The sequence below is a fragment of the Kitasatospora sp. NPDC001159 genome (genome assembly GCF_053598235.1).
The window spans coordinates 1-56,959 of sequence record NZ_JBSFJV010000009.1 but is presented as its reverse complement, the minus strand read 5'-3'; the positions used below and the strand labels follow the sequence as shown (position 1 = coordinate 56,959).

Below are 56,959 nucleotides of genomic sequence, written 5' to 3'. Positions count from 1 at the left end.
CAGCCTGGAGGACGGCTCGATCGACGTCCTGGTCGCCTCCTACCCCTTCGACGGCATGACCCTCGGCCCGGTCCTGCTCACCGAGCGGCGCGCCCTGGCGGTCCCGGTCGGGCACCCGCTGGCCGCCGAGGCCTCGGTGTCGCTCGAAGTGCTCGCGGACCACCCGGTGGTGCAGTACCCGGCCGTGACCTCGATCGGGTTCAAGCGCGACCGGACCCCTGACCGCACCCCGTCCGGCCGTCCTGTCCCCGCGGGCCCGTCCGGCGGGACCTTCTCCGAGATGCTCAGCCTGGTCGCCATGGGCCGGGGCGTCCTCCCGGTCGGCGAGCACTGCCGCCAGTACTACCCGCGTCCCGACCTCGCCTACGTCCCGATCCACGACGCCCCGCCGATCGAACGCGGTCCGGTCTGGCGGCCGGGCAACACCACCGCGCGCGTCCGCGAGTTCGTCCGGGCCGCGGCCGAGGTGGCTGCGCCGGAGGCTCCGTACGCGCTCCGGCTCCCGACTGACTTCTGAGCGCGGCTCGACCGTCATTGCGCCAGGGGTGGGAGGGGTACGGGAAGATCGTGGCGTCGGTGGTGGTTGGTCGGGTCGGTTTGTGGAGCACACGGACGGACGGGGGCGACGATGTCGCAGCGGATCACGGCGGTCGCGCGGCTGCGGGCCAGGACGGGGCGCGAGGCGGAGATGCGGGAGCAGGCACGGTCGATGGTGGCGCCGAGCCTGGCGGAGCCCGGCTGCCTGTCGTACCGGAACTACGTGGACCCGGACGATCCGCGTGCCTGGGTGGTCGTGGAGGAGTGGGAGTCGCGGGAGGCCTTCGAGGCGCACCTGGCCAGCCCGCACCTGGCGCGCTCGCTGGAGCGCACGGCCGAGCTGCTGGACGGCCCGCCGGAGCTGCGGGTGCTGACGGACGCCGGGGGCGAGTAGTGCCCCGGTACGAGGTTCCATCCGGCTCCCCGGTGTGACGATCGGACGGGCGGCACGGCTGTTGGACGGTCGGGCGGCACGGCTGTTGGACGGTCGGGCGGCACGGTTGTTGGCCGGTGCGGGCGCTGGCGGTGCGGGCCGCGTAGTGCGGTTCGGGCGGGCTCAGCCCACGTCGTCCGGCCCGGTGAAGTCGGGCGAGGTGTAACCGGGCCCGGTGAAGTCGGGCGGGGTGAAGGCGGCGGGCCGGGGGGTGCGGCCCTCGGGGTCGGTGGGGCCGTCCGGTCCGGGGCTGGTGAAGGCGGGCGCGGTGTAGCCGGGGCTGGTGAAGTCGGGGCTGCTGAAGCCGGGCTCGGGGCGGCCGGGGACGGCGGGCAGGTGGGTGTGGAGGTAGGGCAGCAGCCCGTGCTCGCGCAGGGCGGTGCGCCATTCGATGCGGGCGGCGGCGAGTTCGGCGGCCAGCTCCCGGTCGGTGCCGGGCGGGACGGCGGCGGCGCCGTCGCGTACGGCGGTGAGGAGCAGCCCGATGATGCCGACGGCCATCGCGGCGACCCCGGCGGCGAGTGCCACCCAACCGGCGGTGACCAGGGAGCGGGCGAGGGTGAGCCCGGAGTCGGCGGCGCGCAGCAGGTAGCCGATCAGCAGCAGGGCCAGCGCGGCGGTCCAGGCGAGGATCGGGGTGAGCACGGTGAGGACGGGGAACAGCCCGGCGCCGCCGTTGGCGGAGCGCAGTTGGCTGAGCAGGCCGGGGGCGTAGGGCTCGGTGCCGGGCGGCGGCGGGGGCGTGCTGCGCAGGCTCTCGCGCAGTGCGGTGTAGTGGGCGTACTCGATGGCGGCCGCGGCGTTGATGCCGTCGGCGTCGCGCAGCGCGCGGACGCGCAGCTGGACGGCGGTGAGCGCGCCGGGCGCGCGCAGGGCGGTGAGGACGGTGCGGTCGCGCAGGGCTTCGCCGAGGAGGCGCTCGTACTCCGGGCGGTCCTCGGCGAGCAGCGGCGGGGGGTTGGACATGGGGACCCCGTTCATGCGGACCCCGATCGGCATCGAGGAAGGACGCGCATCGAGGACGCGGGGACCCTCAGGATGCCGAAACGGGCGCGGAGGCTGGCCGCCGGACGGGCGGCCGGGTGTGGTGTGCCTCATGGTAGGGGCGGGTGCGGCCGTGCTGACAGTCGGTTTCCGGAATTTCGCGCCCCGGGCAGCGCGCGTTCGGCGGCCCGGGCGCCGGGAACAACTGTGCGACGTTAAAGATTGGTTGACGGACAGTCGGATGGTCAGATCGGCAGCCGGGCGACCAGCAGCCGCCCTTCCATGGTGACCCCGCCGTCCATCGCCACCGCCAGGTCGTCCGCGTACACGTACGGCCCGGGGATGTGCGGCGGCTGCCCGTCGTCGGCGTGCACCGCGCCGGTGAGGTACGGGATCGGGCTGTGCCCGTGCACGATCCGGGTGCCGCCGTAGGTGTCGAGCAGCTCGTGGACGGCCATCGGCCCGGCGTTGCCGCGGAAGGCGAAGCGCTTGGTGAAGCGGCGGAAGCAGTCCCACCACTCGTCCACGCCGCCGTCGGCGAGCAGGCTGTGCACCGCGTCGTTGACGTCGGGGATGGACTCGCCGTACTCCAGGTAGGCGGTGGTGTCGGAGTGCAGCAGCAGGTGCCCGTCCTCCAGCGCGATGGCGGGCAGCCGGGAGAGCCAGCTGATGTGGTGCGCCTCCAGCCGGTCCAGGTCGGTCTGCTGGCCGCCGTTGAGCCGCCATGCGGCGAGGAAGGAGGCGGTGCCCGCGGTGGACTGGACGGGCTCGTCGCCGTACTTGGCGGCGCCGAGGAAGAGCAGTTCGTGATTGCCCATCAGGGCGCGGCAGTAGCCGCCGGCCGCGGCGGCCTCGGCGGCGAGCTGCATGACCAGGTCGATGACGCCGATGCCGTCCGGGCCGCGGTCGGTGAAGTCGCCGAGGAACCAGATCCGGGCCCGGCCGGCCGACCAGTGGCCGTCGGCGTCGATCAGGCCCTGGTTGCGCAGCTCGGCGCGCAGTTCCTCCAGGTAGCCGTGCACGTCGCCGACGACGTAGACCGGGCCCGGCGGCTCGTCGGGGCCGGGGGCCGGGTACGGGTAGGTCGGTGCGGAGGGGTCGGGCAGCGGCGGGCCGAGTTCGATGGTCGGCGGGTCGTCGCGGCCGGGGAGCTGGAGGGCGGGGGAGGGCTGGTCGGGGAGGGTGGGCTCGTAGCCGGCGCGGTCGTCGTAGCCGCCCTGCGCCTCGTAGCCGCCCTGCTCCTCGTAGGCGTCGGCGCCGTCGTACCCGCTCTGTCCCTGGTGCGGGAACACCGGGGCTTGGTCCGTGCTGAGCCCCTGGGCGTGCACGGTGTGGCCGTGTCCCTGGCCGTCCGCCCAGTGCTGCTCCAGGTATCGCGCGCCGCCGTATCCGCTGTAGGTCTCCGCGTCGTACGGCGTGCCCTGGTAGCCCGCGGCGGGCTCCGGTTCGTAGTAGGTGCCGTACGGCAGCACATCGAGGTCCGGCTGATGGCGGGGGCCTGAGTGGGGGTGCTCAGGTCCGGGGAAGCGGTCCTCGGGTGTCATTCGCCCATCATAGGAAGACCACTCTCCCGCCGTCGTCACCTGGTGGGTATCCAATCCTCCGGAGCGTCAGCCGGGCGGTCCCGCAGGGTCCGTTTTGTCCCGGCTCGGTATGGTCTCGTCAGCGCCTCGACAGGGTGTCGGCCCGGTTCGAGCAAGGTCTGGACCTTCGCTCGGGGCGGGGGCTAGACCTCGCCCGGGGGTCGGGGCGGGCTGACGGTGGTGCGCGGACTCCGCCGCTGGGAGGAGGCGCGGACGATCAGCTCGGTGGGCATCAGGGTGCCCGGTGGCGGGCCGGTCCCGGCGGTGCGGAAGCGCGGTGGGAAGAGCCGGGCGATGTCCACGCCCGTCCCGGAGTCGACGCCCTCGATGGCGTCGATGAGCAGGTTGACCACGGTGGTGCCGATCTTGCGCGGCTTGAGCGAGAGTGTCGTGATCGGCGGTTCGGTGGCCGCGTAGACGTCGCTCTCGCTGCAGCAGACCAGCAGCAGGTCGTCCGGCACCCGAAGGCCGTAACGACGGGCGGCGGCGAGCAGGTCGGTGCCGTTGGGGTCGAACAGTCCGTAGACGGCGTCCGGCCGGTCCGGGCGGGCGAGCAGCCGGTCGGCGGCGACCGCGCCGGCCGCCGGGTCGTGCGCCGGGTAGGCCTCGTACACCGGCTCCTGGCCCACCTTGGCGCACCAGCCGAGGTAGGCCTCGGTGGAGAGCCGGGTGTACGTGTCGGTGCTGGTGCCGGTGAGCAGGCCGATCCGGCGGGCGCCGGCCTCGGAGAGGTGGTCCAGGATGCCGAGCACGGCGGCCTCGTGGTCGTTGTCGACCCAGGCGGTGACCGGGCAGTTGCCGGGCTTGCCGTCGCTGACCACCGGGACGCCGGACCGGTACAACTCGCTGACCAGCGGGTCCTGGTCGGGCGGGTCGATCACCACGGTGCCGTCCAGGGCGATGTTGCCCCAGACGTCGTGCCGGGAGGAGGCGGGCAGCACCACCAGCGCGTAGCCGCGGCCCAGGGCGGCGCTGGTGGCGGCCCGGGCCATCTCGGCGAAGTACGCGAACTCGGTGAAGGTGAAGGGCTCTTCGCCGTAGGTCGTGACGGTCAGCCCGATCAGGCCGGACCGTCCGGTGCGCAGGGTGCGGGCGGCAGCCGAGGGGCGGTAGCCGAGGCGCTCGGCGACCTCGCGCACCCGGCTGCGGGTCTCGTCGGGCAGGCGGCCCTTTCCGTTCAGCGCGTCGGAGACGGTGGTGATCGACACTCCGGCGGCTGCTGCCACATCCCGGATGCCGGCCCGCTCCAGACGCCGTGAGGTGGTGGGACGCCGACCGCTCTGGTTGGCTGCTGCTGTCATGGCGGACCGATCGTATGGCTCCTGACAAGGGTCTGTGACCGGCGCATCGGGAGCCTTTGGAGATACGTTTCTCCGCGAGTGAGCCCGGGTGCGCCCCTTCGATACCCGCCCGAAACCAGCCGTCTTACCTCTGACATGTGCCATGGGAACCGGGCAGAATGGCTGATCTGCGCCTGTAACCCGTCCGAGCATGTCACTCCTACGGGTGAGGGCCGATCGGTATCGTGCAAGGCACCCGACCGGGGTGGTCCGGGCGCGTTCCGAGTTCCCGGGGTACGGCGGTGATCCCGACCGTGGCACGGCGGGCGGACCGGAGAGATACGAAGGAGTACGACCGTGAGCAGTGGTACGTCAGCGCAGGGCCCGCGCCTGCGGCCGACCCTGGACGGCATCCCCACCTACAAGCCCGGCAAGCCGGCCGGCGCCGACGCCTACAAGCTGTCCTCGAACGAGAACCCCAACAGCCCGCTGCCGGGTGTGCTGGAGGCGGCCGTCGCGGCGGCAGGCTCGTTCAACCGCTACCCCGACATGGGTGTCAGCGAGCTCACCGCGGAGCTGGCCGCGCGCTTCGGCGTCCCGGCCGAGCACATCGCCACCGGCACCGGCTCGGTCGGCGTCGCCCAGTCGCTGATCCTGGCCACGGCCGGCCCGGGCGACGAGGTGATCTTCGCCTGGCGCTCCTTCGAGGCCTACCCGATCATCACCCAGGTCGCCGGTGCCACGCCCGTCCCGGTGCCGCTCACCGCGGGCGGCGACCACGACCTGGACGCGATGCTGGCCGCGATCACGCCGAACACCCGGCTGATCTTCGTCTGCAACCCCAACAACCCCACCGGCAACGTGATCCACCGCGCTGAGCTGGAGCGCTTCATCGACGCCGTGCCGAGCGACGTCCTGGTGGTCGTCGACGAGGCGTACATCGAGTTCATCCGCGACCCCGAGGTGCCCAACGGCATCGACCTCTACCGCGACCGCCCGAACGTCTGCGTGCTGCGCACCTTCTCCAAGGCGTACGGCCTGGCGGGCCTGCGGGTCGGCTTCGCGATCGCGCACGAGCCGGTGGCGAACGCGCTGCGCAAGACCGCGGTGCCGTTCGGCGTCAGCCAGCTCGCCCAGGACGCCGCCGTCGCCTCGCTGCGCTCGGAGCAGGCGCTGCTGGAGCGGGTGGAGGCGCTGGTCGAGGAGCGCAACCGGGTGGTGGCCGGGCTGCGCGCCCAGGGCTGGGAGATCCCGGACTCGCAGGCCAACTTCGTCTGGCTCTGGCTCGGCGAGCGCTCGGCGGACTTCGCCGCGGCCTGCGCCGAGGCCGGCGTGATCGTCCGGCCGTTCCCGGAGGGCGTGCGGGTGTCGATCGGGGAGGCCGAGGGCAACTCGATCTTCCTGTCGGTGGCGGAGGCCTTCCGCAAGGAGATCAACGGCTGACGTCCTCCGGTCCTCCGGTTCTCCGGTTCGCAGGGGCGCACTCCACGGGGGTGCGCCCCTGCGGCGTTCTGTCCCGTCTTCGTGCAGGTCCGGCATCAGAAGATCATCAAAGGGTTTCCAGCCGTGTTCCGGTCGCTAGTCTGTCCGACCGTCAGCAGGCAGTCGTTCGGCTGCCCTTACACGGGGGAACCACCTTGAACTCTCGCACCATCCTCCTGGCCGTCGCGGCCGCCGCCGTCGCACTCACCCTGTCCGCCTGCGGTCCGGAGAACGACCCGTCGCCCGCGCCGACCGCGACTGCTCCCGCGCCCACCGCGACCACGACCGCGGCGGTGCCCACCGGCAAGCCGACCGGCGGCACGGCCACCGGTACCGCGAAGCCGAGCGGGGCCGCCGCCGGACCGAACCAGGCCGGGCCGGACTGCAAGCCGGGCGAGATGAAGCCGATCCCGGCCGGACACAAGGTCATCGTCGTGTCCAAGCCCACCACGGAGACCATGGTCGTGGCCAAGGACGGTGAGTACGCCTGCACCATGCCCGACCAGGGCTGGTGGCCGAAGGGCGAGGACAAGACCTACAGCTTTGCCGCCGGGGCCAAGGCGACTCTGGTCACGGTCATGAACGGGCCGAAGGCGATCTCACTGGCGCAGCTGGCCGACCACACCAACCACTGCGTGAACAAGACCAATGACCCGACGTCGCCCTGCGACACGGGGACCACGTACGACATCACGATGGACGCCGCGGGCAAGATCGCCACGATCACCGAGATCACCGGAAACTGACCGTTCTTCCCGCGCCACCCGGGCGCGTCTGACCGGGCGGGCCTCGTCACCGTCGGACCGACGGCGCACGGAGCAGGAAGTCGTACCGCCGACGTCCTGCTCCGTCGGCGTTTCCGGGGCTCGTCGTGCCGACGGAACGGTACGGGCGCTCCCGCTCCCGGATGGCTGGGGATCGCTGGGAGGGTGCTGGGAGTTCGGCCAACGGCTGGCCACGCCCGGGCCAAGGTGCCCGTGCGGGATGGGTGATATGTCTGTAATGCCCGGATCCGGCCGGTCAGTCTTCTCCCAGCCCGTGCCCAGGGCTCCGCAAGAGCGCCCGGCGAAGCTGTCCGGCATGAAGGTGCTCCCACGGCGGCGAGGCGCCGTCCTCGTCAACTCCGCGCTCGGCGTGGCCCTGCTGGGCGGTGCCGCCCTGGTTTACGCGACGGTCAACGGCAGCGGCGGTACGGCTGCGGCCAAGCCCGCGGCCCGTACCGCGACCGTCGGCAAGGGGACGGTTCTGGCCACGGTGTCCGGAACCGGCACCCTGGTCTCGCCGACCGACGCGGCACAGGACTTCACCACCGGCGGGCGGCTCACGGCCGTCAAGGTCGCGGTGGGGGATGCCGTCAAGAAGGGGCAGGTGCTGGCGACCGTCGACACCACGGCGGCCCAGCAGCAGGTGGACGCCGCCCAGGCGGCCCTCACCACGGCCAACGCCAACCTCACCAAGGCGCAGGCCGGGGTCACCACGACGACCACCGAGCCGCTGCCCCAGTCCTCCGCCCCCTCGCCCGCACCCTCGGGTGCGGGTGCGGGTGCGGGTGCGGGTGCGGGCGCGGGCGGTGGCGGCGGTCGCGGGGCGGGCGGGAGCAGTGTGCCCGCCCCGCAGACCACCACCATCACCACCACCAAGGTCGACGACGCGGCCGTCGCCCAGGCCCAGCAGCAGGTCGCCACCGCGCAGACCAACCTCACCAACGCCCAGGCGGCGCTGGCCGGCACCACCCTGACCGCGACGATGAACGGGACGGTCGCCTCGATCTCGGCGAAGGTCGGCGACACCGTCGGGGCGGCCGCCTCCGGGTCCTCGTCCACTGCGTCCAAGTCGACCGGCACGAGCGCGGGTTCCGGCTCCCCCAGCGGCTTCATCGTGCTGACCAACCCGACCGGGATGCAGGTCACCGCCAACTTCTCCGAGCTGGACTCGCTCAAGCTGAAGAAGGGCGAGGCGGCCTCCGTCACCCTGAACGCGCAGTCCGACACCAAGCTCAACGCGACCGTCCTGTCGGTCAGTTCGCTGCCGTCGAGCAGCGGAAGCGGTGCGGCGGGTTCGTCCGCCGTCCAGTACGCGGCCACGCTGCAGCTCAGCGGCGACACCAGCACCCTGCGCACCGGCCTCAGCGCGACCGTCCAGGTGATCACCGGCGAGGCGGACAACGCGCTCTCGCTGCCCACCTCCGCCCTGTCGGGCACCGGATCCTCGCGGACCGCGACCGCGGTGCACGAGGACGGCAGCACCGAGCGGGTCACCGTCGGCGTCGGCGTCGAGGGCGACAGCACCGTGCAGGTCGTCTCCGGCCTGAAGGAGGGCGACAAGGTCGAACTCCCCACCACCAGCGGCAGCAACGGCTTCCCGAACGGGTCCTTCCCGGGCCTCGGCGGCGGGGGCCAGGGCGGTCGGGGCGGCAACGGCGGTGCCGTCGGAATCCCGGGCGGTGGTGGCGCCGGCGGTGGTGGCGGCGGCCGGGGCGGTAAGGGCTGAGCATGCGTCACGTCATCGACAAGCGCGTCCCCGCGCATCCCGTACCGGTGATCCGGATCAGCCGGCTCACCAAGTCGTACGGGCACGGCGACGCCACCGTGCACGCCCTGCGAGGCCCGGACGACCCGGCGACCGGCGGCCCGATGGGCGTCAGCCTGGACATCGAGCAGGGCGACTACGTCGCGGTGATGGGCAGTTCGGGCTCCGGCAAGTCCACCCTGATGAACATCCTCGGCTGCCTGGACGTCCCGACCGCCGGCCGCTACCTGCTGGACGGCATCGACGTCGGCCATCTGGACGAGCAGCAGCTCTCGCTGGTCCGCAACCGCAAGATCGGCTTCGTCTTCCAGTCCTTCAACCTCGTCCCCCGCACCACCGCCCTCGCCCAGGTCGAGCTGCCGCTCGCCTACGCGGGCGTGCGTGCCGCCGAGCGTCGGCGCCGGGCGATGGCCGCGCTGTCCCTGGTCGGGCTGGGCGAGCGCGCCGGGCACAAGCCCAACCAGCTCTCCGGCGGCCAGCAGCAGCGCGTCGCGGTGGCGCGCGCCCTCGTCACGGCCCCCGCGCTGCTGCTCGCCGACGAGCCCACCGGCAACCTGGACAGCCGCTCTACGGAGGAGGTGCTGGCCCTGATCGACGGGCTCAACGCCACCGGCCGTACGGTCGTGCTGATCACCCACGAGGACGAGGTCGCCCAGCACGCCAAGCGGGTGCTGCGGCTGGTCGACGGGCAGATCGTGAGCGACGTCCGGCAGGCGCCCGCAGGCGGGCCGCCACCCTTCCTGCACCAGATGGGAGTGCCGGCGTGATCCTCTGGCAGACGCTCCGCTTCGCGGTCGGCGGCCTGGCCGCCAACAAGGTGCGCTCGGCGCTCACCATGCTGGGGGTGCTGATCGGTGTCGCCTCGGTGATCCTGCTGCTGGCGGTCGGCAACGGCTCGTCCCAGGCGGTGAAGGACTCGATCACCTCGCTCGGGACCAACTCGCTGACGGTCAGCGCGGGTTCGGCGGCTGGTGGCTCGCGGGCCACGTCCTCGGTGAAGAAGCTGACGGTCGCCGACGCCAAGGCGCTGGCGAGCGACGGCGACTCCTCGGCGATCAAGTCCGTCGCACCGGTGGTCACGACGAGCGGGACGGCGCTGTACGGGAACATCTCGTACAGCCCCGGGTCGATCGTCGGCACGTACCCGGCGTACTTCGAGACCTCCAACCAGAAGGTCGCGCGGGGTGAGTACTTCACCGATGACGACGTTCTGGGGTCGCGCAAGGTCGCGGTGCTCGGGGCCACGACGGCCAAGCAGCTGTTCGACACCGAGGACCCGGTCGGGAAGAAGATCGTCCTGGGTGGCACGCCGTTCACCGTGGTGGGCGTGCTCCAGGCCAAGGGCGGCAGCGGCTTCACCGACCCCGATGACGTGGTGATCGCGCCGCTGCCGACGGTGCAGAACGCGTTCACGGGCTTCGGGCCGGTCAACCAGATCCTGGTGCAGGCCTCGTCGGCCGACACGACGACGGCGGCGCAGTCGGAGATCACCCGGGTGCTGCTCGGGACGCACGCGATCACCGATCCGACGAAGGCCGACTTCCGGATCACCAACCAGGCGTCGTTGCTCACCGCGCGGGAGAGCACGACGAAGACCTTTACCGTGCTGCTGGGTGCGGTGGCGGCGATCTCGCTGCTGGTCGGCGGGATCGGGATCACCAACATCATGCTGGTGACGGTGACGGAAAGGACCCGGGAGATCGGCATCCGGAAGGCTCTCGGGGCGCCGCGCGCGGTCATCCTGGGGCAGTTCCTGACCGAGTCGACGCTGCTGTCGGTGATCGGCGCGGGGTTGGGCGTGGCGGCGGGGATCGCCGGCTCGCACTTCAGCATCGTCGGCATCAAGCCGGTGGTGATCCCCGAGTCGGTGCTCGGCGCGTTCGGCATCGCCGTCGCCATCGGGCTGTTCTTCGGCAGCTACCCCGCCAACCGGGCCGCCTCGTTGCGGCCGATCGACGCCCTTCGGCACGAGTAGGAGCACTCTTCGATGAATCACGACGATCAGGTTGCGCTCCTTGCCACTCCGCCGGATGCGCGGGACGTCAGTGGTGAGCTGGCCGCTCCGCCGCGTCGGAAGCTGCCTTGGCTGAGCTTGGTGCTGGCGGGCGGTGTGATCGCCACGGGTGCGTTTGCCGGTGGGGTCTGGTACCAGCAGGGGCAGGCACCGAGCGGGAAGTCCTCCTCTCCTCGGGCTGCGGCTGCGGGTGCCCCTGCGGCGGGCGGCTACGGCGGGCAGGGCTCTGGGCGCCGAGGTGGCCAGGGTCAGGGTCAGGGCGGGCAGGGGCAGGGCGGACAGCCCGGCTTCGCGCGTGGCACGGTCAAGGCAGTGGACGGTTCGACCGTCTACCTGACCGACGCCAACGGCAACACCATCAAGGTCACGACTGCCGACACCACCAAGGTCCAGCTCAACAAGGATGGCAAGGTCGCCGACCTCCAGCCCGGCCAGAGCGTGACCGTCGTCGGCACGCCCGACTCCAGCGGCGGCTACAACGCCAGCCAGCTCGTCGAAGGCGGCGCTGCCGGCGGGTTCGGCGGTGGCGGCGGTGGCTTCGGAGGGGGGAACCGGAACCCGTCCGGCGGCTAACCCGGCGCCGACGGACGCCCGCGAGGCCCTCGCCCTGTTTGGGACGAGGGCCTCCGCGTGTTCAGCTGCGCTCGTCGCTGTCGTTCGGGCGCGGCATCTTCAGGGCCGCGATCACACCGAGGCGATCGTTGGGGCCGGTGTCACGCCCTACACAGCGTTCATCCATGAAGCCGCACTCCGCATGCAGTTCAGCGGGTGTATCTGACTGAGCACGAGCACGTCGGGCGGCTGGGACGTCTGAATCGTTCCGGCGGCCGTTTCCCTGGGGTGGGTCTGGCCCCACCCCAGGTGTGGGGCCAGACCGGTGTCGGCCCGATCGCCTGCTCCGTAACGTCGTTACCACCACGACACGGAGGACAGATCCATGGCGATGACCGCGACAGCGACCCTCGGCAACTCCCGTACCCAGAACGCCTTCACCATGGCGAAGAAGTGCATCACGCTCTTCGGTGCGGTCGGCGTCATCACCCTCGCGACCGTCGCCGTGATGGCCTCACTCGGCCACGAGACGACGCCGTTCATGTGGATCCGCGGCGTCATCTTCCCCGCCCTCGCCCCGGTGCTCCTGCGCGTGACCGCCCGCGCCGAGAACGGCTCCGCCAAGGCCTTCGACCGCATCCGGACCGTCGCCACCGTGATGCCCCTCGCCGTCATCGGCGTCGACCTGATCCCCGGCATCTGCCCGGCCTGGTACGCCGTCCTCCAGGCCCTCTCCGCCCTCGCCCTGATCCCCGTCGCGATCCTCACCCGCACCGCCGCCCTCACCGCCAACTTCCCCAAGACGAAGTGAGCAGAGGAAATCGGTCCACCCGACTTCTCACGCGGTCCCCGCTACGGCCCCTCGCGCTCACCCGCGCGAGGGGCCGCACCCTTGATCCCGGTGGCGAAGGCCGACGTGATCGCCTCGTGCGTAGGCGTTCCGCGGCCCTGGACAGGATCGTTCAGGAGGACTGGTCGGCAATTCACTACTGGGCGTCGCTGAACGACGCGTGCCGCTACCAGCCACGGGGCCCGAACACGGAGGCGGAAACCCAGGACTTCGTGGAGCGCGCGGTCAGAGCCTGGTCGGCCACGCCACCGCGCAGGCTCGCCTACGTCGCCCGCCTCGGACCGGACGCCGTCGGCATGGGCGAACTGCACGTCCGCAATGAGCGCCGGCGCCCCGCACACCCAGTTGCTCAGCGACGGCCGGCGGGACTCCCTGATCTTCAGCATCCTTGAGGACGAATGGCGCCAGGCCGCCCATAACACCCAGCGCCGAGCTTCCCGAGCGAACAACAACCGCTGACGCCCATCCCGGCGAATCGTTCCGGCGGCGCCGGGCTCCTCAGGTGCTGTCGGTTCATTCGGGCCCTGACCACTTCGCCCCGCCGAGCCTGTGCTCGGCGGGGCGAAGTGCTGCGGAGCGCGGCGGAGTGGTTGACGTTGCATTGCCGAAAACGGGGCAGGAACTCCCGTAGAACGGAAATCTGGCCTCATAACCGGCAGGACGGGTGCGGTCGTCGGCCGGGCGGGGAGGGCGGGGGCGTTCCACCGGTCCTGGGGCGAGCCGGGCGTTCCGGTGGAGCGGGTGGGCGGCGGGCCGCCGGAGCTTGGGCCGGGCTGCCCGGGTGCATGCAACATTTTGCCCCGCTCACGGCGTCTAAGTGATGTCAGGGCCACGGGAGGGGAGAGGCGCGCACGCGAGGTGGGCCGAATTCGGTTCATCCTGCCGGATTCCACCGTATTTATTCAGTTCGCATGCGACTTGATGTGTCGGGGCGATTCCGATGCCTGTTGCACAGCCGTGACAGTTGCGCGCGAAAAACCATTCGACCGAGGAGGTTCAAGGGTTAGCATTCCGGAATGGAATCGAATCTCCCTCCGATACGGAATTCGTCCGATGATGCGGATCTCCGCCCGTCCCGCAACGGGCCGCTTCGGCTGGCCCGCTTCGGAGCGACCTTCCTGGGTGTGAGTGTCGTGTCCGGTGTGCTGCTGGCAGGCCTCGCCCTGCCCGTCGCCGGTGGCATCGGGTTGACCGCCAAGAGCGCGGCGGAGGGCTTCGAGGACATCCCCGACGATTTCAAGACCCCGCCGCTCACCCAGGCGACCCAGATCTTCGACGCCAAGGGCGGCCTGATCGCCAAGGTCTACGAGCGCGACCGCACCGTCCTCACCGCCGATCAGATGTCGCCGTTCATGCGGCAGGCCCAGGTCGACATCGAGGACGCCCGCTTCTACGAGCACGGCGCCGTCGACCTCAAGGGCGTCCTGCGCGCGCTCAGCAAGAACGCGGAGAGCGGCACCGCCTCCCAGGGCGCCTCCACGCTGACCCAGCAGTACGTGAAGAACGTCAACGTGGAGAAGGCCGGCGACGACAAGGACGCCGTGCAGGAGGCCCAGCGCAAGACCCTGGGCCGCAAGATCCAGGAGCTCAAGGTCGCGATCAAGCTGGACGAGGAGCTGTCGAAGGATCAGATCCTCACCAACTACCTCAACATCACCTTCTACGGGAACGGCGCCTACGGGGTCGAGGCCGCGTCCCAGCGCTACTTCAGCAAGAGCAACAAGGGCCTGACCATCGCCGAGGCCGCCACCCTCGCCGGGCTGGTGCAGAACCCCTCCCAGTACGACCCGAAGCTGCACCCGCAGGCCGCGCAGAAGCGCCGGGACACCGTCATCGACAAGATGGTGGAGAACAAGCACATCACCGCGGACCAGGCCAAGGAGGCGAAGGCCGCCCCGCTCGGCCTGAAGTACAAGGACCCGCAGAACGGCTGCATCACCGCCAAGGCCGGCATGGGCTTCTTCTGCGACTACGTCCGCCATGTGGTCAAGCAGGACCCGGCCTTCGGCAAGTCAGCCGAGGAGCGCAAGAAGCTCTGGGACACCGGCGGCCTGAACGTCTACACCACCCTGGACCCGGACAAGCAGGCCGCCGCCCAGAACGCGGTGAGCACCAACGTGCGGGTCACCGACACCGTCTCCGCCGCCGCCACCATGGTGGAGCCCGGCACCGGCAAGATCCTCGCCATGGCCCAGACCCGCCCCTACGGTCTGGTGACGGAGAAGAACCAGACCGTCGTCAACCTGAACGTCGACTTGGCGATGGGCGGCGGCAACGGCTTCCAGCCCGGCTCCACCTTCAAGCCGATCGTCGCGGCCGCGGCACTGGAGGCGGGCCTGTCGCCGACCCAGGAGTACAAGTCCCCGAACAAGCTCGAGTACCCGACGATGAAGACCTGCGAGGGGACCTGGAAGAACGAGGCCCGGCCCAAGACGGTGGTGCCCAACGAGTCCCCCGACGAGAAGGGCCCCTACCAGCTCAAGGAGGCCATGGCCCGCTCGGTCAACACCTACTTCGTGCAGATGGAGCAGGAGATCGGCCTCTGCGCGGTCAAGCAGATGGCCAACAAGCTCGGCATCACCACCAAGGCCAGCGGCAAGCCCCTGGAGGAGGTCCCCGCGATGGCCCTGGGCGTCGAGGAGATGAGCCCGCTGACCATGGCCAACGTCTACGCGACCTTCGCCGCCGAAGGCACGCACTGCGCCACGATCGCCATCAACAAGATCACCACCGTGGACGGCAAGGACGTCCCCGTCCCGGCCGGCCACTGCGAGAAGGTGTTCTCCGAGGAAACGGCCCGAGCGCTGAACACCGTCCTGAACGGCGTGACCGAGAACAGGGGCACCGGCGCGGCGCTCCACCTGGAGGACGACCGGCAGATCGCCGGCAAGACCGGCACCTCGGACCACAAGAAGGCCGCCTGGTTCAACGGCTACACCCCGCAGCTCGCCACCGCCGTCTGGCTCGGCGGCCCCGCCGGCGGCGTCGAGATGCGCGACATCACGATCAACGGGCATCACCACGACGAGGTGTTCGGCGCCGACGGCCCCGGACCGATCTGGCGGGAAGCCATGAACCAGGCCCTGCGCGGTACGCCCGAGGAGTCCCTGCCGATGGCCGACATCCCCGACCCGGTGTCCAAGCCCGACCCGAGCAGCACCGGGACCAGCACGGGCACGCAGACCGCCACCCCGTCCGGCCAGCAGCACTGACCGCCCCCTTCCCCGAGCAGCGACCCCAGGAGCAACCGACTTCCTGTGCAGCTCCCGCTGCGGCCCCTTGCTCCTCGCAAGGGGCCGCCGGTAGATACAGGCGGGTCGCCGACTCCTCTGTAGACGGGCCGTTCGATGGCTCGCACGACCCGCCGCGTCCGCTCGATGTCGAGGCGGTCTTTCCCGAGGTGGTTGCCTTCCGCAAGGCAGCGGTTCGGCTGCACCCGCGTCTCGGTGATCCGAGCGCTCACGACGGTTCCTGATGCAGCGGACCCTCGGGTGACCTCAGGCGGTCAGCCTGCGCCCAGGGTGATGGCCTGCACCGGGCAGGCCAGCGCCGCTTCCCGGACCAGCGGGTCGTCCGCCTGGACCGCACCGCCCGGGAGCAGTTCCACGACGCCCTCGTCGTCCTGGGTGAACACCTCGGGTGCATGGCGGGTGCACATGGCCGCGCCGACGCACCTGTCGGTGTCGATCCCGATATCCACGGCGCCTCCTACCAGGCGACCGGCAGCGTGGACATGCTGCCCTGCAGCACGTACGGGAGGTTGGCCCGCACCTGGTCGGCGGGTACGGCGAGCCGCAGGGTCGGGACGCGGCGGAGCAGGACGGTCAGCGCCGTCTCGATGACCGCCCGGGCCAGGTTCTGGCCGACGCACTGGTGGATGCCGTACCCGAAGGCGACGTGACGGCCGGCCTTGCGGTCGATGTCCAGGGCATCGGGCTGCTGCCAGGTGTCGAGGTCCCGGTTCATCAGCATCAGCGAGACGAGGATCCCGTCGCCGTCCCTGATGGTGTGCCCGGCGATCTCGATGTCCGCGGTGGCGACGCGGGGCAGTACGTCCGCGACGGTGGTGAGCCGGGTCAGCTCGTCGACCGCTTCCGCCATCAACTCAGGCTCGGAACGCAGCCGTTGGAGCTGTTCCGGGTGTTCGAGCAGCGCGAGGGTCGAGGCGGCGATGGTGCTGGAGGTGGTGTCGTCGCCACCGGTCAGGAGGATCGCGCAGAGTGCCACCAGCTGGTCGCGGTCCATCCCGCCCTCGTCCGGCTGTGCCGCCAGGAGGTCGTCGATCAGCCCGGTACCGGGCTCCTGCTCCTTGCGCGCGATGAGCCCGCGCAGGCGGTCGAGGATCTCGCCGAAGGTCCGCTCGGCCTCCCCGGGGGCCTCCCCGCCGGTGGGGGCGAGGACTCGCCGGGTGCGCTCCGCGATGTAGCGGCCGTCGTCCTCGGGGACGCCCAGCAGGGCGAAGTTCGCCGCGCAGGCCAGCGGCAGCGAGTACGCCGAGACCAGGTCGGCCCGGTCGCCCCCGGCGAGCATCGCGTCGACCAGCTGCTGGGCGATCTCCTCGATGCGCGGGCGCAGCGCGGCGATCCGCCGGATGCCGAACGCGGGGATCACCATCCGCCGCTGGTGGGCGTGTTCGGGGTCGTCGACGCCGCTGAGCGGGGGCGAGAACCCGGCGTCCGCCTGCTCGGCGAGCTGCGGGGCCAGAGCGGGGAAGGACGGGTGCCGGACGCTGACGGAGATCCGGGGGTCGAGCAGCAGGGCGCGGCCCTCCTCGCTCCCCGAGACCAGCCAGACCTCCCGGCCGTCGTACAGCGTCACCCGCGACAACGGACCGTCCGCGCGCAGCTGTTCGTAGCCGTCGGGCATCCGGAAGGGGCAGGTGCGCGCCATCGGATAGGCGGGGGCCTCGGTCGAGCGGCTGCCGGTAGCTGTCACGATCATCAATCATGCCAGATGCCCCGTCCGTGGATGACGACGCCGAGTGACCTCAAGTGCCGTGTTAATCAATATGTTTGATGTTTCATCAGTCAATTGGCCTCCCGTGCTGGGGTACCTCCGAACGGCCGATCTGCGCCCGTCCGTTCTCCCCTGGCCGGGGAGCGGAACGTGTCGACCGGACGATCCGCGCGGCATCGCCGACCGGCCAAGGTGACACATCGACACCCGCGCCCGCGGCGACATCCGCGTCACCGAAGCCGTCCGCGGCACCCTCACCCTGCGCACCGAGGCCGGCCACATCACCGTCGCCGCCACCACCTCCGCCACCCGCCATCGCCGACGCCATCCGCGACCTGGCCGTCACCCATGGCCGGCAGGCCGTGTGAGGTCGCCCGCCCGGTCGGCCCGTACGCCGGGTCAGTCCCCCGTCGAACCCTGCCGCCGCGTCCGTGGCTCACACCGCGGCGGTCAGCAGCTTCCGGACGTGTTCCACCGCCGCCGCCACCGGGACGGACCGGGTCTCGCCGGTGGCCCGGGTGGTGACCTCGACCGTCCCGTCGGCGAGGCCGCGGGCGCCGACCGTGATCCGGTAGGGGATGCCGATCAGCTCGACGTCGCGGAACTTCACGCCGGGCCGCTCGTCGCGGTCGTCCAACAGCACGTCGACCCGCTCGCCGCGCAGTTCCCGGTACAGGGCCTCCGCGGTCTCCGTCACCTGCTCGTCACTGCCGCCGAGGACCACGACCGCCACTTCGAAGGGGGCCACGGCGACGGGCCAGACGATGCCCTTGTCGTCGTGGTGGGTCTCCACGATCGAGGCCAACGCGCGTTCCACGCCGATCCCGTAGCTGCCCATGATCGGGACGACGCGCCCGCCGTCCGGGCCCAGCACGGAGACGCCGAGGGTCTCGGTGTACTTGTGGCCGAGCTTGAAGATGTGGCCCACCTCGATGGTGACCACCACCTCCAGCGGCGTACCGCACCGGGGGCAGGGCTCGGCCGCGGTCACCTCCCGCAGGTCCGCCCAGTGCTGCACGGCGATGTCCCGCTCGACCGACACCCCGCGCAGGTGGACGCCGTCCGTGTTGGCGCCGGTGGTCATGGCGGTACGGCCGCGCAGGGCCTCGTCCGCGAGGACGGGCAGCCCGGCGAGGCCGACGGCGCCCAGACTGCCGGGGGAGGCTCCGAGCGCCGCCTGGATCTCCTCGGCGGTCGCGGGACGCACCGTCGTGGCGGCGAGGGTGTCGATGAGCTTCTGCTCCACCAGGTTGTGGTCGCCGCGGACCAGGACGAGCGTCAGCCGGCCGTCGACCACGTACACCAGGGTCTTGATCTGCCGCTCCGCCGAGACGCCATGACGGCAGGTCAGTTCGTCGATCGTCCGCGCATCGGGGGTGTCGAACCGCTCGGGCGCGTCCGGTCCCGGGCCGTCCACGACGGCGGGCAGGGCGGACGTCGCCTTCTCGGTGTTCGCCGCGTAGTCACAGCCGGGGCAGCGGACCACCAGGTCCTCGCCCGCCTCCGAGGGGCTCATGAACTCCACCGATGCGCTGCCGCCCATGCTGCCGCTGGACGCCTGGACGGCGATCGCGGGCAGTCCGAGGCGGGCGAAGATCCGCTCGTAGGCGGCCCGGTGCAGGTCGAAGGAGCGGTCCAGGCCGGCGGGCTCCACGTCGAAGCTGTACGAGTCCTTCATCGTGAACTCGCGCACCCGCAACAGCCCGCTCTTCGGGCGGGCCTCGTCACGGAACTTGGTCTGGAACTGGTACCAGAGCTGCGGCAGGTCCCGGTACGAACGCAGCTCCTGCGACAGCACGGTGAAGATCTCCTCGTGCGTCATGCCGAGCGCCAGGTCCGCGCCCTTGCGGTCCTTGAGCCGGAACATCTCCTCGCCCATCACGTCCCAGCGGCCGCTGCGCTGCCAGATCTCCGCCGGGTGCATCGCAGGGAGGACGAACTCCTGGGCGCCGATCGCGGCCATCTCCTCGCGGACGATGTCCATGATCTTGGCGCGCACCCGGACCGCCAGCGGCAGCAGGGAGTAGTGACCGGCCATCAGCTGCCGGACGAACCCTCCCCGCACCAGCAGGCGGTGACTCACCGCATCCGCGTCCGCCGGGTCCTCCCGGAGGGTGGGCGCGTACAGCTGGGACCAACGCATGGGCCGGACACCGTCCTCTCGGCAAGGCTGCGGAATGCCGCGGCAGTCTAGTGGCGGAGCCACGACCGAATCACTCCGTTTCGACCGGTGCGGTCCCCGCTCAAACCCGAGCTCAGAGGCTGCGGGCGGTGATGTCGCCGTGGTTGGTGGTGGCGTGGATGTCGAGTTCGGCGGTGCCGGTGTTGCGCAGGGTGTTGGTGATGCGTCCGTGGGAGGTGGCGGCGTCGAGGGTGGCGCAGGTGGTGGCGGCGACGGTGATGTGGCCGGCCTCGGTGCGCAGGGTGAGGGTGCCGCGGACGGCTTCGGTGACGCGGATGTCGCCGCGGGCGGTGGTGATGCGGCCGGGTCCGGTGAGGCGGCCGATCTCGATGTCGCCGTCGACGGCGGTCAGGCGCAGGGCGGCGGCTTCATCGATCTTGATCTGGCGGTAGGCGCCCTCGAAGTCGACGTCGCCCAGGCGTCCGACGGCGCGCAGTTCGCAGCTGGCGGTGCGGGCCTCGACGCGGGAGCCGGCGGGCAGTTGGACGGTGACCTCGATCGCGCCGGGGCCGAGCAGCTTGCCGCCGACCTCGCCGGTGTGGATCCGCAGCACGCCGTCGGTGCAGCTGACGGAGGTCTGCTCGGCGGTCTGGACGTCGCGGTTCTTGCCGGGGTTGGCGGGGCGGATGTCGACGGTGGTGTCGGCGCGGTCGGCGGCGATGACCTGGATGCGGCCGGCGGGGACGTCCAGGACGGCGGCGATCGGGGCGGCGGTGGCGAACCTGTGCATCGTTGCTTCTCCTAACCAGCGGCGGGCCCCTTCGGCCCGTCGTTTCTGATAGTGGAAAAGCTACGTTGCGTTCAGACATGTGGCAACAGAGTCGTTGCGTCAAAGTGCCATCACTGCAGTTCAATGCAGGGAAATCGTTGCAGTGGGCGTAATTCGAATGCAACGGCGCGCATTGGGTTCGTTGCAATGACTGAAGAATGAACGCTATGCTGAGGCCATCCACCGTTGCCACAGAGGAGGCCGCGATGCCGGGAGGCAGACTCACCCAGCAGGAACGCCAGCAGATCGCGCTGGGACTGGCCGACGGCCTCGCCTACGCGGAGATCGCCCGACGCCTGGAGCGTCCGACCTCGACCGTCACGCGCGAGGTGATGCGCAACGGCGGTCCCACCGCCTACCGCGCCGAACTCGCCCACCGCGCCACCGAACACCGGGCCCAGCGCCGTCGGCAGCCCGCGGTCCGGGGGGTGGGCGCGGCCCCGTCGGCCGACGGGCGCGACGTCGAGGCCGTGCGCGAGTACGAGGAGATGTTCGCCTCCGTCTTCATCCAAACGGGCCTGCCCAGGATGACGGCCCGGGTGCTGGCCTGCTTCTTCACGACCGACGAGGCCAGCCTCACCGCGTCCGAGCTCGTCCAGCGCCTCCAGATCAGTCCGGCGTCCGTCTCCAAGGCGATCGCGTTCCTGGAGACCCAGAGCCTGGTCCGCCGGGAGCGCGACGAGCGCCGCCGCGAGCGCTACGTCGTCGACGACGACGTCTGGTACCAGTCGATGATGGCCACCGCCCGCGCCAACGCCCGCTTCGTCCAGATCGCCCGACAGGGCGCCGGTGTCCTCGGCCCCGGCACCCCGGCCGGCGCCCGCCTGGAGAACGTCGCCCGTTTCATGGACTTCGTCTCCGAGAGCATCGCCCGGGCCGCCGAGCAGGCCCGTGAAATCCTCCACACGAAGCCCGAACCCGCTTCCGACGGCACCGGGGGCGGCACCGACTGAGCCACCGTCGCAAGGCCGCGAGCGCGGAACTCCCCGTGCCGACCGCACCCGTGAAGCGCGGCCTCAGAACCCGAAGGCCTCAGAACCCGACGGCCTCGCGGAGCAGCAGGACGGTGCCCGGGGTGGACCGGGCCGGCGCGTTGAGCACCAGCAGCTGGTTGACGGCGCTGGGCCGTCCGTAAGCGGCCCGGGCGCGGGCGTCCTCCAGCGGCAGGGCGTGCTCCTGGACGCGGCGCAGGGCGGTGGGCAGGTCGGGGACCACCTTCTGTGCGCCGACCACCCAGATCGCCCGCCCGGCGCCGCCGACGCCCCCGGGCAGTTGGCTGCCGGTGCCCGAGGCGAGGACCAGGGAGCCGGTCTCGGTGGCGGCCGCGACACTGCCCACGATGACGTCGGGGGTGGCGACCAGGCGCCGGAGGTCGTCGGCCTCGGTGGCCCGGTCCATGCTCAGCGCCCGGGTCTTGACGGACAGGTAGCGGCCGCCGGTGTTGATGTCCTCGTCGAGGCCGGACAGCCGGAGGGTCTCGCTGGCTGCGGTGAACACGCTCGCGCTCTCCGGGATCAGCTCGTGGACCCGGTTCCGAGCGGCGGCGGCGTCGTCGAGGATCTCGACGGTGAAGCCGTGCTCCGCCAGCGCGGCGGCCGCGCGCTCCAGCCGGTCCGCGGGCGCCGGGTCGGTGAACGGCGGACGCGCCTGCGCGGCCCGCGGCGCCGAGCCGGTCAGTGGGGTGGTGTCCAGGTACCGGATCTCGTAGACCCGCTCGGCGAACCGCCAGCCCTCCGCCGTACGCCGGTAACGGTCATGGTAGATCGCGTAGTTGAACCCCTGGAAGTCGTTCTTCAGGCGGACGATCTCGTGCATGTACGCGCGGCCGGTCGCGGTGTCGCCGTCGATCTCGATGGCGCCCGGGTGGGTGGTCTGCACGAAGAAGTCCCACTGCTCCTGGAGCTTCTCGCCGCCGACCCGGATCTGCTCGATGCCGGTGAACTCGACGGGGACGTCGGGCATCCGCAGCACGCCGTCCGGCGTGAACAGCTGCGAGAGACGGGCGCGGTCGCGCATCATCACTGCATCGGTGAAATCGGCCTGCAGCGCCTGGATCTCGGCGCGGTCGGCGATCGCTTGGAAGTCGTTCATCAGGTTCCTCCGTTCGGTCCTGCCCGGTACGACAAGACGGCCCGCCGGAATGTGAGGTGGGCGGCCGGACGTCACATTCCGGTGCGCTGTCCGGTCGGATGGAGGAGTGGACGGACAGCAGCGGGAGGCGGGGAATGGACCAGGAGCTGGACGTGATCATGAGTGAGCGGCGCCAACTGATCAATCTGGCCTACCGGTTGCTCGGTTCGCTCGCCGACGCCGAGGACGTGGTGCAGGAGACCTATGCCCGCTGGTACGCGATGACCCCGGAGCGGCGGGACGCCGTCGCCTCCCCCGGCGGCTGGCTGACCACGGTCGCCAGCCGGATCTGCCTCAACCTGCTCGGCTCCGCCCGCGCCCGGCGTGAGCGCTACGTGGGCGAGTGGATCCCCGAGCCGGTGCCCGAGCGCAGGGAGTGGACCGACGGGGCCACGGCGGACCCGGCGGACCGGATCACCCTCGACGAGTCGGTCAACATGGCCTTCCTCGTCGTCCTGGAAGCCATGACACCGGCCGAGCGGGTCGCGTTCATCCTGCACGACGTCTTCCAGTACCCGTTCGCCGAAGTGGCCGCGATCGTCGGCCGTTCGGCGGCGGCCTGCCGCCAGCTGGCCTCCTCCGCCCGCCGCCGGATCCGCGCGGCGCAGGTGCCGGCCGCCCCGACGAGCACCCAGGCCGGCATCGTCCGGGACTTCAAGCGGGCCTGGGAGGCCAAGGACCTCAAGTCCATGATGGACCTCCTCGACCCGGACGCCACCGTGATCTCCGACGGCGGCGGGCTGGTCATCGCCATGCTGCGGCCGCTCTCGGGCAGCGAGCGGATCGCCCCCTTCCTCGACGCCATCCGGTCCGTGCCCGGCAGGACGCTGGTGGAGTGCACCGTCAACGGGCAGCCCGGCCTGGTCGCCCAGCAGGACGGCGTCACCGACACCGTGTTCGCGTTCCGGATCGCCGACGGCCGGATCACCCACATCTGGGCGGTGCGCAACCCGGAGAAGCTCCGCCCCTGGGCGGAGTGACGCAGAACACGTCCAGGGCTGTCACAAGCCGCCCGGTTGCCGTGTCGTAAGGGAAGCAACGGAAACCGCGAGACCGAGGGAGCACACCATGGAAGCCCGCCTGAACCCCTTCACCAGCCCGGTCATGGGCAAGGTCTTCAAGCACCTCATCGCGGCCAACCAGCCGATCGCCGATTCGACCCTGCCGTACGTGACCCAGGAGCTGGTGCGGCTGCGGGCCAGCCAGATCAACGGCTGCGGCTTCTGCGTCGACATGCACTTCAAGGACGCCGTGCACGCCGGTGAGGAGGCGACCAAGCTGAACCTGGTCGCGGTGTGGCGCGAGGCCACCGTCTTCACCGACGCCGAGCGGGCCGCCCTGGAGCTGGCGGAGCAGGGCAGCCGGCTGGCCGACGGGGGCGGGGTCACCGACGAGGCCTGGGAGAACGCGGCGAAGCACTACGACGAGGAGCAGCTCGCGGCGCTGGTCTGCACGATCGCGCTGATCAACGCGTTCAACCGCGGCAACGTCATGATCCGTCAGCCCGCCGGCGGCTACCAGCCCGGCCAGTTCGCCCAGCACTGAGCCGGCACTGCGGGGACACTGCGGGGACACCGCGTCGACGGCGGGGGAGACCCTCCCTGGCCGTCGGCGTTCCCGGCGTACGCCCGGCGCCGGTACGCACACCACCGAGCCCACCCCTGTGGGCTTGTCGCCCAAAAACCGACCGATAAGGTGTTAATCCAACATTCATCCATGCCGCGTAGCCTCCGAGAGCTAGCCTCATGCTGAACGTCATCGTCCGACCGGGAGGCGAAACCCCCGTGCAAGGCACTGTCACCACACCGGGCGGCTCCGCCGTGGCCGGGGGCCAGGGCGAGGCCTTCCTCCTCGTCGTGGACGACGAGCCGAACATCCGCGAGCTGCTCGCCGCCTCGCTGCGCTTCTCCGGCTTCCGGGTGGCCTCCGCCGCGAGCGGGACCGAGGCGCTGGAGCTGATCGCCGCCGAACGCCCGGACCTGGTGGTCCTCGACGTGATGCTGCCCGACCTCGACGGCTTCACCGTCGTCGCGAAGCTGCGCGAGCGCACCACCCGGGGCCAGATCGCCGGACCCGCGCACGGGCACCCCGGCGACCACCTGCCGGTGCTCTTCCTTACCGCCAAGGACGGCGTGGGCGACAAGGTGCAGGGCCTGGCCGCGGGCGCCGACGACTACGTCACCAAGCCGTTCAGCCTGGAGGAGCTGATCGCCCGCATCCGCGCGATCCTGCGCCGGGCCGGCGGGCCCGCCGAGGACGGCCGACTGGTCGTCGCTGACCTCAGCCTCGACCCGGTCGCCCACGAGGTCACCCGTGCCGGCACCCCCGTCTCGCTCTCCCCGACCGAGTTCAAGCTGCTGCACTACCTGATGGCCAACGTCGGCCGGGTGGTCTCCAAGGCGCAGATCCTCGACCACGTCTGGGCCTACGACTTCGGGGGCGACCTCTCCATCGTCGAGTCCTACATCTCCTACCTGCGCCGCAAGCTCGACTCCGGCCCGGCCCACGGCCCCAAGCTGATCCACACCGTGCGCGGCATCGGCTACGCGCTGCGCCGCCCCCCGCAGGGCTGACCGGACCCGCCCGTGTTCGCCCGCTTCTCCTCCAGGTTGTCGCTGCGCGCCCGGCTGCTGGTGCTCGCGCTCGCGCTGGTCACCACCGGGCTCGCGGTGAGCGACACCTTCGTGCTCGGCACCGTACGGGCGCAGCTGGTGGAGCAGCTGGACGAACAGCTCCAGCGGTACGGGCCGCCCCTCTCCCGCAAGCCCCCCGGCCGGCTCACCACGCCGGACGCCGGCAAGCCCGCCGTCACCGGGCGGCGGATCAGCCTGCCCAGCCAGTACCTGGTGCAGTACCTGTCCTCGGACGGCAAGGTCCAGGCGGTCATGCGCCAGCCCGTCTCGGACAGCGACCCGGCGCCGCAACTGGCCGGGCTGGACCCGACCCAGACCGCCCCGGACGTCCCCTTCGACCTGCCCGACCAACGCGGCCACCACAGCTGGCGGGTCCTGGTGCTGCAGCTCCAGGACCCCCGCACGCCCACCCCTGGGATCGGCGCGTACGCCTCGCCGACCACCGCCCCGACCTATGTCATGGTGGCCGTCTCCCGCGAGGACATCGACGCCACCATCGGCAAACTGCGCACCTCCTTCCTCGCCATCGGCGGAGCCGTCCTGGTGCTGATCGCCGCGCTCGGCTTCTTCGCGGTACGGGCCGGGCTGCGGCCGCTGCGCCGGATCGAGGCGGACGCCGCGCGGATCGCGGCCGGGGAGCTGTCGCACCGCATGCCCGAGCTCTCCCCGGGCACCGAGGTCGGACGGATGTCGATCGCGCTCAACGGCATGCTCACCCAGATCGAGGCGGCCTTCGCCGCCCGTGCCGAGTCCGAGGCCCGGATGCGGAGTTTCGTCGCGGATGCCTCGCACGAGCTGCGCACCCCGCTGGCCGGCATCCGCGGCTTCGCCGAGCTGTACCGGATGGGCGCGCTGCCCACCGAGGCGGACGTCAAGCGGACCATGACCCGGATCGAGAGCGAGGCGGTCCGGATGGGCGCCCTGGTCGAGGACCTGCTGGTGCTCGCCCGGCTGGACGAGGAGCGCCCGCTCGACCTCGCCCCGATGGACCTGCGCACCCTCGCCGCCGACGCGCTGCACGACCTCACCGCCCTCGACCCGAGCCGCCCGGTCGCGCTCACCGGCCCCTCCGGCGCCGGGGCGCCGGCCGCTGCGCCCGTCCTGGGTGACGAGGCGCGGCTGCGGCAGGTGGTCACCAACCTGGTCGGCAACGCGGTCAAGCACACCCCGCCCGGCACCCCGGTCCGGATCGGGGTCGGCGGCGGGGCCGACGGGGTCTGCCTGCTGGAAGTCGCCGACTCCGGGCCCGGCCTCACCGAGGAGCAGGCCCAGCGGGTCTTCGACCGCTTCTACCGGGTCGACGCCTCGCGCAGCCGCGACAACGGCGGCGGAGGCGGCCTCGGCCTCGCCATCGCCACCGCCCTCACCCGCGCGCACGGCGGCACCCTCACCCTGGACACCGCACCCGGCGCCGGCGCCATATTTCGGGTCGAACTGCCCGTGAACGGCGACCGGGTTTCCTGAGTCTTTGTCGACTCGTCAATTCTTCTGCGAACCAGGCAATTCACCGGGCCCGCTCATTGCCGGAAGCCGGCATGGAGCGTAAAGAAACCGTGTGCCTATGATCAGCGCTGCCGGGACGTCAAGAAGTGCCCGGACAAAGGCTTTTGCATACTTTCGGACCCGGAAGGGGTCATTGTGAAACTCCGCCGTACGCTGGTCTCGGCCGCCCTCGTCGCCGCCGTGGTCTCGCCCGCAGTCGTGCTCTCCGCGGCTCCCGCCTTCGCGGAGTCGGCTCCGGCGGCGCAGACCCAGAACGACGGCGGCTCGATCGCCGCCCTGGAGAAGGCCGCCGCCGACGCGGCCAAGGCCTACGAGGAGGCCAAGGCCTACGAAGCCGACCAGAAGGCCAAGTTCGACGCCTACACGCCCCCGGCGGACCTCACCGCCAAGCTCAAGGCGGCCCAGGCCGCCGCTGCGAAGGCCACCGAGGCCGCGACCGCCGCCGACGACGAGGTCCACAAGGCCATGACCGCGTACGACACCGCGACGGACGCGGACCGCGAGAAGGCCAGGGAGCACATGCTGAAGGCGATGGACGCCGCCAACGCCGCCCGCTACGCGGAGAAGCAGGCCAAGGACGCCGTGACCGCTGCCGGCCGGGCGCTGGACGATGCCCGGATGACCGCGCTCACCAGGGTCACCGAGGCTCAGGAGCGCACCAAGGCCGCAGCCGCCGCCAAGGCCGATGCCGACAAGGCTCTCGCCGATGCCAAGTCGGCCGCCGCCCAGAAGCCGGCCGACAAGCCGACCGAGCAGCCCGCGGACAAGCCGACCGAGCAGCCCGCCGACAAGCCGGCGGACAAGCCTGCCGAGCAGCCCGGTGCCGTCACCCAGGCGGCGGACACCACCGCGTCGACCACCTCGACCGACACTTCGGCCGGCACCGACAAGTCCACCACCACCTCGACGACGTCGGGCACCGACAAGTCCACCACCACCTCGACGACGTCGAACTCCTCGAACTCCTCGACCACTTCGACCAAGGCCACCACCGGCTCGGCCGCCGAACTCGCCGAGACCGGCTCCAACCCGGCCACCCCGTACCTCGCCCTGGGTTCCGGCCTCGCCATCAGCCTCGGCGCCGCCGCCCTGTACGTCTCCCGCCGCAAGACGACCCGATCCACCTCCTGATTCACCTGGTTCGCGCCCGCTCGGGAGGAGGACGCGAACCCCACCGCACCCCGAACCGCAGGGCAGGCCTCCTCCCGGCCTGCCCTGCGGTTCCGCGTTTTCGGGCCCCAAACTCCTCGATCGACTGAACCTGCCCCCGTTCACCCGGTCGCCCCCTCGGTCGTGTGCGACCGTGCTGCCGCTGGGACGGGCGGATCACGGTGGAGGAGTTCCTGCGCGGCTTCACCGAGCCCTTCACCGCCCGAGCCGACTCCACCTCGGGCGCCCAGCTCCTGGGCCGACCGTAGTCACGAGCCAGCACCCCGCCTAGCACGCCCCGCTCGCCGGAGCGAGCGGGGCGCGCCCCTGTCAAGCGCCGGTTCGGCCAAGAGGCGCGCGCGGTCCGCCCGGTCGTTCGTTGCCCCGGCCCCCGCCGGATCCGCAGACTGTGCGGACCGCAGCGCAAACCGTGACGCATGGCACACGACTGTCAACCCCACCCCACCTGCAGTTCCTCCGTAAGGATGATGGATACTGGGGCTTGTGAACGTGTTCACGTTCACAAGCGGACAAGCCTGTGTGGTTGAGCAGCGGTCTACGGCTATGGACGAAGTTTGTCCGAAAACGCCCTGAGAGGGGCCGTTGGAGAGAGGGCGACGTGGAACTGGCAATCGCTCACGAGACCATTGCGCGATGGCAATTCGGCATCACCACCGTCTACCACTTCCTCTTCGTGCCGCTCACCATCAGCCTCGCCGCGATCGTGGCCGGGCTGGAGACCGCCTGGGTGCGCACGAACAAGGAGAAGTACTTCCACGCGACCAAGTTCTGGGGAAAGCTCTTCCTCATCAACATCGCGATGGGTGTCGTCACCGGAATCGTGCAGGAATTCCAGTTCGGCATGAACTGGTCCGACTATTCCCGCTTCGTCGGTGACGTCTTCGGCGCCCCGCTCGCGATGGAGGCGCTGATCGCCTTCTTCTTCGAGTCCACCTTCATCGGCCTGTGGATCTTCGGCTGGGACAAGCTGCCGAAGAAGATCCACTGCGGCTGCATGTGGATGGTCTCGCTGGGCACCGTGCTCTCCGCCTACTTCATCCTGGCGGCCAACTCCTGGATGCAGCACCCGGTCGGCTACTCGATCGACAGGGCCACCGGCAAGGCGCAGCTCACCGACATCGCCAAGGTGCTGTTCCAGAACACCACGCTCACCGTGGTCTTCCACACCCTGACCGCGGCCTTCCTCACCGGCGCCGCCTTCATGGTCGGCATCGCCTCCTTCCACCTCTGGAAGGCCAAGCGCAGGCCCGAAAGCGCAGACCCCAGGAAGACCGCCGTGATGCGCACCTCGCTGCGGCTCGGCCTGGTGCTCGCGGTGGTCTTCGGCGCCGGCACCGCGCTCAGCGGCGACTCGCTGGGCAAGGTCATGTTCGAGCAGCAGCCGATGAAGATGGCCGCCGCCGAGGCCCTGTGGGACACCCAGGCGCCCGCGCCGTTCTCGATCTTCGCGGTCGGCGACGTCAGCAAGGGCCACAACTCGGTCGAGCTGGAGGTCCCCGGGGTGCTGTCCTTCCTCGCCAAGAACGACTTCAGCTCCGCCGTCCCCGGCATCAACGACACCGCCGCCGCCGAGGCCGCCGCGCACGGCGGCAACCCCAAGGACTACATCCCGAGCGTCTTCATGACCTACTGGGGCTTCCGCTTCATGATCGGCTTCGGGATGACCTCCTTCGCCGCCGGCCTGGTCGGCCTCTGGGCGACCCGACGGAAGCTCTTCCTGCGCCCCGAGTTCCGCACCGGCGACACCGAGGTGCCCCGGCTGATGCTCACCCCGAAGCGGGAACTGGGCCCGCTGCTCACCAAGTGGAGCTGGCGGATCGGCATCCTGACCATGGGCTTCCCGCTGATCGCCAACAGCTTCGGCTGGATCTTCACCGAGATGGGCCGTCAGCCCTGGGCCGTCTTCGGCCTGATGACCACGGCGAGTGCCGTCTCCCCCAACGTCAGCGTCGGCACCCAGATCGGCGCGCTGGTCACCTTCACCGTGCTGTACGCGATCCTCGCCGTGGTCGAGGTCCGGCTGCTGGTCAAGTACGCCAAGGCCGGCCCGGTGGTGACCGAGCAGCCCCCGACCGGGGACCCGTCGCTGCGCGGCCCGTCCGCGGACGCGGACGCCGACAAGCCGCTCGCCTTCGCGTACTGACGCACCCCACCGTGGAACTGAGGATCTGACATGCAACTCCACGACGTCTGGTTCGTGCTGATCGCGGTCCTGTGGATCGGCTACTTCTTCCTGGAGGGCTTCGACTTCGGGATCGGCGTCCTCACCAAGCCGCTCGCCCGCGACACCGCCGAGCGCCGGGTGCTGATCAACACCATCGGCCCGGTCTGGGACGGCAACGAGGTCTGGCTGCTGACCGCCGGCGGCGCCACCTTCGCCGCCTTCCCGGACTGGTACGCGACCCTCTTCAGCGGCTTCTACATCCCGCTGCTGATCATCCTGGTCTGCCTGATCGTCCGCGGCGTGGCCTTCGAGTACCGGGCCAAGCGCGACGGTGCCCGCTGGCAGCGCAACTGGGAGGAGGCCATCTTCTGGACCTCCCTCCTCCCGGCCTTCCTGTGGGGCGTGGCCTTCGCCAACATCGTGCGCGGCGTGGACATCGACGCGCAGAAGAACTACGTCGGCACCCTCTGGGACCTGCTCAACCCGTACGCCCTGCTCGGCGGCCTGGTGACGCTCGCCCTGTTCACCTTCCACGGCGCGGTCTTCGCAGCGCTCAAGACGGTCGGCGAGATCCGTGTGCGCGCTCGCAAGGCCGCCCTGCAGGCGGGCCTGGCGACCGCCGTCCTCGCCCTCGGCTTCCTGACCTGGACCCAGGCCGACAGCGGCAACGCCAAGAGCCTGGTCGCGATGGTGATCGCCGTACTGGCCCTGCTCGGCGCGCTGGCGGCCAACCAGCGCGGCCGCGAGGGCTGGGCGTTCGTCCTCTCCGGGGCGACCGTCGTGGCCGCGGTCGCGATGCTCTTCCTGGCGCTCTTCCCGAACGTCATGCCGTCCACCCTGAACGACGGCTGGAGCCTGACCGTCAGCAACGCGGCCTCCTCGCCGTACACGCTCAAGCTGATGACCATCGTGGCGGCCGTGTTCACCCCGCTGGTGCTGCTCTACCAGGGCTGGACCTACTGGGTGTTCCGCAAGCGGATCGGCGTCCAGCACCTCCCCGGGCACCACCCGGCCGCCCCGCTCGACCAGGCCTGACGCCGTGAAGCCGGTCGACCCCCGACTCCTCGGGTACGCCCGCACCACCCGTGCCTTCCTCGCCGGATCCGTGCTCCTCGGCGGGGCGGGCGCGGCCCTGGTGGTCGCCCAGGCGAGCCTGATCGCCGAGATCGTCGTCCGCGGCTTCCAGCGCGGCGCCACCCTCGGCGAACTGACCACCCCGCTGGTGCTGCTCGCCCTGACGGCGGCCGGGCGCGGGCTGGTCGGCTGGCTCACCGAGCTCACCGCGCACCGCTCCGTCGCCCGGGTGAAGTCCACCCTGCGACGCAGGCTGCTCGACCACGCCACCGCGCTCGGCCCGTCCTACCTGGCGGGCCGGCGCACCGGCGAACTCACCACCCTCGCCACCCGCGGCATCGACGCCCTCGACGACTACTTCGCCCGCTACCTGCCGCAGCTGGCCCTCGCCGTGGTCGTCCCGGTGATCGTGCTGCTGCGGATCGCCGGCGCCGACTTCACCTCGGCCGCGATCATCGCCGGGACGCTGCCGCTGATCCCGCTGTTCATGGTGCTGATCGGGATGGCCACCCAGTCCCGGATGGACCGCCAGTGGGACACCCTGGCCCGGCTCTCCCACCACTTCCTCGACGTGGTCGCCGGCCTGCCCACCCTCAAGGTGTTCAACCGGGCCCGCGCCCAGGCCGCCACCATCGCCCGGATCACCGCCGACTACCGCCGCGCCACCCTGCGCACCCTGCGGATCGCCTTCATCTCCTCCTTCGCGCTGGAGCTGCTCTCCACCCTGTCCGTCGCGCTGGTCGCGGTCACCATCGGCTTCCGGCTGGTGGACGGCTCGCTCGACCTGGAGACCGGGCTGCTGATCCTCGTCCTCGCCCCCGAGGTGTACTTCCCGGTCCGCCAGGTCGGCGCGCTCTACCACTCCAGCGTCGAGGGCCTGAGCGCCGCCGACGAGATCTTCCGGGTGCTGGAGACCCCGCTGCCCGCCGCCGGTACCCGCCCCGCCCCCGAGCTCACCGGCGCCGTGATCACCGCCGAGGGCCTGACCGTGCGCCACCCCGGGCGCGACGTGCCCGCGCTGGACGGCGCCGCGCTGACCCTGCGCCCCGGCTCCAGCACCGCCCTCACCGGCCCGAGCGGGGCCGGCAAGTCCACCCTGCTGTCCGTCCTGCTCGGCCTCACCACCCCCGAGGCCGGCACCGTCCGGATCACCGCCGTCGACGGGCGCGCGTACGACCTCGCCGAGCTTGAGCCGGAGAGCTGGCGGCGGCAGATCGCCTGGGTGCCGCAGCACCCCCACCTGTTCGCCGGGACGGTCGCCGAGAACCTGCGGCTCTACCGCCCCGAGGCGACCGACGACCAGCTGTGGACGGCGCTGCGGGCCGCCCACGCCCTCGACTTCGTCACCGACCTGGACGCCCGGCTGGGGGAGGACGGCGCCGGGCTGTCCGCCGGACAGCGCCAGCGCCTCGCGCTCGCCCGGGTGCTGCTCGCCGACGACCGGCCGCTGGTGCTGCTGGACGAGCCCACCGCCAACCTGGACGGCGGCTCCGAGGCCGCCGTCGTGGACGCCGTCCGGACCCTCGCCGAGGACCCCGCGCGCACCGTGCTGGTCGTCGCCCACCGACCGGCGCTGCTGGCGGTCGCGGACGAGCGGGTCCGGCTGGCGGGGCCCGACGCCGTCGCGGCCCCGGAGCCGGTCGCCCTGCTCGGCCACCCGGCCCCGCCCCGAGCCGAAGGGCGCGCCGGTGCCGAAAGCGAGGAGCGACAAGCGACCGACGAGGGAGGGAGCGCCGGAGCGAAGAGCGTCGGCGCCGGGCCCGAGCGCCCGGAGGCGAGCGGGCGAGTCACAGTCCGGCCCACGCCCGCCCCCGCCGAGCCCGAGGAGCCCGGGACCGAGCCCGCCGCCCCCCGGCTGGCACTGTCCGTCCTGCTCGGCTCGCTCGCCCTCGGCTGCGCCGTCGCCCTGATGGCCGCCTCCGGCTACCTCATCTCCCGGGCCTCCCAGATGCCCCCGGTGCTCTACCTGATGACGGCCGTCACCGCGGTCCGCGCCTTCGGCATCGGCCGCAGCTTCTTCCGCTACACCGAGCGGCTGGTCTCGCACGACGCCGTGCTGCGCACCCTCGGCACCCTGCGGGCCGCCGTCTACCGGCGGCTGACCGTGCTCGCCCCGGCCGGGCTGCCCGCTTTCCGGCGTGGCGACCTGCTCTCCCGGCTGGTCGCCGACGTCGACGCGATCCAGGACCACTACCTGCGCTGGCGGCTGCCCGCCGCCGTCGCCGCCGTGGTCGCGCTCGCCTCGGCGGTGGCGATGGGCGCCTTCCTGCCCGCCGCCGGACTGGTGCTCGGCCTCGGCCTGCTGCTCGCCGGCGTGCTGGTGCCCGCGCTGGCCGCCCGCTGGTCGGCCGGCGCCGAGCGGCGCCAGGCCCCGGCCCGCGGACAGCTGGCCGCCACCGTGGTGGACGCCTTCACCGGAACCGCCGAGCTCACCGTGGCCGGCGCCCTGCCCGGCCGGCTGGCCGCCGTCCGCGCCGCCGACACCGCGCTGACCCGGCTGGCTGCCCGCTCGGCCGCCACCACCGCGCTCGGCACCGGGCTGATCGCACTGCTCACCGGCCTGACGGTGGTGGGCGCGGCGGCCGTCGGCATCCAGGGGGTGCGTGACGGGGCGCTGGCGCCGGTCTGCCTGGCGCTGGTGGTGCTGACCCCGCTGGCCGGTTTCGAGGCCGTCACCGGGATGCCGCTCGCCGTCCAGGCCCGCCAGCGCAGCCGCGCCGCGCGGGCCCGGCTGGACGAGCTGCTGGACGCTCCCGCGCCGGTCACCACCCCCGCCGAGCCGCTCGCGCTGCCCGAGCAGCCGCTGCCCGTCGCGGTGCGCGGGCTGACCGTACGGCACCCCGGGCAGGCCGTGGACGCGCTCGCCGGGGTGGACCTCGACCTCACCCCCGGCCGCCGGATCGCCGTGGTCGGCCCGTCCGGCTCCGGCAAGACCACCCTTGCCCAGGCGCTGCTGCGCTTCCTGGAGCCCGGCGCCGGGTCCGTCACCTTCGCCGCCGGTCGTCCACAGGCTGTGGACGGTCGCGCGCTCGCGGGCGAGGACGTCCGCCGGGTGATCGGCCTCTGTGCCCAGGACGCCCACGTCTTCGACAGCTCGCTGCGGGAGAACCTGCGGCTGGCCCGCCCCGGCGCGGACGAGACCGAGCTGCGCGCCGCACTCGCCGCCGCCCGGCTGCTGGACTGGACGGACGGCCTCCCGGGCGGCCTGGACACCATGGTCGGTGAGCACGGCGCCCGGCTCTCCGGCGGCCAGCGCCAGCGGCTCGCCCTCGCCCGGGCGCTGCTCGCGGACTTCCCCGTACTCGTCCTGGACGAGCCCGCCGAGCACCTCGACCTGCCCACCGCCGACGCCCTCACCACCGACCTGCTGGCCGCCACCGAGGGCCGCACCACCGTGCTGATCACCCACCGGCTCGCCGGGTTGGACGACGCCACCGTGGACGAGGTGCTGGTGCTGGACGGTGGCCGGGTGGCCGAGCGCGGCCGCTGGTCCGAGCTGGTCGCCGACCCGGACGGGCGGCTGCACGCGATGTGGCGGCGGGAGCGGGAGGCCGACGGCCTGCTGGAGCCGGCGCATCTCTAAGAGCTGCGTCTTCCTTCGGCTGAAAACCGTACAAACTAGGCTTTCTTCATGGACCCCACGCCAGACCTTCCCGAGGACGCTCCCGAGCCGACACCCCATCGGGTGCCCGAGATCGCCTCACTCGGGCTGGACACCCTGGTCACCGAGGTCGCGGAGCGCCTCCAGTCCGCCGCCGCGGTCACCGACCGGATGCAGCGCCTGCTGGAGGCGGTGGTCTCCATCGGCGCCGGGCTCGACCTGCACGCCACCCTGCACCGGATCGCCACCGGTGCCGCCGAACTGGTCGACGCCCGGTACGCGGCGCTCGGCGTGATCGCCCCCGGCGGGCACGGCCTGGCCGACTTCATCCACGTCGGCATCGACGACGAGACCGCCGCCGAGATCGGCGAACTGCCCGCTGGACGCGGCATCCTCGGCGCGCTCATCGACCGCCCCGAGCCGCTGCGGCTGGCCGACCTCGGAGCCGATCCGCGCTCCTCCGGGTTCCCGCCGCACCACCCGCAGATGAAGACCTTCCTCGGCGTGCCGATCCGGGTCCGCGACGAGGTCTTCGGCAACCTCTACCTCACCGAGAAGAAGGGCGGCGGCGCCTTCACCCCCGAGGACGAGCAGGTGGTGCACGCCCTCGCCGCGGCCGCCGGCGTGGCGATCGAGAACTCCCGGCTGTACGAGGAGGGGCGCCGCCGCGAACGCTGGATCGCCGGCGCCGCCGCCGTCACCACCGCGCTGCTCTCCACCGAGCAGGCCGAGGGCGCGCTGACCGTCGCGGCCGAGCAGGTGCGGGAGTTGGCGGACGCCGCGCTCGGCATGATCCTGCTGCCCACCGGTCCGGTCGGTGAGGGCGATGGCCAGATGCGGGTCGCCCACGCCTCCGGCGAGGCCGCCGAGTTCGTCCGCGGCGAGCTGCTGCCCAAGGACAGCTTCGCGGCCCGGCTGCTCGCGGGGGAGAGCGTCCATCTGGACGACATGTCCAGCGACCCGGCCGTGGTGATCCGGCTCGCCCGCAGCTTCGGCCCGTCCATGGCCGTCCCGATGGTCGCCGCCGGGCGGGTGCTCGGCGGGCTCTGCGTCTGGCGCCCGCGCGGGGCGCTGCCGTTCACGGACTCCGAGAAGCAACTCGCCGAGACCTTCGCCTCGCAGGCCGCCCTCGCCCTGCGCCTCGCCGAGGGCCAGCGCGACCAGCAGCGCCTCGCCGTCTTCCAGGACCGCGACCGGATCGCCCGAGACCTCCACGACCTGGTGATCCAGCGGCTGTTCGCCACCGGGATGATGCTGGAGAGCGCCGCCCGGCGCTCCGTCGTCCCCGAGGTGAAGGTCGGCATCGGCAACGCGGTGGACGAACTGGACGCCACCATCCAGGAGGTCCGCACCACCATCTACGCCCTCCAGCACGACAACCACGGCGACGCCCCCGACACCCTGCGCACCCGGGTGCTGCGGGAGGCCAGCCAGGCCGCGGCGGCGCTCGGCTTCAAACCCTCGGTGAGCTTCGTCGGGCCGGTGGAGAGCCTGGTCGGCGAGAACACCGGGCGTCAACTCCTGGCGGCGCTGCGGGAGATGCTCTCCAACACGGCCCGGCACGCGCGGGCCTCCCGGGTCGGCGTGGAGATCGACGCGACCGTCCACCTGGACGACGGCGGTAGGCCGGTCGGCGGCGACCCCGAGTCGCTGGACCGGGGCGGGCGGCCCGGCGTGCTGCTCACCGTGACCGACGACGGGGTGGGCATCCCGGCGGGCGGGCGTCGCAGCGGACTGCTCAACCTGACCCGGCGCGCGGAGGCACTCGGCGGGGCCGCCTGGCACGAGAGCGGGCCCTACCGGAAGGGGGCGATGGTGCGCTGGACGGCCCGGCCGTAGGCACGCGACAACCGTGAGGCGGCGACGTGCCGGAACGCCTTCCGGCGCTTCGTGGTGCTGCTCGCCAAGCAGCCGGCACGCGAACTGCCCGAGAGGGCCGTGTCGTCGAGACGTCCCGATGGCCACTGAGTGGCGCCCGGCCGACCGAGCAGATCTTCGGGAACCGCGCGACCAGCGGACCTCCGACTACGTCAACGGCCGTTTCGGCTTGGGTAGTTACCGGGATTCTGGGTCCTACCGGGGCAGGAACTCCTCCAGCACGGCCGCGACGCCGTCCTGCTCGTTGCTCACGGTGTGCAGCGGCACCGCCGCCAGCACCTGCGGGTGCGCGTTGGCGACGGCGTACGCGGTGCCGGCCCAGGCCAGCATCTCCAGGTCGTTCGGCATGTCACCGAAGGCCACCACCTCGCTGCGGTCGATCCCGTGCTCGGCGCACCAACGGGCCAACGTGCTGGCCTTGGTGACGCCGGACGCGCTGATCTCCAGCAGCGGGATCGGCGCGGAGCGGGTGATCTCCGCCAGGTGCCCGGCGGCCGTCCTGGCCTCGGCGAGGAAGGTGTCCGGGGCGAGGTCCGGGTGCTTGGCCAGCAGCTTGAACAGGCCCCGCACCGGGCCGCCGTCCGCCAGCAGCTCCTCGGCCGGGCCGATCGCGCGGACCATGTCGTCGCCCCACATCAGCACCTCGTACTCGGGCTCGCGGGCCCACCCGTCCGCGTACTCGAAGGCGAAGGCGGTGCCGGGCAGCTTGGTCCGCAGCGCCTCGACCACCGCCAGCGTGGTCCCGGCCGACATCGGGAAGTACTCCACCAGCTCGCCGCGCCGGACGTCCACGACCGCGCCGCCGTTCGAGCAGATCGCCACCCCGTGGCCGCCGATGTGCGGGCTCACCTGCTGCATCCAGCGCGGCGGCCGCCCGGTCACGAACACCACCTGGATCCCGGCCGCCTCGGCCGCCGCCAGGGCCGCGGCGGTGCGATCGCTGACGGTGCCGGCGGCGCAGAGCAGGGTGCCGTCCAGGTCGGTGGCGATGAGGCGGGGGGCGGTACGGGGTTCGGTCACCGGTCCATCTTGACCCATCGGCGCCGCCGGGTCACCGCCCGGGGCGGCGTCCGGAACCGGGACCGTACGGACGGGTTCCGGCCCTCCAGGCGCCGTTTCCGGCCGATTCGCCCCCGTCCGGGGTGCCGGTGCGGGCCGAACGGGCAGGAATGATCACGGTCACCCCGTCGGCAGGAAGAGCCATGCCCACAAGCCAGCTCCGAGACGAGCCGCCCCCGACCCGCCGCCCCATCACCACCACCCACCCGGACGAGCCGGACGCGCCCGCCGCCTCCCGCGAACCGGTCCTGCTCGGTGAGGTCCTCTTCCACGCCCTCGCCGAACTCGCCCGCCGCACCCCGGACCCGGTCCCCGCCCTCCCCGCCCAGCGCACCCGCCCGCACCCGTGACCGGCCTGCGTCACCGCTCGGTGCGCCGCACCCAGTAGCGCCAGCCCGCCTCGATCTGGCTCGGCGGCCAGACCGTCGCGTCCTTCTCCAGAAGCACCGAAAGGGTGTTTTCGTCCCGGTGGCGCCAAGTTCAGTCCCAGAGGGAGATCGCCAGGACCAGGGCGACGACCGGGATCAGCAGCCACGGCTCGGCCAGGACCAGGAGCCCGGAGAAGATCAGGGCGAAGTACGCCAGTGCCTTGGCGGCGCGGCGCCGGGCCTTGTTCTTCGTGCCCTTGTTCTTCTTCGTGCCCTTGTGGGAAAGCGCCTCTGCGCCAGTGGCTGCCTCAAGGGTGGGCGTGTTGTTCCCGGTGTCGATTGCGGGTTCGGGCTTCTTCGTGTCGATGGTCGTCATGACACTCAGCCTCGTCGCGAGAGCACCGATCTCGCGTCGGTGAAGCCCGCCTATCTAGGTGAAGACCACCGACGCGTACGTAGTGCCGCCGCGGTGAGAGTTGGTCCGTGAACGCTTACATGGATCGCGCGGAGATCGTTCTGTGGGTGCGGCATGCGGACGGCCGGTGGTCGGCCAGGACTGTCTGGGTGGTGGTGCTCAACGGGGAGGCGTATGTCCGCTCGGCCTTCGGCCGGCGCAGTGCCTGGTGCCGCCGGGTCCTGCGGCATGCGGACACGGAGGTGGAGGTGGCCGGGGTCCGGCTGTCCGCCACCCTCCGGCCGGTGGACGACCCCGAGCTCGTCCAGCGCGTCTCCGGTGCCTACCGGGCCAAGTACGGGTTGAGCTGGCCCGGCCCCGTGGAGTCGATGAACGGGCCCGAGGCCGCGGCCACCACCATGCGGCTAACGAATGTCGGGCAGGTCCCGCAGTTGCCTGCGTGAGGTGAGCCCGAGCTTGCGGAAGATGTTGCGCAGGTGCGCGTCGACCGTCCGGGGGCTGAGGAACAGCTTCGCCGCCACCTCCTTGGAGGTGGCGCCGTTGGCGACCAGGCGTGCGATGTGCACCTCCTGCATCGTCAGCTGGTCCGACGCCTTCGACGTGCGGCTGCGGGCCTGCTCGCCCGTGGCGCGCAACTCGCCGGCGGCGCGCTCGGCGAACGCCTCCACGCCGAGGTCGGACAGCGACTCGTGTGCCAGCCGCAGCGCGGACCGGGCGTCACGCCGTCGGCCCTGGCGGCGCAGCCACTCCCCGTACAGCAGATGTGCCCGGGCGCGGTAGACGACCAGTGCGCTGCCGTCGAGCAGGGCGATCGCCTCCTCGTAGGCGGACTCGTCCTCGGTCACCAGGGCCCGCGCACAGGCCTCGACGCCGAGACCCCACGCGTGCCGGCCCGCCCGCGTGCGTTCTTGGAGGGACGCGAGGGCCGCGGCGGCGACCTCGGTCTCGCCGCACCGCACGGCCGCCTCGACCAGCTCGGGCAGGGCAAGGCCTGCCGTGCCGACGGCGCCGTACTCGACCGCTTCCCTCGCCGCCTTCAGCGCGGCCGGGTAGTCGGCCAGGCCATTGCTGAGCACGGCCGTCGCCCAGTGCACACTCAGGCTCATCCGGTGGTCCACCGACGCGAACAGTTCGACGGCCTCCTTGCGCCGCCCGCGCAGCGCGACCAGGTGGAGGCGTGGATAGACCAACGGTGCCGCGCCGGTGGCGTCGGCGATCGCCTCCTCCTCGGAGATCAGCTCCATCGCGGCACCGAAGTCGCCGGTGTGCGCGGTCACGGTGGCCCGCATGGCCAGTCCGATGGGCAGCGCGTGGAAGGAACCAGACTCCCGCCCGGCCGCGACGGCACGCGTGGCGATGCCGTGCATGGCCTCGATGTTCCACAGCTCGGTGGCCACCATGAAGCCCAGTGACGGCCGCCTGGCCCACATCTCGCCGTCGGCGTCGTCGACGACCGGCCTGAGGCTCTCCCCCGCCGCCCGATGCCCGTCGCTGACCAGGTTGATCAGGCCGGTCAGCACCGCCGCCGCCGAGGAATCCGGCTCACCCGACGGCGGGGTCTTCCTGACGGCCTCCACCACCTGGTCGAGGGCGCCGAGCAGAAGGCCCATCTCGGCGGCGTCGAGATAGCACTCCTGCGACCAGGCCGGGTCGGTGACGGCGAGCCGGGCGGCGGCGCGCAGGAGGTGGGCCGTGGGGCCTTCGTCCCCGCGGCGGCGGACGAACGACAGCCTGCCGCGGAGCAGGTCGGCCCTGGCGGCCCGGCCCGGATCGTCGGTCGCCACGGTGGTGAGCAGTTCCGCCGCCGTGTCGAACTCGCCCACCGAGAGCTTGGCCTCGGCCGCGGCCAGGACCCGCTCGGCGCGTTGCGCCGGGCTGACGGTGAGCGCGGCCGAGCGTTCGAGGAAGGCCGCCGCGGCCGCGACACCGCCACGCATCCGGGCGCGGGTGGCGGAGGCTTCGAGCTCGGCGGCGACCTGCTCGTCCGGACCGGCACTGGCCTGGGCGCGATGCCAGGCCCGCCGGTCGGGGTCCGCGACCGGGTCGGTCACGGCAGCCAGCGCCTCGTGCGCCCTGCGCCGCTCCCGCGGCGTCGCGGCGCGGTAGGCGGCCGAGCGGGCGAGGGGGTGGCTGAATCGGATCCGGGTGCCGAACTCGACCAGCGCGCAGGACTCCGCGGCGGCGGCCGCGTCGATGCCCAGGAATTCGGCCGCGCGCCACAGCAGGCCGGGGTCGCCGATCGGGTCGGCGGCGGCGACGGTCACCAGCAGCCGGGCCGCTGGCGGCAGGAGTTCCAGCCGGGACCGGAAGCTCTGCTCGATCACTGCGGGTACCGAGTCGGGCTGGGCGAATCCGCCCGCCATCCCGGCGAGTCCGGCGGTCCTGGGAAGCTCCACCAGCGCGAGGGGATTTCCGCGCGCCTCGGCCAGGATGCGGTCGCGCACCCGCTCGTCCAACGGGGCGCGGACCGCCGCGGCCAGCAGCGCGCGGGCATCCGATTCGCCGAGGCCCTGAAGCGAATGGCCGGGCAGTTCGTCCAGCTCGGGCAGGCGGCTCGGCTCGCGCACCGCGAACACGAGGGCGATCGACTCGGCCGAGACCCGGCGGGCGAGGAAGGCCAGCGCCTTGGCCGACGCCCGGTCCAGCCACTGTGCGTCGTCGACGACGCACAGCAGCGGGCGTTCCCGCCCGGTCTCCGTCAGGAGTCCCAGCGACGCGACGCCGACAAGGAACGGATCGGGTGTGCCGGTGTCGAGGCCGAAAGCGATCTCCAGCGCCTTGCGGTGCGGCGGGGGCAACGCCGTCAGCCGGTCGGTGACGGGTGCGAGCAACTGGTGCAGCGCGGCGAACGGCAGCTCCGTCTCGAACTCCGCGCCGGACGCCCGCACGACGAGGAATCCGGTCGCGGCCTCGTCCAGGTGCCGCAGCAGCACGCTCTTGCCGATGCCCGCCTCACCGCGCAGGACCAGGGCGCCGCCTCGGCTCTCCCGCGCCGCTTGGAGCAGGGCGTCGAGCCGCCGCATCTCGTCATGACGGCCGATCAGCTCGTCCGTGTATGTCTCGGGCATGTCCGAGAACCTATGCGGTTGCGCACCGCAGGGGAATCCGGAACAGGCTTCAGCGACCCGGAAGCCGTCCCCGTACAGGCGACCCGGAAGCCGTCCCGTATAGGCAATGACTACCGACGCGAGCGGTGGGCGCCTGCTGCGAGTGTCTAGCCATGACCCGCACCGCAGAGCAACCGACCGCCACCGGCTGGACATCGCTGGCGGTTCTGGCCACGGCCCAGTTCCTGGTCGTGCTGAGCACGTCGATCGTCAACGTCGTCCTGCCCCAGATCCGGGCCGGGCTCGAACTGTCCGACACCGGCCAGGCGTGGACGGTCAACGCCTACGTACTGGCCTTCGGCGCGCTGTTGCTGCCGGGCGGGCGCGCAGGCGACGTATACGGCCTTCGCCGCGTGTTTCTGCTCGGCATCGGCCTGTTCGCACTCTCCTCGCTGGGCGCGGCACTGGCGCCCACGGCGATCGTGCTGATCACCTGCCGGGCAGTGCAGGGAATCGGCGCCGCGCTGCTGGCGCCCACGGCGCTGGCCCTCGTGCTGACGATCTATCCCGACAGGGAGCGGCGTGGCACCGCGCTCGGCGTGTGGGGCGCGGTCTCCGGGGCCGGCGGGGCGGCGGGCGTGCTGCTGGGCGGGCTGCTCACCAGCCTGTACGGCTGGCGCGCGGTGTTCGTCGTGATGGTGCCCCTCGCCCTGGCCGTCCTGGTGGCCACCTGGCTGCTGGTCGGCGCCGGCCGGCCGCGCGGCGGAAGCCTGGACGCACCGGGCGCCGTGACGGTGACGGCCGGGCTGGTCGCGCTCACCTACGGCCTGTCAGGGCCTTGGCCGCTGGCCGTGATCGGTCTGGTGCTGCTCGGCCTGTTCGTGGTGCTCCAGCGCCAAACCGCCGACCCGCTCCTGCCAGCGCGCATGAGCGTGGTGGCGGTGCCCAACCTGCTGATGGCTCTGCTGGGCGCGGTCTGGCTCGGCCTGTTCTACTTCCTGCCCCTCTACCAGCAACGCGCCCTTGGCTACTCGCCCTTGGAGGCCGGGCTGACCCAGCTTCCCCTCGCCCTCGTGATCACCCTCTCGTCGTGGGCCACCGGCAGAGTCTCCGGCCGCCTTGTGCTCCCCGTGGGCCTGCTGGTCCTTGCGGCCGGACTGGCCTGGCTGTCCCGAACTCCGGCCGACGGCACGTTCCTGGTGGACCTGCTCGGTCCGACGCTCCTCATCGGCACCGGGCTGGGGGTGGCGTTCGTCCGGCTCACCGCGATGTCCTCCACGGGCGTCCCGGCTGCCGACAACGGTCTGGCCGGCGGGCTGGTGAACGCCACCCGGCAGATCGGCGGAGCCATCGGCCTGTCCTTCCTGACCCTGCTCCCCTCCTCCGGCGCGGCCTTCCTGGCCTGCGCCGCCGTGACCTTGCTCATCTCGGCTCTCTCGACGCGAAAGGCATGACCATGACCTTGGACAAGCCGTACACCAGCGGCCACTTCACCCCCGTCACCGACGAGATCACCGGCCACGAGCTGAAAGTGCGCGGCACCCTCCCGCCCGAGCTGAACGGCCGCTACTTCCGCAACGGTCACAATCCCAAGCCGGGCATCACCCCCACCCACTGGTTCCGCGGCGAGGGCATGATCCACGGAGTCCGCCTCACCGGCGGCCGGGCCGAGTGGTACCGCAACCGCTGGGTTCGCACCCCCTTCCTGGACGGCGTGCCGTTCACCGGAACCGAGCTCGCGGTCAGCGCCGCCGCCACCAACATCATCTTCCACGGGGGCCGCTATCTGGCCCTGCAGGAGGCCAACCTGCCCTGGGAGGTCAGCGCCGACCTCGACACCATCGGCGTCCACGACTTCGGCGGCAAGCTCACCAGCGCGATGACCGCCCACCCCAAAGAGGACCCGGAGACCGGTGAGCTGCACTTCTTCAGCTACAGCCCCTTCCCGCCGTACCTGACCTACTACGTGGCCGACGCCTCCGGCGACATCGTCAGGTCGGAGATCGTCGACGGCTCCGGCCCCTCGCTCATGCACGACTTCGCCATCACCCGCGAGCACGTCGTCTTCATCAACTCGCCGGTGGTCTTCGACCACGCCGAGCACTCCGGCATTCCCTACCGCTGGCACGACGACGTCCCGCTGCGCATCGGTGTGATGCCGCGCGCCGGGGGCAGGACCACCTGGTTCGAAGTGGCCGACCAGGCAGCGCTGTTGCACGTCACCAACGCCTACACCGACACGCGGGGCCGGATCGTTCTCGAAGCACCGTGCTTCGACCGTTCGGCCTGGGAGAGCTCGTGGAAGTGGTGGGTCGGCGCTCCCGGCTACGGCACCAGCCCCGCCACCGGCTCGACCTTCCACCGCTGGATCATCGAACCGGCCAAGGGCACGGTCACCACAGAGTCTCTCAACGACCTGGTCACCGAGTTCCCGTCGATCAACGACGCCCACACCGGCTCGGACTACCGCTACAGCTACGCCATCGCCTTTCCCGGCGCGGGCCTGTCCGGCTACCACACCGTCAAGCTGGACTCACGGACCGGCGGGCAGAAGCTGCTTGCACACGGCGAGGGCCGGATGCCCGGCGAGGCCGTCTTCGCGCCCGCCGAGGGCGGGACCGCCGAGGACGACGGCTACCTGCTCACCATCGTCAGCGACGTCAAGGCCGACACCTCGGAGCTGCTCGTCCTGGACGCGAGCGACCTGAGCACCGTGGCCGCCGTCGAACTCCCCCGCAGGGTGCCCGCCGGCATCCACGGCCACTGGATCCCCGACGCCGAACTGCCGGCCTGACCCACCCCAGCCGCCCGGCCCGCCGCTGATCCCCGGCAGCGGCGGCTCGGGCTCCAACGCCACCGCAGCAGCCGCGTCAGCAGCAACTCCGCCAGGGCGCCGACAGGCGCACCGGAGCCGCAGCCGGTCTCGGCACTCCACAGCCTGTGGCGAACGGCAAAGACCGCGCGCCGCATGTCCTGCAAGAAACCCATCGCCACGAAGGAGAACTGCCATGTCCGCTTCCGCCAACGCCCTGCTCGCCGAGCCGTGGAAGGACCTGTGGAACAACGACCTGTCCCAGACCGACAAGATCATCGCCCCTGACTTCGTCGCGCACGCCGCCCCCATCACCGGCTCTGGCGACGACACCGTGCACGGCCGGGAGGGCCTGAACGGCTGGGTTGCCGGCATTCACACCATCCTGCGCGACCTCAGCTTCGAGATCACGGTCGGCCCGATCGCCACTGACGACTACCTGGTGGTCCGCTGGGCAGCCGAAGGCACCTACGCCGGAGGCTTCCCGGGCGCGTCCGACGACGCCGTGGGCAATCGCGTCCACTTCACCGGCACCGACACCCTGCTGATCAAGGACGGCATGCTCGCCGAGTACTGGGCCAACGCCGACAGCCTGCTGTTCGTGCAGCAACTCGGTTTCTGTGAACTGTCCTGAACAGCGCGCAGCCCGGACGAGGAGGCCGTGGCCGACGGTCTGCGCCAAGCCCCGCCGACGGAGGCCGGGCCTTGTGGAGGCGGCGGAACGGCGGAGGTTGGGGACCCCGGCAGACCGTCCACAGGTTCGGGCTCGGGTGGCACCTCGGCACAGGCTCCGCTCCAACCAGGTGCCGGCGGCACCCTGGGCGGCGAAGCGGGCGGACTGCTGAACGATGCGAGGCAACCTGTCGTCCTCCGCGCGGGGGCGGGCCGGGGGCTCGGCCGTTCTCTTCAGCGGCTCAACTCTTGCGGGCTTCTTTCTCGTCTGAACCACGAGTGCCGTGGGAGCTTTCGGTGAACTCCTTGTCGCCGGTTTCGGAGGTGGCCTGGCGATCGAGAACCTTCATGATTTCCACGGACAGTGCCTGCGCCAGTGCGGGCGCGAGCGCGTCCGCCAGTGCGGTGGCGAGGGCCTGCGCGAACAGCACCCTTTCCAGGTCGGACGTCCGGGAAGAGGCGGGTTGCGACAACGCGGCTGCGGCCGCTTCGACCAGAGCCGAGGCCATCGGATCCGTGCCGTACTTCGCCGATGTCTTATGCGGAATTCTGATCTCCCGCATCATCTCCTCGAAGGCTTCGTCAATGAAGGCCTGTACCGGATCCCGCTCCGGTTCTTCGCCGCGCTCGGCTGCCATGATGCTCTCCTCAAGTCCTTGGTTGCCGGTGCAGGGCCTGCGCCCCGGACTGGGGCGCAGGCCCTTCAAGCAGATGGATAAGCGTGCTCCTAGCGGCGCATCAGTGCGGCGAGCAGGAGCGGGTGCTGGATGATGCTCTCGCCGTGCTCTTCACGGTCGCCGCGGCGCTGCATCAGTGCGGCGAGCAGGAGCGGGTGCTGGATGATGCTCTCGCCGCGCTCGCTGCGGCGCTGCATCAGTGCGGCGAGCAGGAGCGGGTGCTGGATGATGCTCTCGCCGCGCTCGCCGCGGCGCTGCATCAGTGCGGCGAGCAGGAGCGGGTGCTGGATGATGCTCTCGCCGCGCTCGCTGCGGCGCTGCATCAGTGCGGCGAGCAGGAGCGGGTGCTGGATGATGCTCTCGCCGTGCTCTTCACGGTCACCGCGGCGCTGCATCAGTGCGGCGAGCAGGAGCGGGTTCTGGATGATGCTCTCGCCGTGCTCTTCACGGTCGCCGCGGCGCGCCAGTGCGGCGAGCAGGAGCGGGTGCTCGATGACGTTCTCGCCGCCCTCCTCGCCGCGCTCCCCGCGACCGGCCAACAACGCGGCCAGCAGGACATCCTGGGCCCCAACCTGTTCGTGGGTAGGGCTTTCCGTGGCCTGTTCGTGGGTGGGGCTTTCCGTGATCGGACTCATGATTTCCCTTTCGGATGGGTGATCTGGAGCGGGGATCCTGGCGCCTTCGCCACCCGCCCTGGCCATCCTCAGCTCGCGCCCCACCCGCCGCATCTCTTGGCGGTTCGGCGAGGTCCGAACGGGTCACGATGTCGTAGAGCCAGTGGTGATGCGGCCGGAGCGTGGTCCGTCGGCGCGGTGGTCCGCAAGCTCCTCGCCCGCGCCTACTACGTCCTACGCGAGGTCCACGACGACCCTCCCCCCGCCGACCGTCAGGGACGACGGCCCCGCGCTCCGGGCGAGTTCGCGTTTCCGCTTGAGACGACACAGCCGCGCTCGACGACCTGACTGAGCAACCCGGTTCCCCGAACTACGGTCATGGCGCCGGCCCCGGCCAGCCGCCGAATGGGTGCATGTGGCCGCCTCGGCTGGTCGGTCGCAGCCCCTGGTTCTCCGGAACCGCGACCAGCGCCTTGCGCGCTGCGTCGTACAGCAGTTGGTAGGCGCCGATCGCATCGAAAGAAAGGACGTGGCCGTCGGCCGGTTCCGCCTGAACCGCACGGTGTCGCAGTGGCTCGCGGCGGTGGCCCGCGAGCGGCCGTTGGCCGTGCTGCTGGACGACCTGCACTGGGCCAACGCCGAGACGCTTTCGCGACGAGCCGTGGTTCGGGGCGATCCCGACGCTGACGGCCGCCGCGACGGCTACGCGGAGTATGCGCGTGGGTACCCTCGTGACCTCGGTCAAGCCTCGTTCACCCATCTCGGTCTGACCTGCGCCGATCCACGCCACCTGTCCCGTGAGGGCCGGTTTCCAACGGAAATGCCCGGCGGATACGATCACCGCCGATCGTGACACTCCGTGTCTGCGGTCCAAGGAACTGTCCGGTCCCGGCGAGGAAGTACCACCATGCGCACTGCCCCGCGGGCCCCCAGTGCTCCTACCCACCTACCGCCCGCCACCACGGGATTTTTCGTACGAGGCCTGCTGGCTCTGGCGCTGCTGGCCGGCTTCTACCTGTTGGCCCTCGGTATCATCGGCGGTCTGCTCGCCGTCGACGTACTACTCGCGGTGAACTCGGCGCATCCCTTCGGCCTTGGCGGGCTCAAGGTCTACGCGTTGAGCGCGGTCCTCGCGTACCCGGTGCTGCGCGCGGTGTTCCTCACCCGTCGCGGATCCGACACGGAGCCACCGCCTGGGCTGTCGGTCAGCCCGGCCGAGCAACCGGCCCTGTGGGCGCGGGTACGGCAGTTGGCGAAGGCGTCCGGCACCCGTGGGCCGGACGAGGTGAGACTCATTGCGGAGGCCAACGCCCTGGTCTGCGAGGACGTCCGGCTGTTGGGTCTGCTGCCCGGGCGAAGGCGGATGGAGCTCGGGATCCCGCTGCTGATCGGCTTCAGCGAGGCGGAACTCGACGCGGTGATCGCCCACGAGTTGGGCCACTTCGGCAACCGGGACACCCGACTGGGTGGACTGACCTATGCGGGTCAGCGGGCAGTCGTGCACACCGTCGGTGCACTGCGCGGGCGTGCCGCCCGGAACAAGGCCGCACGGTCCGCCGAGCTCGCGGCGCTGGCGGCGGAGCGGCGTGCCAAGGGCAAGCGGGTACGGACCCCGGAGGCGTCCGGCGGCGTCGACCAGGTGTTGGCCCGGATCTTCACGGCGTACGCCACGCTGTACCTCACCGTCTCCGGCGCGGTGAGCCGTCGGCAGGAACTCGCCGCCGACCTCGCCGCGGTCGAGCTCGCCGGCCGTGACGCGACGGCATCCGCCCTGCGCCGACTCCCGGTGCTCGACTCGGTGCTGGACTACTACCTGGACCGTTACGCGATGATCGGCTGGGAGGACGGGCTGCTTCCGTTTCCCGGGCAGGTCTACGGCGGCCTGGCCCACCTGCTGGCCGAACCGGCGCGTCAAGAGGAACTTGCCCGGCTGGCGCTGGAGGTGCCCGAAGCCGAGCAGCACCCGTACGACTCCCACCCGCCGCTCGCTGCTCGGATCGCCGCCATCGAGGCCCTGCCGTCGGACGGACGCCCGCCGGCCCGCTCCGGACCTGCCCTGGGTCTGCTGGCCCTCCCCGAGGAGACCATCGCACGGGTCGAGGCCGTCATCCTCCCGCCGGAGTCCGCCGCCATGCGCCGACTGGACTGGCCGGAGCTGGCCCTGTGGGCCGGCCGAGCTCGGCACGCTCCGGGCGCGGACGCACTGCGCCGGGCCGTCGGCGTGGACCTGCCGGCCTTCGCCCTGCTGGCCGAGTTGACGGCCGGTCCGATCTGGGAGATCGCCGACCGGTTGCCGAAGAGCCCGCAGGCCGAGGCCGCCGTGGGCCGGGTCGCCCGCGAGTTCACCCGCCCGGTGCTGCGGACCGCGTTGTCCGACCTGGTCCTGATCGCGCTGGTTGACGCCGGGTTGGCCGGCTGGGACGTCTCCTGGGCCCAGCCGATGCGGCTGCGGCTGCCCGACGCCCTGGCCCAGGGGCTGCCCGCCGCGGTCGACGCCTTGGTCACGGACACCCCGGACGGACAGCCGCTGCGCACGTTGCTGGCAGATGCCGGCCTCAACCTCCCCCTGGCCCCCCGCTGATCATCAGCATCATCCCCTGCTAACAGAAACTGACCGCATCATGGACCTTCTCAGCACTCTCGGCGGTGGCACCGGTGTCATAGCCATCGCCGCGGTATCGGCCTACCGCAAGTCCCGTCGCGCCCAGCGTGCCGCCGCACCCGCCCCGGCCAGTGGCGTGCGCACGATCAACAACGCCGACTACGGCTTCGCCCCCGGCAACGAGATCGACACCACCCGGGCCACTGCGGACCCCGAGGGTGAGGCCGTGCGGGCGGCCGCGCTGGCCGGGGACTGGCAGACGGCCGCTGCCTACCTCGACGCGGCCGGCACCGACTGGGACTTGCGGTGGCGCCGACTCGGCTACCTCTCCGACGCCGCGTCCGAGGACGACGCCTTCGTCAAGGCATGGCAGGCCGCACGTCCGAACGATCCGAGCGCCGCCCTGGTGCACGCGGATGCCCTGGTGACACTGGCCGGAAAGCTGCGCGGCGCCAAGGGCGCCCAGCACACGACGCGCGAGCAGTTCGACGCCTTCCACCGGGTGCTCGCCGACTCGGAGGCCGCCTGCCGCTGGGCCGCCGAACTCGCGCCGGCCGACCCGGGCCCGTACATCGCCCAGATCTCGATCGCCATGGGCCTGGGCTGGTCGCACGAGCGCTTCCAGGCGCTGTGGGCCGAGATCGTCGCGCGCGCGCCGCACCACTTCGCCGCGCACCGCTCCGCCCTGCAGTACTGGTGTGCCAAGTGGCGTGGCTCGCACGAGCTGATGCACGAGTTCGCCCGGCAGGCCGCCGCGTCGGCGCCGCCCGGGGACCTGCTGGTTGCGCTGCCACTGTTCGCCATATTCGAGCAGGAGAACCGTGACGGCAGTGATGAGATCTACCGGCTGCCCGCCACGGCCGCCGCGGTGGATGCCGCCTACCGCGCGGTGGTCAACGCGCCAGTGGGGCACCACCGGTTGCCGGAGGTCCGGCACATCCTCGCGTACTCCCTGGAGGGCGTCGGCCGGTTCGCCGAGGCCGTGCAGCAGTTCCAGCTGATCGGCCCGTACTGCGGAGCCGTCCCGTGGAGCTACTACGGCGACCGACTCAAGCCGTTCGGCAGCTGCCGCGCCCGGTCCGCGGTGGGCTGGGAGGACGCTGGCCGGCCGCCGGTACCGCAGGTCTGAGACGGGTCGGCTGAGCCCGCCGGAGGCGACCACCGCTGTACGGGCGGAAGTCCCTCCGGCGGCGAGCCCCGGACCGGGCGTTCGCGGCTACGGATGGTCGGGCTGGCGCGGCACGCGCCGTGCCCTGGCGAACTTCCGTCCTCGGCTACGGGGGGCTGGTCATCAGTCCGCGGAAGTGGGCATCGGGCCCTCCCCGGGGCTGAGTGGGGGTCTTCTCGCCGGAGCAGGCCGCGTTGCCGTAAACCCCGTCGCCGTACCGGTCGGTGACGTGGATCCGCCCGATGCCGACGTCCGGGCTGAACGCCGCGGGTTCCAGAAGGTTCGCGATCGTCACCGGCCCGGTCGCCCCGGTCGGCGAGGCGGAGCCGGAGGCCGAGGACGCGGGCGTCGGGCCGGACACGCCGGGCGTCGCGAGAGCGGACGCGCCCTGGGATGCCCCGCCGACCGCGGCACCCGACCCCGTTGCCGGGTGCGCGGTAGCGCCGGGGGGGCGGTGGCAGGACGAATCGGCCGGTCGCCAGCCCGAGCGCGGCGGCTGCCACCAGGGCGGCGACGGCGGACCGGGGCCGGACGACGGCGTGGCCGCCGCCCGCCGCGGGACCGCCGTTCACACCGGCGGGTTCGACGGGAGGGCCGACGTGTACGCGCTGGCCGTCGTGGCGTACGAGCTGCTGACCGGGCAGAAGCCGTTCGGCCCGGGCGGACGCGCCGCAGCCCTGATGACCGACCAGCCGACCGCCTCGACGCTGCCGGCGCTCCCAGCCGGAACGGAGCTCCCACCGAACGTCGCCCTGCTGCTACGGGCCGCGATGTCCGTCGACCCGGCGGACCGACCGCCGACCGCCGACCGCCCAAGCCTTCGCAGACGCGCTGCTGGTTCCGGTCCCGCAGTCCCAGCCCCTGGAAGGCCCGAGGTGGCTGACCCCGCGCGCGGTCTGTCTGGCGTCGGGCACGGTGTTCACGGCGACGACCCTGCTGAGCTGGCTGCAGCGTTGAATCCAAGAGGGGGCCGGTCCGCACCGGCGGTCGTGTCCTAATCCCTGACTCGTTCCTGAACTGAGGCCCCGACGAGCAGGCCCTGAATGCGCTCCCGAACCAGAAGATCACCGCCTTCGAGCTTCATTCGGGACAAAGAGGTCGTCAAGTCAGAGGGCGCTGGCCGCTGACGGCTACCGTAGGGTCGGTGGTATGCGACTGAGCACGGTGATCCTCCCCATCCACCGGTGGAGCGAGGGGCAGAAGATCTGGCGGCGGGCCGAGGACCTCGGGTTCCACGCCGCGTACACCTATGACCACCTCTCCTGGCGGAGCTTCCGGGACGAGCCGTGGTTCGGTTCGGTCCCGACGCTGACGGCTGCCGCGACGGCGACCGAGCGGATCCGGCTCGGCACGCTCGTAACTTCGCCGAACTTCCGCCACCCGGTGACGCTGGCGAAGGAGCTGGTCACGCTGGACGACGTGTCCGGTGGACGACTGACGCTCGGCATCGGCGCCGGCGGCACCGGCTTCGACGCCACCGCGATGGGCCAGGAGGCCTGGTCGCCGAAGGAGCGGGCGGACCGGTTCGGCGAGTTCCTGCCGCTGCTGGACGAGCTGCTGCGCAACGATGCCACCACCCGTGAGGGCACCTACTACTCGGCGGTCGAGGCCCGGAACGTCCCCGGCTGCGTGCAGACCCCGCGGGTGCCGTTCTACGTCGCCGCGACCGGCCCGCGCGGGTTGAGGCTGGCCGCCGAGTACGGCCAGGGCTGGGTGACGTACGGCGACCCGCGCGGCCCGGCGGACGTGCCGGTGGAGCAGGCGCCCGAGGTGATCGCCAAGCAGATCGAGAAGCTGACGGTGGCCTGCGAGGTGAAGGGCCGGGACGTCGCGACGCTGGAGAAGATGCTGCTCCAGGGCTCGACCGCGGAGCAGCCGCTGCAGTCACTGGACGCCTTCGTCGACTGGGCGGGCAGGTACCAGGAGCTGGGCATCACCGAGCTGGTGATCCACTGGCCCGTCCCGGAGTCGATCTTCGAGAACGACCTCGCCGTCTTCGAGAAGATCGCCACCGAGGGCCTGGCGCAACTGGGTTGAGCCGTACTCCGCCGCGGCGGCTCCGGGTGGACGGCGACCACGACCCACCTGGAGCCGCCGGCGGAGACCTCAGCCCTGCGGGATCCGCAGCACGGCGCGGAAGCGGACCTTGCCGGACTCCACCCGGGCGAAGGCGTCGTGGACCCTGTCCAGCGGGAGGTCTCGGTGATCGGGCGGACCTTGCCGGCGGCCACCGGGTTGAGCGCCTCGACCAGGTCGGAGCGGTTGTTGTGGGTGCTGCCCTTGATCGAGCACTGCTTGAACAGCGGGGTGGTGAGGTCCTGGATCACCAGCGGGCCGTCGGTGACGCCCATGGTGACCAGCCGCCCCTCGGGGCGCAGGTCCGACACGACGTCGGAGACCTGGGCGGCGGAGGTGGAGGTGGCGAGCACGATGTCGGCGCCCCCGGCGTCGGCCGGCCGCGCGCCCGGGGTGGAGCCGACCACGATCGCGTCGTCCGCGCCGAGCTGCTTGGCGAAGGCCGCCTTGTCCGGGCCTGACGGGCGGTGGTCCGGGGAGGGTGTGGGAGTGAGGCGCTAGTCTTTCCGCCGCACCTGCATCTGATCATGCGTTAAACGGGGGGTCTTTCGTCATGTCTGCTTCCAGGAGGCTGCTCGCCGCCGCTCTGGTCACCACCGCCGCGTTCGGCCTGGCGGCCTGCGGCCCGGACGACTCGTCGGACCAGGGCGCGGGCGGCACCGCCGCCACCGCCACCGCCGCGCCCGCCACCGCCGCGCCCGCCACCGGCGGCGCCGGCTCGCCGACCGCCGCCCCGGCCACCGGCACGGCCAAGCCGGCCCCGACCGGCAAGCCCACCGACGGCGGCCCGGAGGGCTTCTGCACCCACGAACCGCTGCCCGCCGGGCAGAAGTGGATCTACCCGGTGAAGGGCACCAGCGCGACGGCCCTGGTCTACAAGGACACCAAGGACGCCTGCGGCGTCGACGACGTCAACTTCGAGGCGGTGGGCGCCGAGAAGACCGCGCAGTTCGCCCCGACCGTCAAGGCCCACCTCCGGTCGGTCGTGGCCGCGCCGAAGGACGTCAACGCGGCCGACCTGGCGAAGCACATCAACGAGTGCATCGCCACGCCGGGCAACCAGAAGGGCTCGTACCCCTGCTCGACCGGCGCCTACAAGGTGTCGATCGATGCCTCCGGCAAGGTGGTCGAGATGTGGGAGCGTCCCAGCTCCTGACGTGGCGCCGGGTACGGCGCCGGGCCGCTCACAGCACGTCGAGCTGCTCGGCGCCGTCGGCGCAGCCCAGCTGCTTCTCGGCAGCCCGCTTGGCGAAGCCGCTCGCCAGCTCGCCCATCCGCTCGCGGCCGGGCCCATCCTCGAAGAGCGCTCCGTTCTTGTCGGTGAGCTTGACGACGGCCCGGTAGCCCGAGCCCCTGCCGTCCAGCGAGCATCCGAAGCTGACCGCCCCGACGCTGTCGCCGCCGGAGCGGACGTATCCGGACGAGACTTCCGCGATCAGCAGCCGCCCGCCCTTCCCGTTGACCGAGCACCGCACGGACGGCGTGGTGGTCCCGTTCGCCGTCCGGTAGTCCGTCTCCGCGTAGACCCGGGGAGCGCCGCCCAGCAGCTCGGCGACCTCCGGGTCGTCGAGCAGGCCCAGGCACTCGCCGTGCGACAGGGTGACGGCCGGCGGACGGTACGCGGTGTGGTCGAGGTACACGTGCCAGCCGAGCAGGCCGCCGCCGAGGACCAGGGCGGCTCCGCCCGCGATCACAGCTCTGGGGTGCCTCACTGGCAGAGCTCCTTCGCCATCGTGACCAGCGCGGCCCTGGCGAGCCGTTCGAGGGCGGCTTGGCCGTCGCCGCCGTCGGCGCGGGCCGCCTCCCCGGCGTCGACCTCCAGCTCGACGTAGCCGCTCCGCCCGGTCATGCAGGTCCGGGCTGCCGCGGAGCCGCCCGGCCAGGCCACGGACAGGCCGGGAACGTCGAGGGGGTGCGCGTCCGGACGCTTGGCGTTCGCGGAGGTGAGGGCGAGTTGCCCGTCGCGCAGGTCCGCCGTGATCGTGAGCACCTTGCGCCCGTCCACCCGGATGCTGCAGGTTCGTCGGCCGTCCCTGGCGAAGTCGGCCTGGGTCCGTTCCTCGGCGTCCTGCGCGCCGGGCGGCAGCAGCTGCCCGAGCGGGGTGTCGGCCCCGGTGGGCAGGCGGCAGAGGTGGGCGGACCGGCCGGGAGCCTCGGCCGGGCGGTGGCCCTGCCAGTCCCGGTACCCGACGAAGCCGGCCGCCGACACCGCGACGATCAGCACGCCCGGCAGCAGCCACGGGCCGTGGAGGCGCCCCGCCCACCGGTTCGCCAGGAGCCGGGCCCACCGGGCCGCGAGCCCTCTCACGCGCCGCCCTTCGCGTTGGCGGAGTGGTTGTTCGTGACGCCCGTGGTGTATCCGGTGAGCACGTTGGTCCCGGCGCTCTCGGAGATCAGAGTGATGTCGGCGGTGCTGAGGCCGGCAGAGCGGCCGGCGTCTTCGACAGCGTTCTTGGCACCCCGTACCACCTGCTCCTGGGCGGCGGCGGAGTAGTCACGTGCCTCCTGGCGGCCGTCCTCGGTGGTGTCGCGCTCGTTGGCCTTGATCACGCTGTCGGCGATCTCATCGGCCAACATGCCGGCGGCCTCACCGGCGAACGGGATCTTCTCGGTCACCAGGCCGATGGTGCTGTTGAAGACGTCCTTGGCATAGCCGACGTTCTTCTCCAGCGCCTCGTTGAACTCCTTGTCGGAGGCGGCGTGCTTGTAATGCACCTCGTCGACCCGGGCCTCGTTGAGGTAGCCGCTGACGATCCCGCCCGCGTGGGTGATGTTGCCGATGTCCGCGTTCAGCCGGGCGAAGTCGGTCTGGCCGTTCTCGATGTGACCGCGGACGACGGCGGTGGTGTACGCCTGGTTGGCGTTGGCCACCGCACCGTAGGCCTCCGGGTCGCGGCCGATCGCGTCCATCAGCCCCGCCACGTGTGAGGCGTTGAGACGGGCCGGAGCACCGTTGACCGGCAGCTTGTCGGTGAACGCGAGGGCGTTCTGCACGTCCCCGATGTACTCCGCGCTCATGCGCCCGAGGCTTCCCCGCAGCGGGGAGAACCTGCCGTCCCCCTTGACGTCGTCCAGTACCCCTTCGCCGCCGTGGGTGCCGAAGGTGTCCACGACCTTCCGCATCAGGTCGGCCTGCTCGGCGGTGTGCCTGGCGGGCGGCCCGGCGGCCGGCTCGTCGTACGGGTGGCCGGTGGTGGCGGCCTCCAGGGCGTGGCCGAGGGCGGCCGGGCCGGCCTGCTTGCTCGCGTCCCAGACCTTCGAGTCCCGGGAGCTGGTGTCCGGTATCCAGTCCTTCTCGTGCACGTAGTAGTTGAAGTAACTGGTCGGCTTGGCCTCGCCGCTGGGGTTGACCGTGCCGTCCTCGTGGTACGCGGTCGGCTGCTCGGTGAAGAACGTGGTGGACGCCTCCGGGCTGTGCGCGAGCGCCTCCAGGATCGCGGTGGTGGGCCGGAAACCGGAGCCCGCCTCGTCGCCCCCGATCAGGTTGAAGCCGTGCACCTTGGAGCCGGGCGGCGGGGCCGGCCAGTACTTGTCCTGGGTGTCGAGCTGGGTGACGTGCTCGGCGATCGGGTTGATGAACTTGGCGTCGTAGTCGCCGTTCATCAGGATGCCGGAGAGTACCTGGTAGCCGTACGGCTGGTAGTCCAGGCCGGAGGCCCGGTACGGCTTGTCCCACTGCTTCTCCGCGCCCGCCTTGCGCAGCGCGGCCGCCCATTCGTCCGACAGGTGCGGCTCGTTGCTGCTGCGGGTCGCGGTGGCCAGGTTGAGCCCGAGGTTCCTCTGCAGGTCCTGGTAGGCCTGCCAGCGCGGGCCCTTGGGGTCGACGGGGTGCGCCGGGTCGCCGACCATGCTGTTCCAGGACTTGATCAGGCCGTCCGGGCCGAGGTCCTGGTAGAACTTGGTCGCGAACTTCGCTTCCCCGGAGTTGGCCGCCAACAGCGAGTTCAGCTCGGTGAGTTCGGGGTCGGTGATGCTCCCGCCCTTGGCCGCGAGCTGGGCAGCGCGCTTGCCGTCCGCCTCGGGGCCGCCGCCGATGGCGTTGCCGTTGAAGGACTTCTGCTGGTCGGTACCGGTGTCGGAGCGCAGTGCGAAGGCGATCCGCTCGTCGGTGGCGGTGGCCTCGGCGACGGCCGCGTCGATCGCCTTGCGGGCGGCCAGGGCCTTGTCGCCGTACTCCTTCTGGTAGTCCCGGTAGCCCTCGGGGTCGTGCCGAGTGGCGTTGTCGGCCGGGGGCCAGCTCACCGTGCCGTCGCCGGTGACGGTCAGTCCGTCCGTCCGCGCGTCCGCAACCGCCTTCTCCAGCTTGGTCTTCGCCGCCTGGAACTCGCCCGCGGCGTCCTTGAAGATCGAGGCGAGCGCGTTCGCCTCCGTCGCGGCGGCGCTCAGCTGCTCGTTGGTTCGCTGCAGCCCGGGTCTCGCCAGGTCGGCCGAAGGGCCGCTCCAGCAGGCGGAGTTCACCTTGGCGATGACGGTGCTGTCCCAGTCCTGGTCCATCGACCTGAGCTTGAGGGCGACCTGCTCCCAGGCGGTGGCGGCGCTCTCCAGGGAGTCGAACTCGGCGTTGCTGAGCTCGTGGAAGTCGACCATGTCCGTCCGTCCCCTCAGGCGCCCATGTCGGACTTCACGGCCGACTCGTTGCGCTGGTAGTTGGCGGCGCTGCCATGCAGGGCCTGGGTGGTCTGCCCGATGGTGCTGCCGAGGGCGGCGACGCACTGGTCCCAGGCGGTGGCGGCGCCCTGGGCGGCCTTGCCGGTGCTCCAGTTGGCGAGCGAGGTGGAGACCTTGGCGGTGGCCTCTTCGGCGGCCCGGCCGTCGGTGTTGAGGCGGGCGTGGATCTGGTCGGAGTTGTTCCCGGCGGTGGTCAGCGCGTTCGTGTCGGCGCTGAAGCCGGCGCCCCCGCCCGGCCCCTGGGCCGAGTTCAGCTGGGTGCGGGCCGCTTCCTGGGCCCGGGCCCGGGCGGTCAGGTTGCCGTCCGCGTCGTAGGCCCATGGGTTCATCATCCGGTCGAACGCGGTCGCCCGATCAGACACGTCGATCGTCCCCCTCCGTGCGGAGGCACACCGCGTGGGCGGAGCGACCGGCTGCGCTCCGGGGCCGGCCGGGTACGGTGCGCGGTGGGCCGCACCGGGTGGCCGGGGGTGCGCC

48 protein-coding genes and 2 pseudogenes (1 of these 50 cut by a window edge) are annotated in these 56,959 nt (G+C 71.8%); 31 read left to right on the top strand and 19 right to left on the bottom strand.

What is annotated here, in order from left to right:
• A protein-coding gene (locus ACWC9T_RS07300) for a LysR family transcriptional regulator (protein WP_449820079.1) crosses the window boundary here: on the top strand, positions 1 to 517 show its 3' portion. The gene continues 404 nt to the left of window position 1, outside the view; the window shows 517 of its 921 coding nt (coding positions 405–921); the start codon falls outside the window, past its left edge; its stop codon occupies positions 515 to 517.
• A 111-nt stretch (positions 518 to 628) separates the two neighbouring features.
• Positions 629 to 931 carry a putative quinol monooxygenase gene (locus ACWC9T_RS07295; protein ID WP_449820078.1) on the top strand — a complete coding sequence of 101 codons (303 nt, stop codon included), beginning with the start codon at positions 629 to 631 and terminating at the stop codon, positions 929 to 931.
• Positions 932 to 1,093: 162 nt separating this feature from the next.
• Here the strand turns inward: ACWC9T_RS07295 and ACWC9T_RS07290 are convergent, their stop codons facing one another.
• From ACWC9T_RS07290 to ACWC9T_RS07280, 3 genes are all read right to left on the bottom strand, one after another.
• A complete protein-coding gene (locus ACWC9T_RS07290) occupies positions 1,094 to 1,936 on the bottom strand; it encodes a hypothetical protein (protein WP_449820077.1) in 843 nt (280 codons plus the stop codon).
• 263 nt (positions 1,937 to 2,199) lie between these two features.
• Positions 2,200 to 3,498, bottom strand: a complete 1,299-nt coding sequence (locus ACWC9T_RS07285) for a metallophosphoesterase (RefSeq protein WP_449820076.1) — start codon at positions 3,496 to 3,498, stop codon at positions 2,200 to 2,202.
• A gap of 182 nt (positions 3,499 to 3,680) precedes the next feature.
• The gene (locus ACWC9T_RS07280) at positions 3,681 to 4,838 is read right to left on the bottom strand and encodes a LacI family DNA-binding transcriptional regulator (RefSeq protein ID WP_355668971.1); all 1,158 of its coding nucleotides are present in this window, start codon (positions 4,836 to 4,838) and stop codon (positions 3,681 to 3,683) included.
• Between the two features lie 336 nt (positions 4,839 to 5,174).
• Between ACWC9T_RS07280 and hisC the strand changes: the two genes are divergently transcribed.
• The 8 genes from hisC (at position 5,175) to ACWC9T_RS07240 (ending at position 15,456) form a co-directional block, all read left to right on the top strand.
• Positions 5,175 to 6,260, top strand: coding sequence for a histidinol-phosphate transaminase (gene hisC / locus ACWC9T_RS07275; protein WP_449820075.1), 1,086 nt, complete (start codon positions 5,175 to 5,177; stop codon positions 6,258 to 6,260).
• A gap of 194 nt (positions 6,261 to 6,454) precedes the next feature.
• On the top strand, positions 6,455 to 7,045 hold the full coding sequence (locus ACWC9T_RS07270) for a hypothetical protein (protein ID WP_449820074.1): 591 nt from the start codon (positions 6,455 to 6,457) through the stop codon (positions 7,043 to 7,045).
• Between the two features lie 334 nt (positions 7,046 to 7,379).
• Entirely contained in the window at positions 7,380 to 8,789 is a 1,410-nt protein-coding gene (locus tag ACWC9T_RS07265) for an efflux RND transporter periplasmic adaptor subunit (RefSeq protein ID WP_449820073.1), read from the top strand.
• Between the two features lie 2 nt (positions 8,790 to 8,791).
• On the top strand, positions 8,792 to 9,595 hold the full coding sequence (locus ACWC9T_RS07260; protein WP_449820072.1) for an ABC transporter ATP-binding protein: 804 nt from the start codon (positions 8,792 to 8,794) through the stop codon (positions 9,593 to 9,595).
• Positions 9,592 to 10,803 (top strand): ABC transporter permease, encoded by a 1,212-nt coding sequence (locus tag ACWC9T_RS07255; RefSeq protein ID WP_449820071.1) that lies wholly within the window; start codon positions 9,592 to 9,594, stop codon positions 10,801 to 10,803. The genes ACWC9T_RS07260 and ACWC9T_RS07255 overlap by 4 nt, the downstream gene beginning before the upstream one ends.
• Positions 10,804 to 10,815: 12 nt before the next feature.
• Entirely contained in the window at positions 10,816 to 11,415 is a 600-nt protein-coding gene (locus tag ACWC9T_RS07250; RefSeq protein ID WP_449820070.1) for a hypothetical protein, read from the top strand.
• Between the two features lie 370 nt (positions 11,416 to 11,785).
• On the top strand, positions 11,786 to 12,205 hold the full coding sequence (locus ACWC9T_RS07245; RefSeq protein WP_449820069.1) for a hypothetical protein: 420 nt from the start codon (positions 11,786 to 11,788) through the stop codon (positions 12,203 to 12,205).
• A 1,163-nt stretch (positions 12,206 to 13,368) separates the two neighbouring features.
• Positions 13,369 to 15,456 carry a transglycosylase domain-containing protein gene (locus tag ACWC9T_RS07240; RefSeq protein WP_449820068.1) on the top strand — a complete coding sequence of 696 codons (2,088 nt, stop codon included), beginning with the start codon at positions 13,369 to 13,371 and terminating at the stop codon, positions 15,454 to 15,456.
• Between the two features lie 293 nt (positions 15,457 to 15,749).
• Here ACWC9T_RS07240 and ACWC9T_RS07235 read toward each other — a convergent pair whose 3' ends face one another.
• The 4 genes from ACWC9T_RS07235 to ACWC9T_RS07220 form a co-directional block, all read right to left on the bottom strand.
• Positions 15,750 to 15,944 (bottom strand): ferredoxin, encoded by a 195-nt coding sequence (locus ACWC9T_RS07235; RefSeq protein WP_449820067.1) that lies wholly within the window; start codon positions 15,942 to 15,944, stop codon positions 15,750 to 15,752.
• 8 nt (positions 15,945 to 15,952) lie between these two features.
• Positions 15,953 to 17,185: a cytochrome P450 gene (locus tag ACWC9T_RS07230; RefSeq protein WP_449820066.1), complete on the bottom strand. Its 1,233-nt coding sequence runs from the start codon at positions 17,183 to 17,185 to the stop codon at positions 15,953 to 15,955.
• 451 nt (positions 17,186 to 17,636) lie between these two features.
• A complete protein-coding gene (locus tag ACWC9T_RS07225) occupies positions 17,637 to 19,343 on the bottom strand; it encodes a proline--tRNA ligase (RefSeq protein ID WP_449820065.1) in 1,707 nt (568 codons plus the stop codon).
• Positions 19,344 to 19,455: 112 nt separating this feature from the next.
• Positions 19,456 to 20,112 (bottom strand): DUF4097 family beta strand repeat-containing protein, encoded by a 657-nt coding sequence (locus ACWC9T_RS07220; RefSeq protein WP_449820064.1) that lies wholly within the window; start codon positions 20,110 to 20,112, stop codon positions 19,456 to 19,458.
• 245 nt (positions 20,113 to 20,357) lie between these two features.
• Here ACWC9T_RS07220 and ACWC9T_RS07215 point away from each other — a divergent pair, with 245 nt between their 5' ends.
• Complete coding sequence (locus ACWC9T_RS07215) at positions 20,358 to 21,104, top strand: helix-turn-helix domain-containing protein (RefSeq protein ID WP_449820063.1); 747 nt, start codon at positions 20,358 to 20,360, stop codon at positions 21,102 to 21,104.
• A gap of 79 nt (positions 21,105 to 21,183) precedes the next feature.
• Here the strand turns inward: ACWC9T_RS07215 and ACWC9T_RS07210 are convergent, their stop codons facing one another.
• A complete protein-coding gene (locus ACWC9T_RS07210) occupies positions 21,184 to 22,242 on the bottom strand; it encodes a nuclear transport factor 2 family protein (RefSeq protein WP_449820062.1) in 1,059 nt (352 codons plus the stop codon).
• Positions 22,243 to 22,376: 134 nt separating this feature from the next.
• On the opposite strand from ACWC9T_RS07210, the gene sigJ reads away from it, so the two are divergent.
• The 10 genes from sigJ (at position 22,377) to ACWC9T_RS07160 (ending at position 36,265) form a co-directional block, all read left to right on the top strand.
• Entirely contained in the window at positions 22,377 to 23,261 is an 885-nt protein-coding gene (sigJ, locus tag ACWC9T_RS07205; protein ID WP_449820061.1) for an RNA polymerase sigma factor SigJ, read from the top strand.
• Between the two features lie 88 nt (positions 23,262 to 23,349).
• On the top strand, positions 23,350 to 23,826 hold the full coding sequence (locus ACWC9T_RS07200; RefSeq protein WP_449820060.1) for a carboxymuconolactone decarboxylase family protein: 477 nt from the start codon (positions 23,350 to 23,352) through the stop codon (positions 23,824 to 23,826).
• Between the two features lie 200 nt (positions 23,827 to 24,026).
• Positions 24,027 to 24,854, top strand: coding sequence for a response regulator transcription factor (locus ACWC9T_RS07195; RefSeq protein ID WP_449820059.1), 828 nt, complete (start codon positions 24,027 to 24,029; stop codon positions 24,852 to 24,854).
• Positions 24,855 to 24,866: 12 nt separating this feature from the next.
• The gene (locus ACWC9T_RS07190) at positions 24,867 to 26,378 is read left to right on the top strand and encodes a sensor histidine kinase (protein WP_449820058.1); all 1,512 of its coding nucleotides are present in this window, start codon (positions 24,867 to 24,869) and stop codon (positions 26,376 to 26,378) included.
• Between the two features lie 174 nt (positions 26,379 to 26,552).
• Positions 26,553 to 27,548 (top strand): LAETG motif-containing sortase-dependent surface protein, encoded by a 996-nt coding sequence (locus ACWC9T_RS07185; RefSeq protein WP_449820057.1) that lies wholly within the window; start codon positions 26,553 to 26,555, stop codon positions 27,546 to 27,548.
• 164 nt (positions 27,549 to 27,712) lie between these two features.
• Positions 27,713 to 27,835, top strand: coding sequence for a hypothetical protein (locus tag ACWC9T_RS07180; protein WP_449820056.1), 123 nt, complete (start codon positions 27,713 to 27,715; stop codon positions 27,833 to 27,835).
• 350 nt (positions 27,836 to 28,185) lie between these two features.
• Positions 28,186 to 29,730: a cytochrome ubiquinol oxidase subunit I gene (locus ACWC9T_RS07175; RefSeq protein WP_449820055.1), complete on the top strand. Its 1,545-nt coding sequence runs from the start codon at positions 28,186 to 28,188 to the stop codon at positions 29,728 to 29,730.
• A gap of 30 nt (positions 29,731 to 29,760) precedes the next feature.
• Positions 29,761 to 30,786, top strand: a complete 1,026-nt coding sequence (gene cydB, locus ACWC9T_RS07170; RefSeq protein ID WP_449820054.1) for a cytochrome d ubiquinol oxidase subunit II — start codon at positions 29,761 to 29,763, stop codon at positions 30,784 to 30,786.
• Between the two features lie 4 nt (positions 30,787 to 30,790).
• Positions 30,791 to 34,408 carry a thiol reductant ABC exporter subunit CydD gene (cydD, locus tag ACWC9T_RS07165; protein ID WP_449820053.1) on the top strand — a complete coding sequence of 1,206 codons (3,618 nt, stop codon included), beginning with the start codon at positions 30,791 to 30,793 and terminating at the stop codon, positions 34,406 to 34,408.
• Positions 34,409 to 34,456: 48 nt separating this feature from the next.
• Positions 34,457 to 36,265 carry a GAF domain-containing protein gene (locus ACWC9T_RS07160; RefSeq protein WP_449820052.1) on the top strand — a complete coding sequence of 603 codons (1,809 nt, stop codon included), beginning with the start codon at positions 34,457 to 34,459 and terminating at the stop codon, positions 36,263 to 36,265.
• A 234-nt stretch (positions 36,266 to 36,499) separates the two neighbouring features.
• Here ACWC9T_RS07160 and ACWC9T_RS07155 read toward each other — a convergent pair whose 3' ends face one another.
• Positions 36,500 to 37,342, bottom strand: a complete 843-nt coding sequence (locus ACWC9T_RS07155) for an HAD family hydrolase (protein WP_449820051.1) — start codon at positions 37,340 to 37,342, stop codon at positions 36,500 to 36,502.
• Positions 37,343 to 37,506: 164 nt separating this feature from the next.
• Between ACWC9T_RS07155 and ACWC9T_RS07150 the strand changes: the two genes are divergently transcribed.
• Positions 37,507 to 37,713, top strand: coding sequence for a hypothetical protein (locus ACWC9T_RS07150; protein WP_449820050.1), 207 nt, complete (start codon positions 37,507 to 37,509; stop codon positions 37,711 to 37,713).
• A gap of 130 nt (positions 37,714 to 37,843) precedes the next feature.
• Here the strand turns inward: ACWC9T_RS07150 and ACWC9T_RS07145 are convergent, their stop codons facing one another.
• Positions 37,844 to 38,107, bottom strand: a complete 264-nt coding sequence (locus tag ACWC9T_RS07145; protein ID WP_449820049.1) for a hypothetical protein — start codon at positions 38,105 to 38,107, stop codon at positions 37,844 to 37,846.
• A gap of 107 nt (positions 38,108 to 38,214) precedes the next feature.
• Between ACWC9T_RS07145 and ACWC9T_RS07140 the strand changes: the two genes are divergently transcribed.
• Positions 38,215 to 38,589 carry a DUF2255 family protein gene (locus ACWC9T_RS07140; protein ID WP_449820048.1) on the top strand — a complete coding sequence of 125 codons (375 nt, stop codon included), beginning with the start codon at positions 38,215 to 38,217 and terminating at the stop codon, positions 38,587 to 38,589.
• Here the strand turns inward: ACWC9T_RS07140 and ACWC9T_RS07135 are convergent.
• Entirely contained in the window at positions 38,551 to 41,214 is a 2,664-nt protein-coding gene (locus ACWC9T_RS07135; protein WP_449820047.1) for an ATP-binding protein, read from the bottom strand. The two genes, ACWC9T_RS07140 and ACWC9T_RS07135, sit on opposite strands and share 39 nt — an antisense overlap.
• A gap of 152 nt (positions 41,215 to 41,366) precedes the next feature.
• Between ACWC9T_RS07135 and ACWC9T_RS07130 the strand changes: the two genes are divergently transcribed.
• The 3 genes from ACWC9T_RS07130 to ACWC9T_RS07120 all read left to right on the top strand — a co-directional run bounded on the left by ACWC9T_RS07130 (position 41,367) and on the right by ACWC9T_RS07120 (position 44,639).
• Positions 41,367 to 42,647, top strand: a complete 1,281-nt coding sequence (locus tag ACWC9T_RS07130; protein WP_449820046.1) for an MFS transporter — start codon at positions 41,367 to 41,369, stop codon at positions 42,645 to 42,647.
• On the top strand, positions 42,644 to 43,987 hold the full coding sequence (locus ACWC9T_RS07125; protein WP_449820045.1) for a carotenoid oxygenase family protein: 1,344 nt from the start codon (positions 42,644 to 42,646) through the stop codon (positions 43,985 to 43,987). The genes ACWC9T_RS07130 and ACWC9T_RS07125 overlap by 4 nt, the downstream gene beginning before the upstream one ends.
• A 214-nt stretch (positions 43,988 to 44,201) precedes the next feature.
• Positions 44,202 to 44,639, top strand: a complete 438-nt coding sequence (locus ACWC9T_RS07120; protein ID WP_449820044.1) for an ester cyclase — start codon at positions 44,202 to 44,204, stop codon at positions 44,637 to 44,639.
• Between the two features lie 280 nt (positions 44,640 to 44,919).
• On the opposite strand, the gene ACWC9T_RS07115 is transcribed toward ACWC9T_RS07120, so the two are convergent.
• Together ACWC9T_RS07115 and ACWC9T_RS07110 are read right to left on the bottom strand one after the other, a co-directional pair.
• Complete coding sequence (locus ACWC9T_RS07115; protein ID WP_449820043.1) at positions 44,920 to 45,315, bottom strand: hypothetical protein; 396 nt, start codon at positions 45,313 to 45,315, stop codon at positions 44,920 to 44,922.
• An 89-nt stretch (positions 45,316 to 45,404) separates the two neighbouring features.
• Positions 45,405 to 45,989: a hypothetical protein gene (locus tag ACWC9T_RS07110; protein WP_449820042.1), complete on the bottom strand. Its 585-nt coding sequence runs from the start codon at positions 45,987 to 45,989 to the stop codon at positions 45,405 to 45,407.
• 620 nt (positions 45,990 to 46,609) lie between these two features.
• Between ACWC9T_RS07110 and ACWC9T_RS07105 the strand changes: the two are divergent.
• The 3 genes and pseudogenes from ACWC9T_RS07105 to ACWC9T_RS07095 form a co-directional block, all read left to right on the top strand.
• Positions 46,610 to 46,735: pseudogene (locus ACWC9T_RS07105) on the top strand (LLM class flavin-dependent oxidoreductase); the annotation flags it as partial.
• 140 nt (positions 46,736 to 46,875) lie between these two features.
• Positions 46,876 to 48,549, top strand: a complete 1,674-nt coding sequence (locus ACWC9T_RS07100; RefSeq protein WP_449820041.1) for a M48 family metalloprotease — start codon at positions 46,876 to 46,878, stop codon at positions 48,547 to 48,549.
• A 40-nt stretch (positions 48,550 to 48,589) separates the two neighbouring features.
• Positions 48,590 to 49,699, top strand: coding sequence for a hypothetical protein (locus ACWC9T_RS07095; RefSeq protein ID WP_449820040.1), 1,110 nt, complete (start codon positions 48,590 to 48,592; stop codon positions 49,697 to 49,699).
• A gap of 145 nt (positions 49,700 to 49,844) precedes the next feature.
• Here the strand turns inward: ACWC9T_RS07095 and ACWC9T_RS07090 are convergent, their stop codons facing one another.
• Complete coding sequence (locus ACWC9T_RS07090) at positions 49,845 to 50,033, bottom strand: hypothetical protein (protein ID WP_449820039.1); 189 nt, start codon at positions 50,031 to 50,033, stop codon at positions 49,845 to 49,847.
• A gap of 854 nt (positions 50,034 to 50,887) precedes the next feature.
• Here ACWC9T_RS07090 and ACWC9T_RS07085 point away from each other — a divergent pair.
• Positions 50,888 to 51,775 carry an LLM class flavin-dependent oxidoreductase gene (locus ACWC9T_RS07085; protein WP_449820038.1) on the top strand — a complete coding sequence of 296 codons (888 nt, stop codon included), beginning with the start codon at positions 50,888 to 50,890 and terminating at the stop codon, positions 51,773 to 51,775.
• Between the two features lie 209 nt (positions 51,776 to 51,984).
• Here ACWC9T_RS07085 and ACWC9T_RS07080 read toward each other — a convergent pair.
• Positions 51,985 to 52,260, bottom strand: a pseudogene (locus ACWC9T_RS07080) (zinc-binding dehydrogenase); the annotation flags it as partial.
• A gap of 107 nt (positions 52,261 to 52,367) precedes the next feature.
• Between ACWC9T_RS07080 and ACWC9T_RS07075 the strand changes: the two are divergent.
• Positions 52,368 to 52,970, top strand: a complete 603-nt coding sequence (locus tag ACWC9T_RS07075; protein ID WP_449820037.1) for a hypothetical protein — start codon at positions 52,368 to 52,370, stop codon at positions 52,968 to 52,970.
• Between the two features lie 28 nt (positions 52,971 to 52,998).
• On the opposite strand, the gene ACWC9T_RS07070 is transcribed toward ACWC9T_RS07075, so the two are convergent.
• The 4 genes from ACWC9T_RS07070 to ACWC9T_RS07055 are packed head-to-tail and all read right to left on the bottom strand — an operon-like array spanning position 52,999 to position 56,844.
• Positions 52,999 to 53,526, bottom strand: a complete 528-nt coding sequence (locus ACWC9T_RS07070) for a hypothetical protein (RefSeq protein WP_449820036.1) — start codon at positions 53,524 to 53,526, stop codon at positions 52,999 to 53,001.
• Entirely contained in the window at positions 53,523 to 54,122 is a 600-nt protein-coding gene (locus ACWC9T_RS07065; protein ID WP_449820035.1) for a hypothetical protein, read from the bottom strand. Before ACWC9T_RS07065 ends, ACWC9T_RS07070 begins: the two co-directional genes overlap by 4 nt.
• Positions 54,119 to 56,401: a hypothetical protein gene (locus tag ACWC9T_RS07060; protein ID WP_449820034.1), complete on the bottom strand. Its 2,283-nt coding sequence runs from the start codon at positions 56,399 to 56,401 to the stop codon at positions 54,119 to 54,121. The genes ACWC9T_RS07065 and ACWC9T_RS07060 overlap by 4 nt, the downstream gene beginning before the upstream one ends.
• Before the next feature lie 14 nt (positions 56,402 to 56,415).
• Positions 56,416 to 56,844: a hypothetical protein gene (locus tag ACWC9T_RS07055; protein ID WP_449820033.1), complete on the bottom strand. Its 429-nt coding sequence runs from the start codon at positions 56,842 to 56,844 to the stop codon at positions 56,416 to 56,418.
• Positions 56,845 to 56,959: the final 115 nt, after the last annotated feature.

Excerpts from the sequence above, each read along its gene's own strand:
- ACWC9T_RS07075 (WP_449820037.1), top strand. The coding sequence starts at position 52,368 with ATGTCTGCTTCCAGGAGGCTGCTCGCCGCCGCTCTGGTCACCACCGCC.
- ACWC9T_RS07210 (WP_449820062.1), bottom strand. The coding sequence starts at position 22,242 with ATGAACGACTTCCAAGCGATCGCCGACCGCGCCGAGATCCAGGCGCTG.
- ACWC9T_RS07290 (WP_449820077.1), bottom strand. The coding sequence starts at position 1,936 with ATGTCCAACCCCCCGCCGCTGCTCGCCGAGGACCGCCCGGAGTACGAG.
- ACWC9T_RS07115 (WP_449820043.1), bottom strand. The coding sequence starts at position 45,315 with ATGGCAGCCGAGCGCGGCGAAGAACCGGAGCGGGATCCGGTACAGGCC.
- ACWC9T_RS07110 (WP_449820042.1), bottom strand. The coding sequence starts at position 45,989 with ATGAGTCCGATCACGGAAAGCCCCACCCACGAACAGGCCACGGAAAGC.
- ACWC9T_RS07125 (WP_449820045.1), top strand. The coding sequence starts at position 42,644 with ATGACCATGACCTTGGACAAGCCGTACACCAGCGGCCACTTCACCCCC.
- ACWC9T_RS07155 (WP_449820051.1), bottom strand. The coding sequence starts at position 37,342 with ATGGGTCAAGATGGACCGGTGACCGAACCCCGTACCGCCCCCCGCCTC.
- ACWC9T_RS07085 (WP_449820038.1), top strand. The coding sequence starts at position 50,888 with ATGCGACTGAGCACGGTGATCCTCCCCATCCACCGGTGGAGCGAGGGG.
- ACWC9T_RS07245 (WP_449820069.1), top strand. The coding sequence starts at position 11,786 with ATGACCGCGACAGCGACCCTCGGCAACTCCCGTACCCAGAACGCCTTC.
- ACWC9T_RS07195 (WP_449820059.1), top strand. The coding sequence starts at position 24,027 with ATGCTGAACGTCATCGTCCGACCGGGAGGCGAAACCCCCGTGCAAGGC.
- ACWC9T_RS07095 (WP_449820040.1), top strand. The coding sequence starts at position 48,590 with ATGGACCTTCTCAGCACTCTCGGCGGTGGCACCGGTGTCATAGCCATC.
- ACWC9T_RS07230 (WP_449820066.1), bottom strand. The coding sequence starts at position 17,185 with ATGATCGTGACAGCTACCGGCAGCCGCTCGACCGAGGCCCCCGCCTAT.
- ACWC9T_RS07160 (WP_449820052.1), top strand. The coding sequence starts at position 34,457 with ATGGACCCCACGCCAGACCTTCCCGAGGACGCTCCCGAGCCGACACCC.
- cydB (WP_449820054.1), top strand. The coding sequence starts at position 29,761 with ATGCAACTCCACGACGTCTGGTTCGTGCTGATCGCGGTCCTGTGGATC.
- ACWC9T_RS07145 (WP_449820049.1), bottom strand. The coding sequence starts at position 38,107 with ATGACGACCATCGACACGAAGAAGCCCGAACCCGCAATCGACACCGGG.
- ACWC9T_RS07150 (WP_449820050.1), top strand. The coding sequence starts at position 37,507 with ATGCCCACAAGCCAGCTCCGAGACGAGCCGCCCCCGACCCGCCGCCCC.
- ACWC9T_RS07265 (WP_449820073.1), top strand. The coding sequence starts at position 7,380 with ATGAAGGTGCTCCCACGGCGGCGAGGCGCCGTCCTCGTCAACTCCGCG.
- ACWC9T_RS07250 (WP_449820070.1), top strand. The coding sequence starts at position 10,816 with ATGAATCACGACGATCAGGTTGCGCTCCTTGCCACTCCGCCGGATGCG.
- ACWC9T_RS07060 (WP_449820034.1), bottom strand. The coding sequence starts at position 56,401 with ATGGTCGACTTCCACGAGCTCAGCAACGCCGAGTTCGACTCCCTGGAG.
- ACWC9T_RS07100 (WP_449820041.1), top strand. The coding sequence starts at position 46,876 with ATGCGCACTGCCCCGCGGGCCCCCAGTGCTCCTACCCACCTACCGCCC.
- ACWC9T_RS07135 (WP_449820047.1), bottom strand. The coding sequence starts at position 41,214 with ATGCCCGAGACATACACGGACGAGCTGATCGGCCGTCATGACGAGATG.
- ACWC9T_RS07280 (WP_355668971.1), bottom strand. The coding sequence starts at position 4,838 with ATGACAGCAGCAGCCAACCAGAGCGGTCGGCGTCCCACCACCTCACGG.
- ACWC9T_RS07295 (WP_449820078.1), top strand. The coding sequence starts at position 629 with ATGTCGCAGCGGATCACGGCGGTCGCGCGGCTGCGGGCCAGGACGGGG.
- sigJ (WP_449820061.1), top strand. The coding sequence starts at position 22,377 with ATGGACCAGGAGCTGGACGTGATCATGAGTGAGCGGCGCCAACTGATC.
- ACWC9T_RS07220 (WP_449820064.1), bottom strand. The coding sequence starts at position 20,112 with ATGCACAGGTTCGCCACCGCCGCCCCGATCGCCGCCGTCCTGGACGTC.
- ACWC9T_RS07225 (WP_449820065.1), bottom strand. The coding sequence starts at position 19,343 with ATGCGTTGGTCCCAGCTGTACGCGCCCACCCTCCGGGAGGACCCGGCG.
- ACWC9T_RS07200 (WP_449820060.1), top strand. The coding sequence starts at position 23,350 with ATGGAAGCCCGCCTGAACCCCTTCACCAGCCCGGTCATGGGCAAGGTC.
- ACWC9T_RS07120 (WP_449820044.1), top strand. The coding sequence starts at position 44,202 with ATGTCCGCTTCCGCCAACGCCCTGCTCGCCGAGCCGTGGAAGGACCTG.
- ACWC9T_RS07285 (WP_449820076.1), bottom strand. The coding sequence starts at position 3,498 with ATGACACCCGAGGACCGCTTCCCCGGACCTGAGCACCCCCACTCAGGC.
- ACWC9T_RS07260 (WP_449820072.1), top strand. The coding sequence starts at position 8,792 with ATGCGTCACGTCATCGACAAGCGCGTCCCCGCGCATCCCGTACCGGTG.
- ACWC9T_RS07215 (WP_449820063.1), top strand. The coding sequence starts at position 20,358 with ATGCCGGGAGGCAGACTCACCCAGCAGGAACGCCAGCAGATCGCGCTG.
- ACWC9T_RS07130 (WP_449820046.1), top strand. The coding sequence starts at position 41,367 with ATGACCCGCACCGCAGAGCAACCGACCGCCACCGGCTGGACATCGCTG.